The 55266-nt window shown below is 66.3% G+C and carries 57 protein-coding genes (2 of these 57 running past the window's edge); 31 read left to right on the top strand and 26 right to left on the bottom strand.

From position 1 onward, the window contains the following. The 3 genes in view from H7F35_RS12150 to H7F35_RS12140 are tightly spaced (at most 49 nt apart) and all read right to left on the bottom strand, a layout consistent with a single transcriptional unit that may run on beyond the window. Positions 1-260: the beginning of an OsmC family protein gene (locus H7F35_RS12150; RefSeq protein ID WP_187113104.1), read on the bottom strand. It extends 319 nt beyond the left edge of the window; 260 of the gene's 579 nt are visible here — the first part of the coding sequence; it begins with the start codon at positions 258-260; its stop codon lies beyond the left edge, outside the window. A gap of 14 nt (positions 261-274) precedes the next feature. Next, positions 275-2104, bottom strand: a complete 1830-nt coding sequence (locus H7F35_RS12145) for an ABC transporter permease (RefSeq protein WP_187113103.1) — start codon at positions 2102-2104, stop codon at positions 275-277. 49 nt (positions 2105-2153) lie between these two features. Then, a complete protein-coding gene (locus H7F35_RS12140; RefSeq protein ID WP_187113102.1) occupies positions 2154-3335 on the bottom strand; it encodes an ABC transporter substrate-binding protein in 1182 nt (393 codons plus the stop codon). A 171-nt stretch (positions 3336-3506) separates the two neighbouring features. Here H7F35_RS12140 and H7F35_RS12135 point away from each other — a divergent pair, with 171 nt between their 5' ends. After that, entirely contained in the window at positions 3507-4145 is a 639-nt protein-coding gene (locus tag H7F35_RS12135) for a GDSL-type esterase/lipase family protein (RefSeq protein ID WP_187113101.1), read from the top strand. Here H7F35_RS12135 and H7F35_RS12130 read toward each other — a convergent pair whose 3' ends face one another. From H7F35_RS12130 to H7F35_RS12115, 4 genes are all read right to left on the bottom strand, one after another. Next, positions 4146-4661, bottom strand: a complete 516-nt coding sequence (locus H7F35_RS12130; RefSeq protein WP_187113100.1) for a class IV adenylate cyclase — start codon at positions 4659-4661, stop codon at positions 4146-4148. It abuts the gene before it with no gap. A gap of 331 nt (positions 4662-4992) precedes the next feature. Further along, the gene (locus tag H7F35_RS12125) at positions 4993-5358 is read right to left on the bottom strand and encodes a hypothetical protein (RefSeq protein WP_187113099.1); all 366 of its coding nucleotides are present in this window, start codon (positions 5356-5358) and stop codon (positions 4993-4995) included. Further along, positions 5355-5951: a cob(I)yrinic acid a,c-diamide adenosyltransferase gene (locus tag H7F35_RS12120; protein ID WP_187113098.1), complete on the bottom strand. Its 597-nt coding sequence runs from the start codon at positions 5949-5951 to the stop codon at positions 5355-5357. Before H7F35_RS12120 ends, H7F35_RS12125 begins: the two co-directional genes overlap by 4 nt. A gap of 26 nt (positions 5952-5977) precedes the next feature. Next, positions 5978-6478, bottom strand: coding sequence for a DinB family protein (locus H7F35_RS12115; RefSeq protein WP_187113097.1), 501 nt, complete (start codon positions 6476-6478; stop codon positions 5978-5980). Between the two features lie 84 nt (positions 6479-6562). Here H7F35_RS12115 and H7F35_RS12110 point away from each other — a divergent pair, with 84 nt between their 5' ends. Then, on the top strand, positions 6563-7987 hold the full coding sequence (locus tag H7F35_RS12110; RefSeq protein WP_187113096.1) for an FAD-binding oxidoreductase: 1425 nt from the start codon (positions 6563-6565) through the stop codon (positions 7985-7987). 92 nt (positions 7988-8079) lie between these two features. Here the strand turns inward: H7F35_RS12110 and H7F35_RS12105 are convergent, their stop codons facing one another. From H7F35_RS12105 to H7F35_RS12060, 10 genes are all read right to left on the bottom strand, one after another. Continuing rightward, the gene (locus H7F35_RS12105; protein ID WP_187113095.1) at positions 8080-8973 is read right to left on the bottom strand and encodes a CsgG/HfaB family protein; all 894 of its coding nucleotides are present in this window, start codon (positions 8971-8973) and stop codon (positions 8080-8082) included. A gap of 115 nt (positions 8974-9088) precedes the next feature. Then, positions 9089-10039, bottom strand: a complete 951-nt coding sequence (locus tag H7F35_RS12100) for a ParB/RepB/Spo0J family partition protein (RefSeq protein WP_187113094.1) — start codon at positions 10037-10039, stop codon at positions 9089-9091. After that, positions 10039-10584: an RBBP9/YdeN family alpha/beta hydrolase gene (locus H7F35_RS12095; RefSeq protein WP_187113093.1), complete on the bottom strand. Its 546-nt coding sequence runs from the start codon at positions 10582-10584 to the stop codon at positions 10039-10041. Before H7F35_RS12095 ends, H7F35_RS12100 begins: the two co-directional genes overlap by 1 nt. A 42-nt stretch (positions 10585-10626) precedes the next feature. Then, positions 10627-11550: a ParA family protein gene (locus H7F35_RS12090; RefSeq protein WP_187113092.1), complete on the bottom strand. Its 924-nt coding sequence runs from the start codon at positions 11548-11550 to the stop codon at positions 10627-10629. A gap of 19 nt (positions 11551-11569) precedes the next feature. Next, entirely contained in the window at positions 11570-12184 is a 615-nt protein-coding gene (locus H7F35_RS12085) for a LysE family transporter (protein WP_187113091.1), read from the bottom strand. Positions 12185-12298: 114 nt separating this feature from the next. Continuing rightward, on the bottom strand, positions 12299-12940 hold the full coding sequence (rsmG, locus tag H7F35_RS12080; RefSeq protein ID WP_187113090.1) for a 16S rRNA (guanine(527)-N(7))-methyltransferase RsmG: 642 nt from the start codon (positions 12938-12940) through the stop codon (positions 12299-12301). Then, positions 12937-14895, bottom strand: a complete 1959-nt coding sequence (gene mnmG / locus H7F35_RS12075; protein WP_187113089.1) for a tRNA uridine-5-carboxymethylaminomethyl(34) synthesis enzyme MnmG — start codon at positions 14893-14895, stop codon at positions 12937-12939. Before mnmG ends, rsmG begins: the two co-directional genes overlap by 4 nt. Before the next feature lie 187 nt (positions 14896-15082). Continuing rightward, a complete protein-coding gene (locus tag H7F35_RS12070; protein ID WP_187113088.1) occupies positions 15083-15958 on the bottom strand; it encodes a transglutaminase-like domain-containing protein in 876 nt (291 codons plus the stop codon). Between the two features lie 12 nt (positions 15959-15970). Next, positions 15971-16117, bottom strand: coding sequence for a hypothetical protein (locus tag H7F35_RS12065; RefSeq protein WP_187113087.1), 147 nt, complete (start codon positions 16115-16117; stop codon positions 15971-15973). Then, the gene (locus H7F35_RS12060) at positions 16117-16302 is read right to left on the bottom strand and encodes a DUF1328 family protein (protein ID WP_013538518.1); all 186 of its coding nucleotides are present in this window, start codon (positions 16300-16302) and stop codon (positions 16117-16119) included. Before H7F35_RS12060 ends, H7F35_RS12065 begins: the two co-directional genes overlap by 1 nt. A gap of 178 nt (positions 16303-16480) precedes the next feature. Here H7F35_RS12060 and gstA point away from each other — a divergent pair, with 178 nt between their 5' ends. From gstA to H7F35_RS12005, 11 genes are all read left to right on the top strand, one after another. Next, positions 16481-17089 (top strand): glutathione transferase GstA, encoded by a 609-nt coding sequence (gene gstA, locus H7F35_RS12055; protein WP_187113086.1) that lies wholly within the window; start codon positions 16481-16483, stop codon positions 17087-17089. A 114-nt stretch (positions 17090-17203) separates the two neighbouring features. After that, positions 17204-18454, top strand: a complete 1251-nt coding sequence (locus tag H7F35_RS12050) for a CaiB/BaiF CoA transferase family protein (protein WP_187113085.1) — start codon at positions 17204-17206, stop codon at positions 18452-18454. Next, on the top strand, positions 18454-19281 hold the full coding sequence (locus H7F35_RS12045; protein WP_187113084.1) for an enoyl-CoA hydratase/isomerase family protein: 828 nt from the start codon (positions 18454-18456) through the stop codon (positions 19279-19281). The genes H7F35_RS12050 and H7F35_RS12045 overlap by 1 nt, the downstream gene beginning before the upstream one ends. Before the next feature lie 16 nt (positions 19282-19297). After that, positions 19298-20083: an enoyl-CoA hydratase/isomerase family protein gene (locus H7F35_RS12040; RefSeq protein ID WP_187113083.1), complete on the top strand. Its 786-nt coding sequence runs from the start codon at positions 19298-19300 to the stop codon at positions 20081-20083. Then, complete coding sequence (locus H7F35_RS12035) at positions 20080-21912, top strand: acyclic terpene utilization AtuA family protein (protein WP_187113082.1); 1833 nt, start codon at positions 20080-20082, stop codon at positions 21910-21912. The genes H7F35_RS12040 and H7F35_RS12035 overlap by 4 nt, the downstream gene beginning before the upstream one ends. Beyond that, positions 21909-22904, top strand: a complete 996-nt coding sequence (locus H7F35_RS12030; RefSeq protein ID WP_187113081.1) for a Bug family tripartite tricarboxylate transporter substrate binding protein — start codon at positions 21909-21911, stop codon at positions 22902-22904. Before H7F35_RS12035 ends, H7F35_RS12030 begins: the two co-directional genes overlap by 4 nt. Before the next feature lie 356 nt (positions 22905-23260). After that, positions 23261-24085, top strand: a complete 825-nt coding sequence (locus tag H7F35_RS12025) for a GntR family transcriptional regulator (RefSeq protein ID WP_187113080.1) — start codon at positions 23261-23263, stop codon at positions 24083-24085. 84 nt (positions 24086-24169) lie between these two features. After that, complete coding sequence (locus tag H7F35_RS12020; protein ID WP_187113079.1) at positions 24170-25273, top strand: alkene reductase; 1104 nt, start codon at positions 24170-24172, stop codon at positions 25271-25273. Positions 25274-25370: 97 nt separating this feature from the next. Beyond that, positions 25371-25856, top strand: coding sequence for a RidA family protein (locus H7F35_RS12015; protein ID WP_187113078.1), 486 nt, complete (start codon positions 25371-25373; stop codon positions 25854-25856). Beyond that, positions 25853-26314: a GNAT family N-acetyltransferase gene (locus tag H7F35_RS12010; RefSeq protein ID WP_187113077.1), complete on the top strand. Its 462-nt coding sequence runs from the start codon at positions 25853-25855 to the stop codon at positions 26312-26314. The genes H7F35_RS12015 and H7F35_RS12010 overlap by 4 nt, the downstream gene beginning before the upstream one ends. A 382-nt stretch (positions 26315-26696) precedes the next feature. Next, positions 26697-27446, top strand: a complete 750-nt coding sequence (locus tag H7F35_RS12005) for a VOC family protein (protein WP_187113076.1) — start codon at positions 26697-26699, stop codon at positions 27444-27446. A gap of 10 nt (positions 27447-27456) precedes the next feature. Here the strand turns inward: H7F35_RS12005 and H7F35_RS12000 are convergent, their stop codons facing one another. Further along, positions 27457-28848 (bottom strand): sensor histidine kinase, encoded by a 1392-nt coding sequence (locus tag H7F35_RS12000; RefSeq protein ID WP_187113075.1) that lies wholly within the window; start codon positions 28846-28848, stop codon positions 27457-27459. Positions 28849-28855: 7 nt separating this feature from the next. After that, a complete protein-coding gene (locus H7F35_RS11995) occupies positions 28856-29545 on the bottom strand; it encodes a response regulator transcription factor (RefSeq protein WP_187113074.1) in 690 nt (229 codons plus the stop codon). A 136-nt stretch (positions 29546-29681) separates the two neighbouring features. On the opposite strand from H7F35_RS11995, the gene H7F35_RS11990 reads away from it, so the two are divergent. The 6 genes from H7F35_RS11990 (at position 29682) to H7F35_RS11965 (ending at position 34427) form a co-directional block, all read left to right on the top strand. Then, positions 29682-30542 carry an alpha/beta hydrolase gene (locus H7F35_RS11990; protein WP_187113073.1) on the top strand — a complete coding sequence of 287 codons (861 nt, stop codon included), beginning with the start codon at positions 29682-29684 and terminating at the stop codon, positions 30540-30542. A gap of 35 nt (positions 30543-30577) precedes the next feature. Next, complete coding sequence (locus tag H7F35_RS11985; RefSeq protein WP_187113072.1) at positions 30578-30880, top strand: phosphopantetheine-binding protein; 303 nt, start codon at positions 30578-30580, stop codon at positions 30878-30880. A 61-nt stretch (positions 30881-30941) separates the two neighbouring features. After that, complete coding sequence (locus tag H7F35_RS11980; protein WP_187113071.1) at positions 30942-32225, top strand: beta-ketoacyl-[acyl-carrier-protein] synthase family protein; 1284 nt, start codon at positions 30942-30944, stop codon at positions 32223-32225. Between the two features lie 34 nt (positions 32226-32259). Next, positions 32260-33387, top strand: coding sequence for a sterol desaturase family protein (locus H7F35_RS11975; protein WP_187113070.1), 1128 nt, complete (start codon positions 32260-32262; stop codon positions 33385-33387). A 69-nt stretch (positions 33388-33456) separates the two neighbouring features. Further along, positions 33457-33939: a GNAT family N-acetyltransferase gene (locus tag H7F35_RS11970; RefSeq protein ID WP_187113069.1), complete on the top strand. Its 483-nt coding sequence runs from the start codon at positions 33457-33459 to the stop codon at positions 33937-33939. A gap of 110 nt (positions 33940-34049) precedes the next feature. Continuing rightward, on the top strand, positions 34050-34427 hold the full coding sequence (locus H7F35_RS11965) for a nuclear transport factor 2 family protein (RefSeq protein WP_187113068.1): 378 nt from the start codon (positions 34050-34052) through the stop codon (positions 34425-34427). A 10-nt stretch (positions 34428-34437) separates the two neighbouring features. On the opposite strand, the gene H7F35_RS11960 is transcribed toward H7F35_RS11965, so the two are convergent. After that, the gene (locus H7F35_RS11960; protein WP_187113067.1) at positions 34438-35241 is read right to left on the bottom strand and encodes a helix-turn-helix domain-containing protein; all 804 of its coding nucleotides are present in this window, start codon (positions 35239-35241) and stop codon (positions 34438-34440) included. 218 nt (positions 35242-35459) lie between these two features. Between H7F35_RS11960 and H7F35_RS11955 the strand changes: the two genes are divergently transcribed. Further along, positions 35460-35654, top strand: a complete 195-nt coding sequence (locus tag H7F35_RS11955; protein WP_187113066.1) for a heavy-metal-associated domain-containing protein — start codon at positions 35460-35462, stop codon at positions 35652-35654. Further along, a complete protein-coding gene (cueR, locus tag H7F35_RS11950; RefSeq protein WP_187113065.1) occupies positions 35651-36064 on the top strand; it encodes a Cu(I)-responsive transcriptional regulator in 414 nt (137 codons plus the stop codon). Before H7F35_RS11955 ends, cueR begins: the two co-directional genes overlap by 4 nt. A gap of 117 nt (positions 36065-36181) precedes the next feature. Here the strand turns inward: cueR and H7F35_RS11945 are convergent, their stop codons facing one another. Then, complete coding sequence (locus H7F35_RS11945) at positions 36182-37135, bottom strand: YcjF family protein (protein WP_187113064.1); 954 nt, start codon at positions 37133-37135, stop codon at positions 36182-36184. Between the two features lie 568 nt (positions 37136-37703). Between H7F35_RS11945 and creB the strand changes: the two genes are divergently transcribed. Both creB and creC read left to right on the top strand, forming a co-directional pair. After that, entirely contained in the window at positions 37704-38498 is a 795-nt protein-coding gene (creB, locus tag H7F35_RS11940) for a two-component system response regulator CreB (RefSeq protein ID WP_187113063.1), read from the top strand. After that, a complete protein-coding gene (gene creC / locus H7F35_RS11935) occupies positions 38495-39934 on the top strand; it encodes a two-component system sensor histidine kinase CreC (protein WP_187113062.1) in 1440 nt (479 codons plus the stop codon). The genes creB and creC overlap by 4 nt, the downstream gene beginning before the upstream one ends. 33 nt (positions 39935-39967) lie before the next feature. On the opposite strand, the gene H7F35_RS11930 is transcribed toward creC, so the two are convergent. From H7F35_RS11930 to creD, 4 genes are all read right to left on the bottom strand, one after another. Beyond that, a complete protein-coding gene (locus tag H7F35_RS11930; protein ID WP_187113061.1) occupies positions 39968-40573 on the bottom strand; it encodes a hypothetical protein in 606 nt (201 codons plus the stop codon). Between the two features lie 88 nt (positions 40574-40661). After that, positions 40662-43064, bottom strand: a complete 2403-nt coding sequence (locus H7F35_RS11925; RefSeq protein WP_187113060.1) for a penicillin-binding protein 1A — start codon at positions 43062-43064, stop codon at positions 40662-40664. 17 nt (positions 43065-43081) lie between these two features. Then, a complete protein-coding gene (locus H7F35_RS11920; RefSeq protein WP_187113059.1) occupies positions 43082-44374 on the bottom strand; it encodes a glycoside hydrolase family 3 protein in 1293 nt (430 codons plus the stop codon). Continuing rightward, positions 44371-45834: a cell envelope integrity protein CreD gene (gene creD / locus H7F35_RS11915; protein ID WP_187113058.1), complete on the bottom strand. Its 1464-nt coding sequence runs from the start codon at positions 45832-45834 to the stop codon at positions 44371-44373. Before creD ends, H7F35_RS11920 begins: the two co-directional genes overlap by 4 nt. A 204-nt stretch (positions 45835-46038) precedes the next feature. Between creD and H7F35_RS11910 the strand changes: the two genes are divergently transcribed. The 5 genes from H7F35_RS11910 to H7F35_RS11890 all read left to right on the top strand — a co-directional run bounded on the left by H7F35_RS11910 (position 46039) and on the right by H7F35_RS11890 (position 51728). Beyond that, complete coding sequence (locus H7F35_RS11910) at positions 46039-48099, top strand: VIT and vWA domain-containing protein (protein WP_187113057.1); 2061 nt, start codon at positions 46039-46041, stop codon at positions 48097-48099. A 37-nt stretch (positions 48100-48136) separates the two neighbouring features. After that, positions 48137-49066 (top strand): exosortase Q, encoded by a 930-nt coding sequence (gene xrtQ / locus H7F35_RS11905; RefSeq protein ID WP_187113056.1) that lies wholly within the window; start codon positions 48137-48139, stop codon positions 49064-49066. Beyond that, positions 49047-49616 carry a hypothetical protein gene (locus tag H7F35_RS11900; protein ID WP_187113055.1) on the top strand — a complete coding sequence of 190 codons (570 nt, stop codon included), beginning with the start codon at positions 49047-49049 and terminating at the stop codon, positions 49614-49616. The genes xrtQ and H7F35_RS11900 overlap by 20 nt, the downstream gene beginning before the upstream one ends. Before the next feature lie 98 nt (positions 49617-49714). Next, positions 49715-50893: a biosynthetic peptidoglycan transglycosylase gene (locus H7F35_RS11895; protein WP_261803609.1), complete on the top strand. Its 1179-nt coding sequence runs from the start codon at positions 49715-49717 to the stop codon at positions 50891-50893. 61 nt (positions 50894-50954) lie between these two features. Further along, positions 50955-51728, top strand: coding sequence for a GNAT family N-acetyltransferase (locus H7F35_RS11890; RefSeq protein WP_187113053.1), 774 nt, complete (start codon positions 50955-50957; stop codon positions 51726-51728). Positions 51729-51839: 111 nt separating this feature from the next. Here the strand turns inward: H7F35_RS11890 and H7F35_RS11885 are convergent, their stop codons facing one another. Continuing rightward, complete coding sequence (locus H7F35_RS11885; protein WP_187113052.1) at positions 51840-52502, bottom strand: TetR/AcrR family transcriptional regulator; 663 nt, start codon at positions 52500-52502, stop codon at positions 51840-51842. A gap of 127 nt (positions 52503-52629) precedes the next feature. On the opposite strand from H7F35_RS11885, the gene H7F35_RS11880 reads away from it, so the two are divergent. The 3 genes from H7F35_RS11880 to H7F35_RS11870 all read left to right on the top strand — a co-directional run. Further along, complete coding sequence (locus H7F35_RS11880) at positions 52630-54051, top strand: carotenoid oxygenase family protein (protein ID WP_187113051.1); 1422 nt, start codon at positions 52630-52632, stop codon at positions 54049-54051. Between the two features lie 73 nt (positions 54052-54124). Then, on the top strand, positions 54125-55024 hold the full coding sequence (locus H7F35_RS11875; RefSeq protein ID WP_187113050.1) for a pirin family protein: 900 nt from the start codon (positions 54125-54127) through the stop codon (positions 55022-55024). 130 nt (positions 55025-55154) lie between these two features. Further along, a protein-coding gene (locus H7F35_RS11870) for a Spy/CpxP family protein refolding chaperone (protein WP_187113049.1) crosses the window boundary here: on the top strand, positions 55155-55266 show its beginning. 437 nt of this gene lie beyond the right edge of the window; 112 of the gene's 549 nt are visible here — the first part of the coding sequence; the start codon lies at positions 55155-55157; its stop codon lies beyond the right edge, outside the window.

Raw genomic sequence — 55266 nt, 5'->3', positions numbered from 1 at the left:
AAGATGTGCGTGACGCAGGTGCCGAGCACGCCGAGCTGCAGCTCGGGCGAACTCGGGCCGAGGTTGTAGCCCGCGAAGTCGGGCGGGCTGTCGCTGATGATCTGGTGGTCGCGAATGCGCAGGCGGCGCACACCGCTGCGGCCTTCGGCCTTCACGCTGGCCTTGAGTTGCAAGGGCTGTGCGGTGCCGGCTTCGACAGCGGCATTGCGTGCCAGCACGGCGGCGCGTTTTTCGGCGAGGTAGTCGTTCAGGTGGCTCATGGTTTTTGGTTCTTTCAGACAGTGCCCAGCAGACCTTGCGGGCGGAAGCGAATCAGTAAAAGCAACGCGATGCCGTAGATCAGCATCCGGTACTCGGCCGTCACGCGGAACAGTTCTGGCAGGCTCACGAGCGCGACCGCGCCGAGCAAGGCGCCGCTGATGTTGCCGAGCCCGCCGAGGATCACCATCGTGAGCGCGAGGATCGATATCTGCGAGCCGAAGGTCTCGTGGTTGATGTACGAGTACATGTGCGCGGTGAAAGCGCCGCTGACGCCGGCCGCGAAGCCGCCGAAGCCGAAGGCCAGCGCCTTGTAGCGGTCGGAGCTCACGCCGTAGGCGCGCGCGGCCACTTCGTCTTCGCGCACCGCGCGGAAGGTGCGGCCCAGGTGCGAGCGCAGCAGGCGCCACTGCAGCAAGGCCAGCAGCACCATCGCACCGAACGAAGCCCAGTAGATGGCTTCGTTCGACGACGCATCACGCCCGAACAGCGACAACGGCGGAATGCCCGAGATGCCGATCGGCCCGCGCGTGAGGCTTTCCCAGTTGAGGATGGTCAGCGCCACGATCTCGCCGATGCCGAGCGTGGCGATCGACACATAGTGGCCGCGCAGCCTGAAGGCCGGGAAGATCAGCGCGGTGCCGATCAGCGACGTCAGAACGCCCGCGAGCACGATGCCCGTGCCCACCGGCAGATGCAGGTCGAGCACCAGCAGCGACGAGGCATACGCGCCGATGGCCAGCAGCCCCGCATGACCGAGCGAGATCTGCCCGATGGTGCCGGCCACCAGCGTGAGGCTCAGCGCCAGCGCGCCGTAGAGCCATGCGTTGGTGAGCGTCTGCAGCAGGTACGGCGATGGATCGAAGAGCGGCAAGGCCACCGCCGCCGCGAACAGCGCGGCGAGCACGCGGCGCGGTATGTGCCACGGCTTGCTCGGCGCGATGAAGGTGCCGGTCAGCGGCTCGGGCGGCAACGCGCGCTTGCGGCCGAACAGGCCGTTGGGCTTCCACACCAGGATGACCAGCAGCAGCGCGAAGGCAAAGAGGTTGCGGTACGGCGTGCCGAGAATGGCCACGCCATAGCTCTCGATCAGCCCCAGCAGCAGGCTGCCGACGATGGCGCCCGGCACACTGCCCACGCCGCCGACCACCGTGGCCACCACGCCCTTGAGCGTGGCCTGAAAGCTCATCGCGGGGCTGATGTTGTTGTAGTACATGCCCACCAGCAGGCCCGAGAGGCCACCCAGCGCGGCGGCAATGGCGAACACGGTCTGGTTGACGCGGTCGACGTCCACGCCCATCTGCTGCGCCGCGTCGCGGTCTTGCGCGGTGGCGCGCACGGCCCAGCCCAGCTTCGTGAAGCGCAGGAAGAGAAACAGCACGGCCGCGCTGGCAATGCCGATGCCCGCGATCAGCAGGTCGAGCGCGCCGATGGTGCCTGTGCCGATCTGCAGGCGCCAGTCGGGCAACTGCGTGGGCAGCGAGCGCGGGTCGGGGCTGAAGACCAGTTGCACCAGGATGTCGAGCACGAAGCTGATGCCGATGGTGGCCAGCAGCGGTGCGATGCGCGCGGCGCCCTGCAGCGGCCTCAGGCCCACGCGCTCGATCAGCATGCCGAGCGCGCCCGAGCCCAGCACCACGAGCAGGATGGTCACGGGCAGCGGCGTGTGCAGGTAGGTGATGCTGGCCCAGCCGATGTACGCGCCGACGGTGTAGACCGAGCCGTGCGCGAAGTTGATCAGGTGCGAGACACCGAAGATCAGCGCGAGCCCGACCGCCAGCAACGCATAGATGTTGCCGATGATCAGGCCGTTGACCGTGTAGTCGAAGAAGGAGGTGAAGCTCATGGGTATTGCTCCCTCTCCCTCTGGGAGAGGGAACAAATGCGAAGACAGGTCATTTCGACGAGGCAACAGCCGCCTTCTCGTCGACCTGCGCCCACTTGCCGTCCTTCACCACGAGGTTCACGCTCTTCACGCCGACCACGCGGCGCGTCTGCGCATCGAAGCTCGCCTTGCCGAAGATCACGCTGGGGATGTCCTTGATCTTGTAGAAGGCATCGCGCACCGCCTTGCGGTCGGCCTTGGGGCCGGCCTGGCGCAGCGCGGCAGCCGCGTACACCACCGCGTCATAGGCGTAGGCGTTGAAGGCATCCGGCTCCTTGCTGTACTTCGCGCGGAAGCTCTTCACGAAGTCCTGCACCTCGGCGCGCGGCTCTTCGGGATAGAAGGCGGTGTTGGTGTAGATGCCATTGACCGCCGCGCCGCCAAGCTCGATGAACTTCGGCGAATACACCGACCCCACTGCGGCGATCGGCTGCTTGAGCCCCACGCTGCGCACCTGGCCGGCGATGAGCGCGCCGTCGGGGTAGTAGGAGATCAGCACCAGCCCGTCGGGGTTGGCATCGCGCACGCGCACCAGCGTCGAGCGGAAGTCTTTCTCGTCGGGCTGGTAGCCCTCGGCGATGGCGAGCTGCGCGCCGCGCTCCTGCGCGGCCTTCACTAGCACGTCCTTGCTGGTGCGGCCCCAGTCGGTGTTGAGGTACAGCACCGCGATGCGCTTGAAGCCCAGCGTCTTCACCGCGAGCTCGGCCAACAGCGGCTGCGCGTCGGCCTGGCTGATGGACGGGCTCCAGATGTAGTCGCCGCCTTTGGTGAAGTCAGGATGCGAGTTGGTAAAGCCCAATTGCACGAGGCCCGCGCGCTGGTAGATGGGCGACGCGGCCATCGATGCGGGGCTCGAGAAGTCGCCCAGCTCGATCAGCACGCGCTTGTCGTTCACCAGCTTCTGCGCAATGGCCACCGACTGGCGCGGATCGCTCTGGCTGTCTTCGAAGTTGTAGGCCAGCGGGCGGCCGTGGATGCCGCCTTGCGCATTGATGTGTTCGAGCGCGAGGTCGAAGCCGGCCTTCCATTGCGCGCCGTACTGCGCGTTCTGTCCGGTGAGCGGCCCGCTCACGCCGAACCACACGGGCTCGCCGGTGGCGGGCGCTGCAAAAGCCACGATGGGTGCGGCCAGCAGAGCGGCGGAAAGTGCGACCACATGGCGCAGGAAGCGATGGCGATTGAACAGCGACATGGTGTCGGACCCCGGTAATGAATGAGCGTGCAGGGCCGCGATTCTTCGCGCCTGTGCCTTGCGCGGGAACGAACAAAAACGGGGAGGCTTATGCGCTTTCCGAGCAAAGGCCCACGCGCCCGTGGGCCTTGCATCTGTCCATCTCGGGCTTGCAATTAAGCTGCGCGCAGCATGAAGCGACGACACCTCCTCCAACTGCTGGCCGGCGTGCCGGCTGCCGCCGCGCTGGTGGCCTGCGGCAAGCGCAAGGCCTCCGCCGCAGCACTGAAACCGGACGCCCGCGTGCTGGCACTCGGCGACAGCCTGACCTTCGGCTACGGCGCGCCGCCCGACGCCGCATGGCCCGTGAAACTGGGCGAGCTGACGGGCTGGCAGGTCGAGAACGCGGGCATCAACGGCGACACCTCGGCCGGTGCGCTGGAGCGCCTGCCCGCGCTGCTGGCGGCGGGCAGCTACGACGCGATCCTGATCGGCATCGGTGGCAACGACATGCTGCGCGGCGTGTCCCCCTCGGCCACGCGCGACAACCTCGCGGCGCTGGTCAGCCAGGCCCGCGCGCACACGCCGCATGTCGCGCTGCTGGCCACGCCCGCGCCCGATGCGATGCGAGCGGCCATCGGCTCGCTCAGCGATGCGCCGGTCTACGAGGAGGTCGCGAAGTCAGGCCAGGCGCTGCTGGTGGCCAACGTGTATTCGAGCGTGCTGTCGGACGCGTCGCTGCGCTCCGACCGCATCCATGCCAATGCACGAGGCTATGAAAAGGTCGCGCAGTTGCTGGCGGACCAGCTCAAGGCCGCAGGCTGGCGTTGATCAAGCGTTCAGCAGGTCGACGTAGGCGCCCTGCACCAGCTGGTCGATGCCGATGCCCAACTGCGCCATGAGCGCATGCGCCTCGGCGACGCCGGCCTCTGGTGTCTCGCCCTCCTTCAGCACCACTTCGAGTTCGAGGAACTCGCCCAAACCTTCAACGCGGTCCAGGTGCACGCGCGTGCGGCCGACGATGAACAGCCGGCGTTGCTTGCGCACGCGGCCGGCCTGCCCCCACGCGAGCGTGAGCGATTCGCGCAGCACGTCAGGCTTGTCGGTGGGCGTGATCAGGTAGAACGACTCTTTCGGGCCAGTGCTGTTCGCGCGGCGATAGAAGATCAGCTCGGCGTGGTCGGGCGCGAGGGTGCGCAGCTTGAGGCGGTCTGCGCTGTCGTTGCAGCGAAAGAAGGTGTCGTCTTGCGCGATCTCGATGGGGCCTTGGTCGGCGAGCTTCGCTGCAACGAGTGCCACGCGTTCCACGCTGTCGATGCGGGCCTTGATTTCTATGTTTCTTGCCATCTCGGGTGTTGTCTCTTGTGCTGGTTTTTGGAGCGCTTGTTTTTGGCGCTCTTGTTCGGGGCGCGTGCGAATGACGCCAGGCGCTCCCCTCCGCGAATGTCCCCCGCTTCGCTCCTCCTTTATTTCGCTGCGGGGAGCACCTGGCGTCATTCGCACCTGGGCACGCTGTGCGTTTCCGGCCGATCAACCAGTGCTCTGAGCGCTCACGTCGATACGGGGCTCTTTTTCGCGAAATAAAGGAGGAGCGAAGCGGGGGACATTCGCGAAAAAGAGCACCGTGTCGGCGTGAGTGCCGCCCTGAACAGCAGCACAAGAACTCACGCCCCACGCATCAAGGCGCGTTGCCCTGCGGCCCCACAGGCGGCGGCGCGGCACGGCCACTGGAGCCCGGCGAGAGCTTGCGGCCGAAGGCCTCGCCCACGTTACGCACTGGCCGGCTGGCCTTCTCCGACACGTTGCTGACACCGCGACGCGTAGCAGCGTCAGCACGGTTGACGCCACGGCCGGCGGCGTTGGTGCCGCGCTGCACGCTGCCCACCACCTTGCCATTGCGCGCCGGTGCCTTGATGGTGTGGGCGCGTTGCGCCTGCGGCGGGTTGTCGGCGCTCTGCGCCTGCGCTGTGGCCGGCAACCAGAGCGTTGCGGCGATGGCCGCAGCGGCAGTGAGCGATGCGGTGGTGGTGCGAAAAATCGTCATGGTGCCTCCTTGGCGTTGTCGTCGGCTTCTGCGGCGGCCGCGCGCGCCATGCGCTCGCTCTTCCAGTAGACGTCGTCGCCGCCGTTCATCCGGTTGAGCACGCGCGCCAGCACGAAGAGCAGGTCGCTGAGCCGGTTGAGGTACTGGCGCAGCGCGTCGTTGAGTTCGGCCGTCGCACCGAGCGCGACCACCGCACGCTCGGCCCGTCGCGCCACCGTGCGGCACACATGCGCGAGCGAGGCCGCGCGCGTGCCGGCCGGCAGGATGAATTCGGCGAGACGTGGCAAGGCCGCGTTGTGATCGGCCAGTGCGTTGTCGAGCTGCAGCAGCGCTTCAGGCTTGAGCAACGTGAAACCCGGCATCGACAGCTCGCCACCCAAGTTGAAGAGCTGGTGCTGCACATCGACCAGCAGCTCGCGCACGGGCTCTGGCATGGGCTCGCACAGCAGCACGCCGATCTGCGAGTTGAGTTCGTCCACGTCGCCCATCGCGTGCACGCGCAGATGGTCCTTGGGCACACGGGTGTTGTCGCCGAGGCCGGTGGTGCCGTCGTCGCCCGTGCGGGTGGCGATCTGGGAAAGTCGGTTGCCCATGGGCGCTCCTATGGATTGCGTGACGACTACAGCGCGACGGTCGACGCGTCGATCTTGCCGGCCAGCCATTGCAGACCTGCAAGATGCTGCTGGTCGTGGCTGCAAAGGTAATGAATGAGGCTGCGCATGGTGAGCGGGCCGTAGCCCTCGAACACGGCCGTACGCTGCAGTTGCGCGTCGCTCAGGCTGGAGACGATCTCCATGGTCTGCACGCGCGCAAGGCGGAACTCGGCCAGCACTTTCGCAGCATCGGCCGTGCCGTAGCTGCGCTCGATGGCCAGCGGTTCGCTGTCGATCGAAACCAGCGTGGGATGCACCTCTGCCAGCGTGCGGCGAAAGCGCACGTGGTAGCCCTCGACCTCGATGTCGCGCACATGGCAAAGCTGCTCGATGGCGGTGAAGGCTTCGCTGGGCACGCCCTCCCACGAGGGCGGCGCCCAATGCCGGAAGGCGGCGGGAATGGCCGCGTAGTGGGCCTCCAGTTGCGACGGGAAGGCCGCGAGTGCGCTGAGTGTCGTGGGGTTCATGTTTTTTTCCGAAGCGCATTATGGTGCTCGCTCCGTAAAATGACCGCGTACCCCCGCACCCATTTCCCTTCAGGAGACGCCCCGATGAACGCCCCGACCCAAACCTCGCACCTGATGCCGGCGCTTCATCTGCGCGACGTGCCCGCCAGCCTGATCGACGGGCTGAAGGCACGCTTCGGCGCCAACTGTTCCACGGCCATGGCCGTGCGCACGCAGCACGGCCGCGACGAGTCTTCGTTCGACGCACCACCGCCCTCGGCCGTGGTGTTCGCCGAAAGCACGCAGGACGTGGCCGACGCGGTGAAGCTCGCGAGCGAATACAGCGTGCCCGTCATTCCCTTCGGCGTGGGTTCCTCGCTCGAAGGCCATCTGCTGGCGGTGCAGGGTGGCATCAGCATCGACGTGTCGCGCATGAACAAGGTGCTGTCGATCAACGCCGACGACCTCACCGTGACGGTGCAGCCGGGCGTCACGCGCAAGCAGCTCAACGAAGAGATCAAGAGCACGGGCCTGTTCTTTCCCATCGACCCCGGTGCCGACGCGTCCCTCGGCGGCATGACGGCCACGCGCGCCAGCGGCACGAACGCGGTGCGCTACGGCACGATGCGCGAGAACGTGCTGGCGCTCGAAGTGGTCACGGCCAGCGGCGAAGTCATTCGCACCGGCACGCGCGCCAAGAAGTCTTCCGCCGGTTATGACCTCACGCGCCTCATGGTGGGCAGCGAAGGCACGCTGGGCGTGGTGACCGAGGTCACGCTGCGCATCTACCCGCTGCCCGAGGCGGTGTCGGCTGCGATCTGCTCGTTCCCGAGCATCGAGGCGGCCGTGCGCACCACCATCGAAACCATCCAGCTCGGCGTACCGATCGCACGCGTGGAACTGGTCGACGTGAACACGGTGCGCATGGTCAACGCCTACGCCAAGCTGGGCCTGCGCGAAGAACCGATGCTGCTGATGGAATTCCACGGCTCGCCGGCCGGCGTGAAGGAACAGGCAGAGACGGTGCAGGAGCTTGCGAGCGGCCACGGCGGCAATGCCTTTGAATGGGCCAGCACGCCGGAAGAGCGCACGCGCCTGTGGACCGCGCGGCACAACAGCTATTTCGCAGCCGTGCAGTCGCGGCCCGGCTGCCGCGTGATCTCGACCGACACCTGCGTGCCGATCTCGCGCCTGGCCGATTGCCTGCTCGACTCGGTGGCCGAGGCCGATGCCAGCGGCATCCCCTACTTCCTCGTCGGCCACGTGGGCGACGGCAACTTCCACTTCGGCTACCTGCTCGATCCGAACATCCCCGAAGAGCGCGTGAAAGCCGAAGAGCTGAACCATGCACTGGTGAGCCGCGCGCTGGCGCTCGAAGGCACTTGCACCGGCGAGCACGGCGTGGGCCTGCACAAGATGGACTTCCTGGTGACCGAAGCGGGCGCTGGCGCGATCGACATGATGCGCACGATCAAGCGCGCGCTCGATCCGAAGAACATCATGAACCCGGGCAAGATCTTCAGCCTCTGAGCAACGCAAGCGCCCATTGAAAGAAAGCCCGGCGGCTCGCAAGAGCCCCGGGCTTTTTTTCGTGCGGCCTGCCGGCCGCTCGCTGTGCGCGATCAGTTGTTGTTGTTGCTGCGACGGCGCTGCGTCGGCACAGAGGTTTGCGACGGTGCAGCGCCGCCATCCACGCCCAGCCGGCCGCCGCCACCGAGGCCCTGGCCGCGCACGGTCTGCGCCTTGTAGTTGCGCAACGAACGGACCATCTGGTTGAAGGCGTCCATGAACGCGGCGGCAATCACCTTGCCCTGCGCCGTGTTGGTGTAGCCGCCGATGTTGCCGCCCGCGCTGCGGCCGGCCAGCGCACCGAAGGCGCCGAAGTCGGTCTTGGAGGCGCTGCCTTCCGAAGCCGCGACCTGCACGCCCGAGCGGTTGTCGATCAGGGTCAGCAGCGCGCTGGCTTCCTTGGTCTGCATGTTGCCGCCGATCTGTGCGAGTGCGCGGCCACGGCCACCACCCACGAGGCCGCCGAGCGCACCACCGATGCCGCCGGCATCGCTGTTGCTGAACACGATTTCGGGTGACAGGCCGTAGTCGGAGGCCACCATCTGGCCGCGACCGAAGTTGCTGCCACCGCGCATTTCGCCCGACTGCTGAAGTGCGCGTTCGCGCGTCATCGCGTTCATGCCGGCCGCGCCGCGCTCGACCACGATGAAACAGTTGGATTGCTGCACCAACAAACGCAACAGATTTGCAGTAGGCGGCAAGCGGTATTCACCGGTGAGGATGGTGTACCAACCCGCGCTCTGGTTCTCGATCAGCGAGACCGTGCCCAGCGGCGATTCGCAACGCTCGAGCTGGCCGCTCGCGTTGTCGGTCGAGCCACCGGCCGCGCTGCCCGTGGCCATGGTCTTGGCCGACGAGCTGCCCATCTGCATGTCGGTGGCTGCACAGCCAGTGAGAAGAAGCGCGCCGACGGCGATGGCCGCGAGCGGGAACCTGGTGAACTGCATGGGTGGACTCCCTCTGTTGTCAGAAATCTTGGGGGTGGAAAAACCAGCGGTCGAGGATACGCGCAAAGGATTGCAGGAATCAATCAAACGAATGCCCGACGCCCCGTTCGCAAGACTAGGCCGTTCGGCGGATGCGGTCGATCAGCCCGTTGAGCGCATCGATGGAGCCGAAGTGAATGACCAGCTCGCCGCTCTCGCCGCGCTTGGTGCGCTTCTTGATGCGCACCTCGACCTCGGCGGTGAGCAGGTCGGCCAGTTCTTCCTCGACGCGCTGCAGGTCGCGCGACTTGTCCCCGGCATTGCCGCGACGCGATGGCGTGAGCGTGAACTCGGCCGCCAGCTTCTTCACCAGCGCCTCGGCCTCGCGCACCGACATCTTCTTGGCCGCGATCTGGTTGGCCGCCGTGATCTGCGTGCCGCGGTCGAGCGACAGCAGCGCGCGGGCGTGGCCCATGTCGATGTCGCCGGCCATCAGCATCAACTGCGCGGGTTCGGCCAGGTTCAGCAGGCGCAGCAGGTTGCTGGCCGCACTGCGCGAGCGGCCCACAGCCTGCGCCGCCATCTCGTGAGTGAGCCCAAACTCGGTGACCAGGCGTTGCAGGCCTTGAGCCTCTTCCAACGGGTTGAGGTCTTCGCGCTGGATGTTCTCGATCAGCGACATGGCTGCCGCGGCCTCGTTGGGCACGTCGCGCACCAGCACCGGCACGCTGTCCAGGCCCGCGATCTTGGCGGCGCGGAAGCGCCGTTCGCCCGCGATGATTTCGTATTCGGCGTTCTTGGCCGCTGCCGATTCGGCGTCGAGCCGGCGCACCAGGATCGGCTGCATGATGCCCTGCACCTTGATGCTCTCGGCCAGCTCGTAGAGCGCGCCTTCGTCCATGCGCGTGCGCGGCTGGTAGACGCCGGCGACCATCTGGTCGAGCATCAGCGTGTTCGGGTTCTGCGGCGCACCGCCCTCTTCCGAGCCCGCATTGCCGCCGTTGCTGTTGTCGGCGGAAGGCGCGGCCGTTGGGCCGAGCAGCGCTTCGAGGCCGCGGCCCAGGCCCTTGGGTTTCTTGGTCGCCATCAGTTCTTGTCTTTCGAGATTTCGTTCAATAGTTGCCGGCCTTCGGGCCAGTCGCCCAGGCCGGATTCGGCATTCAGATGGCCGCGCGCGCCGGCGTCGACGAAGCGCGCGCCCCAGTCGCTGGCCAGTTGGCGCGAGCGCGAAGCCTCGCAATAGGGGTCGTCGTTGGCGGCGACCAGCACGGCCGGAAACGGCAGCGGCTGGCGCACGATGGGTGCCCAGCCGGGGATCATCTGGCGCAGATCGTCGCGCTCCAGGTCGCCGGGCGCCACCAGCAGCGCGCCGCGCACCTTGTGCGTGTTGCGCGAGTGCGCAGTCCAGGCTGCAACGAGGATGCAGCCGAGGCTGTGCGCCGCAAGGGTCACCGGACCGGGCGCGGCCAGCACTTCTTCTTCGAGACGTGCGGACCAGTCGCCGCGCAGCGGACGCATCCAGTCATGCTGCTCGACGCGGTGGTCACCATGGATCGACTCCCAAAGCGTTTGCCAATGGCCGGGGCCGCTGTTCTGCCATCCGGGCAGCAGCAGGATACGGGAAGCTGTCATTTGCTACGAACTTGATAGCGCCTTGCCAAGATGGGGCAAGCGTCAGGCGTTGTTTTGGCTGGTCGAATCGGTCGCTGGCGCGGCAACGGCCGGGGCCATGACATCTTCGGGAATGGGCAGGTCCGGCGCCAGGCGCTCGACGGGCGCAATCGGCGGCGCCACCGCACCAGAGGCAAAGGCGCTCGCCGGCGGCATCTTCTCGATCAGCTCCTGCGCGAAGGCAATGAATGCCTGGCTGCCGCGGGCCGCCGGATCGAACACCACGCCTGGCAAGCCATAGCTCGGCGCCTCGGCCAGGCGCACGTTGCGCGGGATCACGGTGTCGAACACCTTGTCGCCGAAGTGGGACTTGAGTTGCTCGCTCACCTGCTGCTGCAGCGTGATGCGCGGATCGAACATCACGCGCAGCAGGCCGATGATCTGCAGGTTCTTGTTGAGGTTGGCGTGCACCTGCTTGATGGTGTTGACCAGGTCGGTCAGCCCTTCGAGCGCGAAGTACTCGCACTGCATCGGCACGATCACGCCATGCGCGGCGCACAGGCCATTGAGCGTAAGCATGCTCAACGAGGGCGGGCAGTCGATCAGGATGAAGTCGTACTCGGCGCCAACGGCGGCCAGCGCGGTGCGCAAACGCTTTTCGCGGCGGTCGATGGCGACCATTTCAACCTCGGCACCGGCCAGTTCGCGGTTGGCGCCCAGCACGTCGTAGCCGCAACCGCCCTCCACCAGCTTGTCGGCCTTCACCCGCGCTTCGGCCACGGAGGCCGATTCGAGCAGCACGTCGTACACCGTCAGCTCCAGTTGCCGCTTGTCGATGCCCGAGCCCATGGTCGCATTGCCCTGGGGGTCGAGGTCGATCATCAGCACGCGCTGACCGACCTTGGCCAAGCCTGCGGCGAGATTGACGGTGGTGGTGGTCTTGCCGACGCCGCCTTTTTGGTTGGCGATGCAGAAAATCTTGGCCATGTCGTCGGGTTCTAGAGGTTCAGCGAGTGATCGCGAGCTTGATGCCGAAGGCGATCAGGAAGGTGCCGGCCAGCTTTTCGAGCGTGGTCGAAATGCGGGGATTGGCGCGGATGCGCTCGGCCAGGAAGTACGTGAGCAGCGTCGAGGTCAGGCCGTACAGGAAGGTCAGCGTCGCGATCGTGAGCGCCATCACGCCGAAGGTGATCAGGCCCTGGTGATGAACCGGGTCGACGAACAGCGGGAAGAAGGCCATGTAGAACACGATCGCCTTGGGGTTCAGCAAGGTGATCGTGAAGGCCTGGCGCATGAAGTGGCTTGGCTTGATGTTGATGATGGGCGCCGCGCCCGGCTTGGCCAGAAGCATCTTGATGCCCAGCCATGCCAGATAGGCCGCGCCCAGCCACTGAACCGCCTTGAACGCCGCCGGGTACGCGACCATCACGGCCGACACGCCGGCCACAGCCGCCCACAAAAGGCACTGGTCGCCAACGATTACGCCTGCCGTCGCTGCCAGTCCGCCTCGAATGCCGCCTTTGCTGGTCGAAGTGATCAGCGCGAGATTGCCCGGGCCGGGAATCAAGAGGAACAGGACGATGGCGGCGACGAAAGCGCCGTAGTCAGCGATGCCGAACATGGATTTGCCTCGAAAAAGAGAGCCAAGGGGGAGCTGTCGAGTCTAAGCGAGGCCAACGCCGCGAGGGCTGTTCCGGGGCGCGCTTTTGCCGGCGCTGCCCCTTCTATTTGCAGTTCAGGCAGCTTCTTTGCGCGCCCAGACGATGCAGCGCTCGGCGTCCAGGCCCGGAACCGTCAGTTGTTCCACGTGAAACACAGCCACGCCCTTGGGCAAGGCGGCGAGTTCGTCGCTGGGCATCTTGCCCTTCATGGCGAGCCAGACACCATCGGGCGCAAGCAGATGGACGGAGCCGTTGAAGAAATCCGGCAGCGAGGCGAAGGCGCGGGAGCTGACGACTTCATAGCTGCCGGTCAGAGATTCGACCCGGGCGTGCAGGCCTCGAAGATTCGGCAGCTCCAGTTCGACCGCTACTTGTTGGACGAAGGCGGCCTTCTTGGCCACGGCGTCCAGGCAGCTCACCTCGATGTCGGGTCGCATGATCGCGATGACCACGCCGGGCAGGCCGCCGCCCGAACCCACGTCGAGCAGCCTCCCCTTCCCCGCCCACTCGCGCTGCAGAGGCGCCACAGCCGCAAGGCTGTCGAGCAGATGGTGCGTCATCACGCCGGCCGGATCGCGCACGGCGGTGAGGTTGTAGACCTTGTTCCACTTGAGCATCAGTGTGCCGTAGGCCAGCAACTGTTCGCCCTGGTGATCGGACAGGGCCACGCCCAAGGCGGCTGCGCCTGCGCGCAGCGTGTCGATAGACGTCGTCATTGGGCAGATTGCGGCTCGGTGGCTGCTTCCGTGGCGGTGTCGCGGGCGAAGGCTTTGTGGCCGCCCTTGCGCAGATGGATCATCAAGAGAGAAATGGCGGCAGGGGTCACACCCGAGATGCGGGAGGCCAGGCCCAAGGTTTCGGGACGATGCTTGTCCAGCTTCTGACGCACTTCAAAGCTCAGCGCCTTGACCTGCCCGTAGTCGAAGTCGTCCGGCAGGCGCAGGTTCTCGAAGTGCGCGGCACGCTCCACTTCATCGTGCTGGCGCTCGATGTAGCCGGAGTACTTGGCCGAAATCTCGATCTGCTCGATCTCGGTTTCGGTCAATGCTGTGTGGGCGCTGTACTTGCCCCCGTCCAGGGACATCAGCTTTTCGTAGTTCACGTCCGGGCGGCGCAGCAGATCGGCCAGGTTGTATTCGTGCTCGATGACCTTGCCCAGCACCCGCTCCGACTCGGCGGCCGGCAGGTTGCGGGGGTTCACCCAGATCGACTGGAGGCGCTGTGTTTCACGTGAAACAGCATCGCGCTTGCGGCTGAAAGCATCCCAGCGCGCGTCGTCCACCAGGCCCAGCTTGCGCCCTGCTTCGGTCAAACGCATGTCGGCATTGTCCTCGCGCAGTTGCAGCCGGAACTCGGCGCGGCTGGTGAACATGCGGTACGGCTCGGTCACGCCCTTGGTGATGAGGTCGTCGACCAGCACACCCAGGTAGGCTTCATCGCGGCGCGGCAACCAGGCATCTTCGCCACGGCATTGCAGCGCGGCGTTGATGCCGGCGAACAGCCCTTGGGCGGCCGCTTCCTCGTAGCCGGTCGTGCCATTGATTTGCCCGGCGAAGAACAGGCCCTTGACCGAGCGCGTCTCGAAGCTGCTCTTGAGTTCGCGCGGATCGAAGTAGTCGTACTCGATCGCGTAGCCCGGCCGCAGGATGTGCGCGTTCTCCAGCCCGGCCATCGAGCGCACCAATTGGAGCTGGATGTCGAACGGCAGGCTGGTCGAGATGCCGTTGGGGTAGTACTCGTTGGTCGTCAGGCCTTCGGGCTCCAGGAAGATCTGGTGGCTTTCCTTGTCGGCAAAGCGGTTGATCTTGTCTTCGACGCTCGGGCAGTAGCGCGGACCGACGCCATCGATCTTGCCGGTGAACATCGGGCTCCGGTCGAAGCCGGAACGAATGATGTCGTGCGTGCGCGCGTTGGTGTGGGTGATCCAGCAGGCCATCTGGCGCGGATGCATGTCGGTCCGGCCCATGAAGCTGAACACCGGCATCGGCCCTGCCCCACCCGGCATGCCATCGCCCGGCTGTTCGGCGCACTTCGAAAAATCGATGCTGCGGCCATCGAGCCGTGGCGGCGTACCGGTCTTGAGCCGGCCTTGCGGCAGCTTCAGTTCCTTCAGGCGCGCCGACAGGCTGATGGCCGGTGGATCGCCCGCGCGTCCGGCCTGGTAGTTGTCGAGGCCGACGTGGATGCGGCCATCAAGGAAGGTGCCCGCAGTCAGCACGACCGTGCGCGCGCGAAAGGCAATGCCCACCTGCGTGATGGCGCCGACCACGCGGTCGCCCTCGACCATCAAGTCATCGACCGCTTGCTGGAACAGGCTCAGATTCGGCTGGTTTTCCAGGCGATGACGGATCGCCGCCTTGTACAGAACGCGATCCGCTTGCGCGCGGGTTGCGCGCACGGCCGGGCCTTTGCTCGAATTGAGAATGCGAAACTGGATGCCGGCCTCATCGGTGGCAATCGCCATCGCGCCGCCGAGCGCATCGACCTCTTTCACCAGATGGCCCTTGCCGATACCGCCGATCGACGGGTTGCAGCTCATCTGCCCCAGCGTCTCGATGTTGTGGGAGAGCAGCAGCGTCTTGGCGCCCATGCGCGCGGCGGCGAGCGCGGCTTCGGTGCCGGCATGGCCACCGCCGACGACGATCACGTCGAATTCTTCGGGGTACAGCATTTGAAATGGGGGCGCACAACTGACGCGTGCGCGGCGCAAAAGGGGGCACCGATTTTAATCGTCGATGCCGCTTTGCGCCGCTTGTGTGGACAAGCTAGAGGGGCTTGCCAAATTGGGGCATAGCGCCCGCCTGCATTAGATAGTTTGCTATATATTTAATAGCAAACAATCCGCATAAGACCGACGTCTACGCCACTTGCACCACCGGCACGGGCTTCTCGATGCCCACCAGCGCGCCCGTCGGCGGTGGCGCCTTCGAGGGCACGAGGCTTTCATCCTGCAGCTCGCGAACCATCAGCTTCTTGTCCGTCATGCGCACGTTGCCGAAGATCGTGCAGAAGGCCACGTCCTTCGCGTCGCGCCCAGTGCCCACGCGCACCAGCCGATCGACGGGTGCCATGCGCGTCGCATCGAACAACACCCACTGCCCGCCCAGCCAAGCCTCGAACACCGCATGGAAATCCTGCGGCGGCTCGTCGAACCACACATAGCCCACCACCAGCCGCGCCGGGATGTTGAGCGCGCGGCAGAAGGTGATCCCCAGATGCGCGAAGTCGCGGCACACGCCCGCGCGTTCCACGAAGACTTCGCGCGCGGTGGTGGTCGAGTCGCTGCTGCCCGGCTCGTAGGCAATGCTTTCGTGGATCCAGTCGACGATCGCCTGCACGCGGCCGATGCCCGGCGGCAGTTCGCCGAAGAGCTGCTGCGCGCAGCGCGACATCAGGTCCGACTCGCAATAGCGCGTCGGCATCATGTAGTGCAGCACCTCGTCGGGCACGTCGCTGACCGGCACCTCGCGCAGGTCGATCGGCACGTCCACATGCGCGCGCTGCACGCTGGCCTTGTAGCTGATCTTCAGCGGCCCCGGCTGCGCATCGAAGCGAATGAAGCGGTTGCCGCTGGACTCATCGCAGAACACCTGCATCTCGGTCGGCGGCTCGATGGTCAGCACCTCGCTGACCACGGCCTGCGCGCCCGAGCGTGCGGCCTCGATGTTGAGCAGCATGTGGGCTGGCGCGACGACCTCGTAGTCGAGCTGCGCGTCGATGTGGGACAGGTGCATGGCAGGGATCTTTCAGGCCCGTCGTCGACGGGAGCGGGGTGCAGGCAATTGCCAATGGTTCTGCGTGACAAGCAGCACCCGCAGCACGCGGTGCGCCGGGCTTTGCAGCAGCAGCCCGAGCGACCGCGCTTGCGGCCACTTCGGTTTCACGCGCAGCATCAGTCCAGCGCCTTTTTCACCGCACCCACGCCGAGGGCCGCAAGCACCACGAACAGCACGGCAAGCACCAGGAACAGGCCGAACAGCAGCTTCGCAATGCCTGCCGCGCCGGCGGCCACGCCACCGAAACCGAGCAGGCCGGCCACCAACGAAATCACCGCAAAAATGATCGCGTACTTCAACATTCCAGAACTCCTTCAGCAGGCCTCGCCCACCGTGCCGGCAGCTTAGAAAGCCGCCGCTGCGGCGCTGATAGTCACCCTGCGCAAGCAGCCGTAGGACAAAAACGCGATGCTGCCAAACCCGATAGCATCCGCTTCGGTTCCAAAAATCCAACCTCGACATCCATTGGAGTTTTCTCGTATGAAGCTGTATTACTCGCCCGGCGCCTGCTCGCTCTCGCCCCACATCGCCCTGCATGAAGCAGGCATTGCCGTCGAGCCGGTGCTGGCCAGCACCAAGAGCCACAAGCTGCAAGACGGCACCGACTACTACGGCATCAACCCGCTGGGCTACGTGCCCATGCTCGAGCTGGACGACGGCACGCGCCTGCGCGAAGGTCCGGCCATCCTGCAATACATCGCCGACCTGGCACCCACCAAGAACCTCGCGCCCGCCAACGGCACGCTGCAGCGCTACCGCCTGCAGGAATGGCTGACCTTCATCGGCACCGAAGTGCACAAGGGCTTCAGCCCGCTGTTCAACCCGGCCATGCCCGAAGAAGCCAAGACCATCTACAAGGACAAGCTCGCCTCGCGCTTCCAGTGGCTCGACAGCGAACTGGCCAACAAGCAGTACCTGATGGGCGAGAACTTCAGCGTGGCCGACGGCTACCTGTTCACCGTGACCAACTGGACCAAGCCCACCGGCGTGGACATCTCCAGCTACCCCAACCTCCTGGCCTGGCACGCACGCGTCGGCGCCCGCCCGGCGGTGCAAGAGGCAATGAAGGCCGAAGGCCTGCTGAAGTAAGCCAAAGCGCTCCGATCCGGGGGAAAACCCGGATCGATTCAGCCACAAGCCGCCTTGCGCGGCTTTTCTTTCGCCTCATAAACTCTATAAATAGAACTTTAGAGGTTGAGGTCGATGTCTTCTTCTTCCAGCTCCCCGCGCCCCGGCGGCACCGAACCCGGCGCACGCGGCCCGCTCACCGGCGTGCGGGTCATCGACATCACGACCATCTTCATGGGCCCCTCGGCCACGCAGATGCTCGGCGACCTCGGCGCCGACGTGATCAAGGTCGAATCGCCCGAGGGCGACGTGGTGCGCGGCATCGGCGCACAGGGCCACCAGAAGATGGGCCCGCTGTTCCTGGGCATGAACCGCAACAAGCGCAGCATCGCGCTGGACCTGAAGTCACCCGACGGCCGCGCCGCGCTGATCGACCTCGTGCGCGACGCCGACGTGCTGACCTACAACGTGCGCCCGCAGGCCATGGAGCGCCTGGGCCTGGGCTACGAAACCCTTGCCGCCATCAACCCGCGCCTGCTCTACGTCGGCATGTTCGGCTTCTCACAGCGCGGGCGCCACGCCGCCAGCGCCGCCTTCGATGACCTCATCCAGGCCGCCTGCGCCCTGCCCCAGGCCATGGCCATGGGCAGCACCGACGGCACGCCGCGCTACATGCCCATCACCATCGCCGACCGCTCGGTGGGCCTCTATGCCTTCGGCGTGATCGGCGCCGCGCTCTACGGCCGCGAGCGCACCGGGCGCGGCCAGCGCATCGACGTGCCGATGTTCGAGACCATGGTGCCGCAGGTGCTGGGCGACCACCTCTACAACCAGACCTTCGTACCGCCGCAGGGTGACTTCGGCTACCCGCGCCTGCTCTCGCCCGAACGCCGCCCCTACAAGACGCTCGACGGCCACGTCTGCTGCCTGATCTACACCGATCTGCAGTGGCGCGCCTTCCTCACGGCCATCGGCCAGCCCGCGCTGTTCGACAGCGACCCGCGCTTTGCGGACATCCGCATGCGCACGCGGCACATCGACGCGCTCTACGCGATGGTCGGCGAGGCACTGGCCACGCGCACCACCGCCGAGTGCCAGGCGCTGCTGGGCGGCACCGACATTCCCGTCTTTCCGATGCACACCTTCGACACGCTGCTGGACGATGCCCATCTGCAGGACATCGGCTTCTTCAGCGAGATGGACCACCCCGACGTCGGCCGCATCCGCCAGATGGCCGTGCCGAGCGAATGGTCCGGCACGCCGCCGGGCAAGGCCACGCCGCCCCCGCGCGTGGGCCAGCACAGCCGTGAAGTGCTGCGCGAAGCCGGCTACGACGACGCGCGCATCGACGCCCTCATTCACAACGGCGCCGTGCGCGCATCCTGATGACCTCCAGCACTTCCTCTTCCTCCTCCTTCATCGCCTGCGACATCGACGGCCACGTCGCCACCATCGCACTCGACCGGCCCGAGCGCCGCAACGCCTTCGACCTCGAAATGCGCGCGCAGATGTTCGACGCCATCCGCAATGCCGTCGACAACCCACAGGTACGCGCCATCGTCCTCACCGGACGCGGCGGCCACTTCTGCGCGGGCGGCGACGTCAAAGGCATGCGCGAGAGCGAGCGCCTCGAAGCCGCTGCAGGCCGCCTTCGCATGAAGGACGCGCAGGCCGGCATGCGCCTGCTGATGCAAAGCGACAAGCCCGTCATCGCGGCCGTCGAAGGCTGTGCCTACGGCGGTGGCTTCGGCCTTGCGCTGGCGGCCGACATCGTGCTTGCCGCACCGAGCGCGCGCTTTTGCATGTCGTTCATGAAGGTCGGTCTCGTGCCCGACTGCGGCTCGCTCTTCACGCTCGCGCGCAGCGTGGGCCTGAACCGCGCCAAGGCCCTGATGCTCTCGGCACGCGAACTCGATGCGCAGACCGCGATGGACTGGGGCATCGTCCATGAAGTCATCGCCGCCGATGCCCTGCTGCCGCACGCACAAGCCATTGCCGCCGCATTGGCCAACGGCCCCGCCACCGCCATCGCGCTCACCAAGCAGGGCCTGCAGCGCACGCACGACAGCGACATGGACGCGATGTTCGAGTTCGAAGCCATGGCCCAGGGCTTGGCTTTCACGACCGACGACCACCGCCAGGCCATCGACGACTTCACGCAGCGCCGCCCAGCGCGCTTCCAGTGGCCCTCCACGCCCTCGCCTTCTTCTTGAACCAAGGACCCGACGCATGACCGACACCGCTCCTGCCACCACTGAACTGCGCGAGGAAATGCGCGGGTCCGTGATGTGGCTCACCATCGACCGCGAAGAGCGCCGCAACGCCATCAGCCCCGGCGTGCTCGCGGGCCTGTCCGCCGCGCTCGCACGGGCCAACACCGACACCACCGTGCGCGCCGTCGTCATCACCGGCGCCGGCACGCGGGCCTTCTGCGCGGGCGCCGACCTGCAAAGCGGCAGCGCCTTCAAGTTCGACCATTCGCAGCCCTACCAGGGCTTCGCCAACCTCTTCCGCCAGGCGAAGCAATCGACCGTGCCGCTCATCGCGCGCGTCAACGGCGCCTGCATGGCTGGCGGCATGGGGATCATGGGCATGTGCGACATGGCGGTGGCCAGCAGCCAGGCCGTGTTCGGGTTGCCCGAGGTCAAAGTCGGCCTCTTTCCCGCACAGGTGCTCAGCGTGCTCGGCGGCCTGCTGCCGCGCCGCGTGCTGTCCGAGATGTGCATCACCGGCGAGCCGATCACCGCTGCGCAAGCGCTCGAACACGGGCTCATCAACCGCGTGAGCGACGACGTCGATGAAAGCGTCGAATGGCTGCTCGGCCGCATGCTCGACAAATCGCCCGCCGCCATCCGCCGCGGCCTCTACACGATGAAGAAGATCGAGGCCATGGCTTTTGAAGAATCGATGGCCTTCACCGAAAGCCAGATCGCCCTCTTCGCCCTCACCGAAGACGCCACGGAAGGCCAGCTCGCCTTCCGTGAAAAGCGCAAGCCGCAATGGAGCGGCCGATGAACAGCCGCACCAGCAACAACCACAAGGATCGCGTCGTCCGCATCGGCGGTGCCTCCGGCTTCTGGGGCGACAGCAGCGTGGGCGCGCCGCAGCTCGTGGCCAGCGGGCAGATCGACTACCTCGTGTTCGACTACCTTGCCGAACTCACCATGTCGATCCTCGCCGGCGCGCGGCTCAAGAAGCCCGAGCTGGGCTATGCCACCGACTTCGTTTCTGTCGCAATGAAGGCCGTGCTCAAGGACGTGGTGAAGCAGGGCATCCGCGTCGTGAGCAATGCAGGCGGCGTCAATCCGCAAGGCTGTGCCGATGCGTTGGCCGCGCTCGCAGCCGAGCAAGGCATCGCACTGAAGATCGCGGTGGTGAGCGGTGACGACGTGTCGCCCCTGCTGCCCGAGCTGCGACAGTCGCAACCGCCGGTGCGCGAGCTGCAGAGTGGCACAGCCTTGCCCGAACGCGTGCTCACTGCCAACGCTTACCTCGGCGCGCGACCCGTGCAGGCGGCGCTCGATGCCGGCGCACAGGTGGTCATCACCGGCCGCTGCGTGGACTCCGCCGTCACGCTCGGCGTGTTGATGCACGAGTTCGGCTGGCAACCTGGCGACCACGACCTGCTGGCGGCTGGCAGCCTCGCGGGCCACATCATCGAATGCGGCTGCCAGGCGACAGGCGGCCTGCACACCGACTGGGACACCGTGCCCGACTGGCCCAACATCGGCTACCCCATCGTCGAATGCAAGGCCGACGGCAGCTTCGTCGTCACCAAGCCCGCAGGCACCGGCGGCAAGCTCACGCCCGCGGTGGTGGGCGAGCAATTGCTCTACGAAATCGGCGACCCCGCGGCCTACCTGCTGCCCGACGTGGTGGCCGACTTCACGCAGGTGCGCATCGCGCAGGCTGGCGAACATCGCGTGGCGGTGCATGGCGCACGCGGCCGCGCACCGACCGCGACCTACAAGGTCTGCGCCACGTACGTCGACGGCTTCAAGACCTCGGCCCAGCTCACCATCGTGGGCTTCGATGCGGTGGCGAAGGCCGGGCGCACTGGCGAGGCCATCCTCGCGCGCACAGGCACGCTGTTCGCGCAGTACGGATTCGGTCCCTACAGCGGCACGCAACTCGAAGTGCTCGGCGCCGAGTCCTGCTACGGACCCCACGCACAAGCCACGCAAACGCGCGAAGCCATCCTGCGGCTCGCGGTGACGCATCCGCGCAAGGAGGCACTGGAACTCTTCGCGCGCGAGGTCGCGCCCGCCGGCACCTCATGGGCACCGGGCACCACGGGATCGGGTGGCGGGCGTGCATCGGTCTCGCCGTCGATACGGCAGTACGCCTTCCTGCTCGACAAAAGCCGCGTGCAGGCACACGTCACGCTCGATGGCGCGCCTGTGGATGTGCCGCAGGCACAGGGCGCATCAAGCAACGACGCACCACGCGCGACGAACACTGCGGCAACCGCGCAGACCATCGCGGCAATCGACAACGCAGACTGCATCGAAGTCCCGCTGATCCGCCTCGCATGGGCGCGCAGCGGCGACAAGGGCGACACCTCGAACATCGGCGTCATCGCGCGCCACCCCGCCCTGCTGCCGCTGCTGCGCGAGCAACTCACAGAAGCTCGCGTGGCCGAATGGCTCGCACATCTGGTGAAGGGCCGCGTCACGCGCTACGACGTGCCCGGCATCGACGCCTTCAACTTCGTCTGCGAACAGGCGCTCGGCGGCGGTGGCATGGCGTCGCTGCGCAACGACCCGCTCGGCAAGGGCATGGGGCAGATCCTGCTCGCCGTGCCGGTGCGCGTGAGCACGGCCCTGCTCGCCCTGCTGCCATGAACACCGCGCGCCTTCAGCGGCGCCGGCTCATGCTCGGCTGCGCCGCTGCTGCTGCAACGCTCGGTGCGCCATTGCATGTCTTCGCGCAGCCGGCGTGGCCCGCCAGGCCTATCCGCCTGATCGTCTCCTTCAGCACCGGCAGCGGCAACGACACCATCGCACGCGAACTCGCGATCGCCATGACGCAGAGCCTCGGCCAGAGCGTGGTGGTGGAGAACCGTGGCGGCGGTGGTGGCGTGATCGGCACCGAAGCCGTCGCCAAGGCCGCGCCCGATGGCTACACCATCGGCCTGGGCACCAGCTCGCAGCTCGTGATGAACGTGGGCCTGTACCGCTCGCTGCCCTTCGACGTCGAGAAAGACCTGCACGCCATCGGCCTCGTCTCTCGCACGCCGCTCGTGCTGGTGGGCAGTGCCGACATGCCCGGCACGCTGAAGGAACTCATCGCGCTCGCAAAGGCCAAGCCCGGACAGGTGAGCTACGGCTCGGGCGGCCCAGGCTCCATCAGCCACATCGTCGGCGAGGCCTTCGCGAAGGCCGCTGGCGTGCAGCTGCTGCACGTGCCCTACAAGGGCAACGGCGCCGCGCTGGTCGACCTGTCGGGCGGCCACGTGCAGTTGCTGTTCGACGGCCTGATCTCGACGGCACCGCTCGCCAGGCAGGGCAAGCTGAAAATGCTCGCCATCTCGGGCAACAAGCGCAGCCCGATGGCCCCCACGTTGCCAACCTTCGCCGAGCAGGGCCTGCACGACTACGAGGCCTACACGTGGAACGACCTGATGGCGCCAGCCGGTACGCCGCCCGAGGTGCTTGCCAAGCTCAATACCGCGTTGAACCAGGCGCTCGCATTGCCGGCCGTGCAGGCGCGGCTTGCACAAGGTGCATCGGACCCGCTCGGGCCGACCACGCCGGCGCAGGCCGAGGCCTATGGCAGGGCCGAGCGCGCACGGTGGGTACCATTCATCCGCTCGCTGCATATCGACAATCCATAGGATGAGAACCTGCTTTTCTGTTCTTCGCGTTGTGCGTTTCGAACGCTGCTGTTCAGGGCGACGCTCACGCCGACACGGTGCTCTTTTTCGCGAATGTCCCCCGCTTCGCTCCTCCTTTATTTCGCGAAAAAGAGCCCCGTATCGGCGCGAGCGTTGGACAGAGCCGTCGTTGATCGGCGATCACCAGCAGCGTGTCCATGTGCGAATGACACCGGGTGCTCCCCGCAGCGAAATAAAGGAGGAGCGAAGCGGGGGACATTCGCGGAGGGGAGCTCCCGGTGTCATTCGCACTCGCCCCGAATGAACCCGACCCCAAGCACCCCACAACAACACAACGCGCAGTAAAAAACCCCGACATGACCCTCCCCGCCCCGTCTTCCCCCGCTTCGCCTTCACCCCTGGGCGGAGAACATGGCACGGGCGTCACGCAGTACCTGCAGCTCGCCAGCGTTCTGCGCCACCGCATCACGCACGGCGAACTGCAAAGCGGCCAGCAGTTGCCGACCGTCGCGCAACTCGCCACCGACTACAAGCTCGCAAGAGTCACCGTGCGACAAGCCTACGGTGTGCTGGCACGCGAAGGACTGATCACCAGCCAGCGCGGACGCGGCACCTTCGTTTCCACACTGCCGTCTTCCGGTGCCGACCCACTGCTGCGCAACGCCATCAACGACCCGCGTGCCCGCGACATCCGCTTCGACATCCTCGAACAGCGCCGCCAACAACCATTGCCCGAAGGCCTCGCGCGCGGCGGCACCACCTACGACGACTACGCCTTCATCCGCAAGATTCACGTGCACGGCGGCGAGCCCTTCTGCCTGGTCGAGATCCACGTGGCCTCGGAAATCCACGCGCTCTTTCCACCCGACGGCGAACAGCACCACAAGATCGCCTACCTGCTCGACAAATACGCCGCCGACCGCATGCACAAGGTGCAGCAGACGCTCACCGTGGCACCGGCCGATCTGCTCCTCGCACAGTACCTGCACTGCTCCTTCGCCACGCCCATCGCCCACATGGAGCGCCGCATCTTCGACACCCAGGGCCGCATCGCGCTCGCCGGGCGCTTCTGGTATCGAGGCGACCGCTTCGTGTCCGACGTCGAAATGCCCTTCGACACCTGGGCCAACTACCACGGTGCGCTGATCCCCGAGGCATTGGCGCTCCCGCCGAACGCCTAACAGCAACCGGACAACCTCATCAGAGCAGGGTTGAGGCCAGGGGCTTAGCCTTCGGCCTGTTTCCACTCCCTTTGCTCACACACGATGTCCTCCCTCTTCGACCCCGTACAGGCCGGCGACCTGAAGCTCGCCAACCGCATCGTGATGGCGCCGCTGACGCGCAACCGCTCGCCCAACGCGATTCCGCCCGACATCGCAGCCGACTACTACGGCCAGCGCGCCACGGCCGGCCTGCTGATCACCGAAGCCACTGCCATCAGCCACCAGGGCCAGGGCTACGCCGACGTGCCCGGCCTCTACGGCACCGAGCAACTGGACGCCTGGAAGCATGTGACCGACGCCGTGCACGCCAGGGACGGCAAGATCGTCGTGCAGCTGTGGCACGTGGGCCGCGTCTCGCACACCGAACTGCAACCCGATGGCGGAAAGCCCGTCGCGCCCTCGGCCATCACCGCCAAGACCAAGACCGTGCTCATCAAGGACGGCGTGCCGACCTTCGTCGAGACCTCCGAGCCGCGCGCGCTCGACGCCAGTGAACTGCCCGGCATCGTCCATGCCTTCGCAGTGGCGGCCCGCAGCGCGGTCGACACCGCCGGCTTCGACGGCGTGGAACTCCACGGCGCCAACGGCTACCTGCTCGACCAGTTCTTGAAAGACGGCAGCAACAAGCGCACCGACGACTACGGCGGCCGCATCGAGAACCGCGCCCGCCTGCTGCTCGAAGCCACGCGCGCCGTGGTCGACGCGGTCGGCGGCGGCAAGACCGGCATCCGCCTGTCGCCCGTCACGCCCGCCAACGACGTGCACGACAGCAACCCGCAGCCGCTCTTCACCTACGTGGTGAAGCATCTCGCCACGCTCAACCTGGCCTACATCCACATCATCGAAGGCGCCACCGGCGGCCCGCGCGAGATCGAGGACCGCCCCTTCGACTACGAAGCCCTCAAGGCCGCGTATCGCGAAGCCGGTGGCAAGGGCGCATGGATGGTCAACAACGGCTACGACCGCCCGCTGGCGGAAGAAGCGCTCAAGGAAGGCGACGACCTCGTGGCCTTCGGCAAGCCCTTCATTTCCAACCCCGACCTCGTGCGCCGCCTGCGCGAGAACGCACCGCTGAACGACCTGGACAAGGCCACGATGTACGGCGGCGGCGCAAAGGGCTACACGGACTATCCGGCACTGGCCTGACAGGCCTCGCGGCGCTACCCGAGCGCCGTGGATGTGAAATAGGCCATGGCAAGATGCGGCGACGCATCCATCTTCCGACCGAAGAGAAAGAAACGTCATGGCCCGCATCGCGCAACGACTGGCCGCACTCGGCCTTGTGCTTCCGCCCACCATCACGCCACCACCCGGCGTGGTGTTGCCTTTCCAGTTCGTGCGCGTCGTCGGCAGCCGTGCACTGATCTCGGGCCACGGCCCGCTCAACGCCGACGGCACCATCGCCACGCCACTCGGCAAACTGGGCCGTGAACTGACCGTCGAACAGGGCTACACAGCCGCACGCCTCACCACACTGGCGATGCTGGGCAGCCTGCAACGCGCGCTCGGCGATCTCGACCGCATCACCGCATGGACGCGCGTGTTCGGCATGGTCGCTTCGGCTCCGGGCTTCGACAGGCAACCGGCCGTCATCAACGGTTTTTCAGACCTCATCCTCGAACTTTTCGGTCCCGACATCGGCGCGCATGCGCGCAGTGCCGTGGGCATGGCCGAGTTGCCGTTCAACATCCCGGTCGAGATCGAAGGCGAAGTGGAGGTCGCGGCATGAGCACTGCCGCGTGGACATTGCGGCGAGCGGATGCCGCCGATGCGGATGCGGTTTCCGTGTGCGCCATTGAAGCCTTCCGCATCTATATCCCGCGCCTGGGTCTCACGCCCATCCCGATGGCGAAGGACTACGGCGCAGCCATTGCAAGCGCGCAGGTCTGGGTCGCCACACAGCAGGCCCAGGTGGTGGCCGCGCTGGTGCTCGACACCACCGACGAAGGCTTTCTGATCGACGTCATTGCCGTGCTGCCACAACAGCAGGGCACGGGCGTGGGCCGCGCGTTGCTCGAACTGGCGGAGCGCGAAGCGCTGCGGCAAGGCTACGACTCGATCTACCTTTTCACCAACGAGAAGATGACCGAGAACCGCGCGCTCTACGAACGCATTGGCTATGTGGAATACAAGCGGCTGGTGCTGGAACAACGCACTCGCGTCTTTCTGCGCAAGCGGCTGGGATGAGCTCTTGTCTTTTCGTTCGTCGCGTTGTGAGTGCGTTGTTCAGGGCACTGCTGTTCAGGGCAAGCTCACGCCGACACGGTGCTCTTTTTCGCGAATGTCCCCCGCTTCGCTCCTCCTTTATTTCGCGAAAAAGAGCCCCGTATCGACGCGAGCGGTCAGAGCAGTCGTTGATCGGTGATCACCGGCAGCGTGCCCCTGTGCGAATGACACCGGGTGCTCCCCGCAGCGAAATAAAGGAGGAGCGAAGCGGGGGACATTCGCACAGGGGAGTACCCGGTGTCATTCGCACCCGCCCTGAAGAACAGCAGCACCCCGAACAACAACGACAAGAACACAAGCACCTCGCAACAAAGCGAAAGAGCCAACGGAAATGAACACCGCGATGCAGCTGAACCGAATCCACCACGTAGCCATCATCTGCGCGAACTACGCAGTGTCGAAGCGCTTCTACACCGAGGTTCTGGGCCTGCGAGTCATCGCCGAAAACCACCGCATCGCGCGCGATTCATACAAGCTCGATCTGGCGTTGCCCGACGGCTCGCAGATCGAACTCTTCTCCTTCCCCGATGCACCCGCACGCCTCACGCGGCCCGAAGCACAAGGCTTGCGCCACCTGTCCTTCGAGGTCCACGACGTGCAAGCCGCAGCCAACGAACTGGCAGCACAAGGCATCGCAGTCGAGCCGCTGCGCACCGACGAATTCACCGGCCGGCGCTTCACCTTCTTTGCCGATCCGGACGGCCTGCCGCTCGAACTCTACGAGGCCGCACCACCCGAAAATCTCGATGCTTTGCTGCTGAAACTCGAAGGCGACCTGCATCTTCGCGAGGTGCGTGCAAGCGCCGCACGGCTCGAGGAACTGCTTGAAGACGACTTCCAGGAAATCGGCATTTCGGGCACCACATGGACACGGCCGGCCATCGTCGAGGCGTTGCGCGATGAGGTCTTTTCGGAACGCACGATGTCGGACTTTCGCGTGCAACGCATCGCGCCCGATGTGGCGCTGGTCACCTACCGCGTGCACCGAAAGGCCATTGCGCAACGGCCTTCGGCGGACTCGCTGCGCAGCTCGCTGTGGCGGCAACGGCTCGGCCGCTGGCGCATGGCGTTCCACCAGGGAACACCGCTCTGAGCACATGCCGCTAAGGCACTTCTCCAAAGGCCACGCTCACACGCAACCCCGTCGGCTCCGCCGCATCGAGCCGCAGCTCCGCACCCAACAGCTCGGCATAGCGCGACACGATCGACAGCCCAAGGCCGGAGCCCTGTCCCAGCTTTTCGCCAGCAGGACCCTGCGCCCATCGCTGCATCAGGTCGCGCTGCGCCTCGAGTGGAATGCCGGGGCCGTCGTCGATCACGCTCAGTGTCTGGCCCGCCAGCTCGACCGTGATGGTGCGGCCGCCATAGCGCAGCGCGTTGTCGATCAGGTTGTCGAGGATGCCTTCGACGAGTGCTTCGTTCGCGTACACCACCACCGAGTCGTCCAGACCACGCGCGCCCAGGTCGACACCCCGCGCATCCGCCCGTGCCAGGTGACGCAGCACCGTCTGCTCGGCCAGCACGTCGAGCCGCACCGGCACGCGGTCCAGGCCTGTGCGCGCTTCTTCGGCCAGCGCCAACGCGAGCAACTGGTCGATGAGGTGGCTCGCGCGCGACTGCCGCTCCGATACGCGTTCGAGCTGCTCGCGCCAGACCTTGGCGTCATGCTGCGCCAGGCCGTATTCGGCCAGCGCGCGAATGCCGGCGAGTGGCGTGCGCAGTTCATGCGCCACGTTGCCCACGAACTCGCGCTGCGCCTGCAGGCTCTGCCCCAGCCGGTCGAACAGCGAGTTGACCGCATTGCCCAGGCGCTGCAGCTCCCGCGAGGTCTGCGCCACCGCCACCGGCGACAGGTCGCGCACATCGCGCCGGTCGAGGGCACGCTGCAATTCGGCCAGCGGCCGCAGGTCGCTGCGGATGCCGTACCAGAGCCACACCGCGAGCAGCAGCAGCAGCAGGATCTGCGGCGCCAGCGCATAGCCGAGCAGTTGCCGCACCAGCGCCGTTCGGCTCAGTGTGGTCTGTGCCACCACCACGCGGTAGGGCATGCTGAGGTCGGGCTCCGCATCATGTTCGAGCACCACCGCGCGCAACGCGCTGCCTTCGTATTCCACATCGGAAAAGCGATAGCGCGAGCCATCGACCGGCAAGGGCGCCTGCAGGCCGGCCTGGCCCGAGATCAGCGTGCCGTCGAGCCGCTGCACCGCGAAGTACACCTTGTCGACCTGGTCGAAGAGCACGGTCGCCACTTCGCGCGGCGTCAGCAACAGCTCGATGCCGCGCTCGCCCGCCTGCACGTTGGCCGACAGCGCATAGGCGTCGTCGAGCATGCCGCGGTCGAAAGCCTGTTCCGAAAAATAGTTGGCGATGACCAGCGCGATGACGGCGCCGACAGTCCACGTGAGCGCCAGCGGCACCAGCACGTTGCGCAGCACGCGCCGCGTGAGCGACGGCGCCTGACGCAGCTTTCCGGGCTGTTCGGTCGACTCGGTCACGCGCGAATCACACCTCGGCTTCGAGCAGGTAGCCGATGCCGCGCAGGGTGCGGATGGTTGCGCCGGTGCCCAGCAGCTTCTTGCGCAGGCGCGAGATGAAGGCCTCGAGCGCGTTGTCGCCGAGCGATTCGTCGAAGCTGGACAGCTTGTCGGACAGCGCACGCTTGCTGACCGTGCGGCCCGGTGGGCTCATCAGTTCCCACAGCACTTCGAACTCGCGCGCCGGCAGGTCGAGCGGACCGCCCGTGGTGGAAAAGCGCCGCGCCTTGCGGTCGAGCTTGAGCTGGCCCAGCAGCACGATGTCTTCGGTGCCCTTGGCACGGCGCACCAGTGCGCGCAGGCGGGCTTCGACCTCGGCCAGGTCGAAGGGCTTGCCCAGGTAGTCGTCGGCGCCGGCGTCGAGGCCGGCAATGCGCTCTTCGGTGCGGCCGCGCGCGGTGAGCACCAGCACCGGCGTGCGGTCGCCGCGTGCACGCGCCTGTCGCAAGGCGGTGAGGCCGCTGGCCAGGCCGCTGGTCGGGCTTGCGGTGGCGGGCAGGTTGAGATCGAGCAGCACAGCGTCGAAGGGCTGCACGCGCCAAAGGTGGTCGGCATCTTCGACGTTGGTCGACACGTCGACCCGATGGCCTGCATCCGCGAGACTGCGCAGCATCACATCGCGCAGTACGGCGTCATCTTCGACAAGCAGAATTCGCATGGTAATTGTGTGGTTGGGGTAATCTGCCCTTACGAATGACGGGTCAGCAGCCGGTCAGTCGCTCCAGCGATAAACGCAACATGAGCATACGACAGCAATATGAAACACGGGCCATTTTCATGGCCGGCGCGACACGATGAGTGCGCGCGAACCCTCCGATCTGTTGAGTGTGGTGCCTTCCGAGGTGCAACGCACCGCCGTGGTCCTGCTGCATGGTTTATGCAGCACGCCTGACGAGTTGCTGACCGTGCAATCGGCACTGCGCAGCCGCGGCTACTCGGTGCACCCGCTGTCGATCGAGGGTTACTCGTTCGATACCAACGCGCCGCTGCAGCACGCCGCGCCGTACGAACGCTGGCTCGACGTCATCCAGGCACAGGTCAAGGCGCTGCGCGTGCAGCACGACCGCGTGATGCTCATCGGCATTTCCGCCGGCTCTTCGCTCGCGCTGGGCGCGGCCATCCGCTGCGGCAAGGACGTCGACGCGCTGGTGCTCATGTCGACCACGCTGCGCTTTGACGGCTGGGCCATTCCGCGCACGCAGTTCCTGCTGCCGCTGGCCTTCTACACGCCGCTCGGACGCCTCTGGCAATACCGCGAACGCCCGCCCTACGGCGTGAAGAACGAACGCGTGCGGGCCTGGATCGAGCGCGAGCTGCGCCACCGCAAGGTCTCGCGCGCCGGCAGTTCGGTGATCGGCGTGGGCCACCTGCGCGAACACGACCGGCTGATCCGCCACGTGCGGCGCAACCTGAACAGCGTGCAATGCGACAACGTGCTCGCACTGCATGCCCAGCAGGACGAGGTGGCCAGCGTAGCCAACCTCGACATCCTCGCGCGGGGCCTTCGCTGCCGCGCATTCCGCACCGTGGTGGTGGCCAACAGCTACCACATGATCACGATCGACAACGACCGCCAGCAGGTTGTTCGCGAAACAGTGTCTTTCGCCGATGCCGTGGCGCATGGCACGATGCCTGAGCATCCCCTGTACGCCTGACCCGGCCTGAACCCGCCAGAAAGGAAAACATCCCCATGTCTTCTTCCGATTCCTCTTCGCCCACCTTCAACAGCATCGCGACGATCCTCGAGACCGACTTCAAGGTCGAGCGCTCGGCCATCTCGCCCGCCACCGCGCTGTCCGACCTCGGCCTCGATTCGCTCGCGCTGATGGAATTCGTCTTCGCCGTCGAAGACGCCTTCCACCTGCGCATTCCCGAAGACCGCCTCGACCCGCGCGAAGCCGGCATCACGCTGCAACGCCTGTGCGAAGTGATCGACACGGAAAGCAGCGGCGCCCCGGCTCCGTCCACGCAATCCGTCGAAGCCCACGCATGAGCGCCGCGCCGGGCCGCCCCAAGCAAGCTCGCACCGCAGTGCGAAGCACGAAGGTCTTCCAATGAGCAGCGGAGCCGCCCACGCCGTGCTCGCCGCTTCTGCAACGCGTGCCGCATCCACACCGGTGCGCGTGAGCGGTCTCGGTTTCATCACGCCCATCGGCCGCACCGTCAAGGCCTTCGACGAAGCCCTGTTCGCCGGCCGCTCCGCCGTGCGCGCGCAGACGCTCGAGATCAAGGGCATGGACCCGATGCTGCTGGCCGTTGCTGCCTGCGACTTCGAGTCGAACGGCGTGCGCAGCACCTCGCGCCTGCCGCTGGACCGCGGCACCGCCATGGCCCTGGCCGCCGCGCAGGACGCCGCCGCCGAAGCCAAGCTCGACCTGGACACCATCGACCGCGACCGCCTCGGCATCTACTGGGGCAGCGGACTGGCCGGCGCCGGCACCTTCGACAACACCACCAGCGCGCTCTACGGCGAACAGCGCCGCATGCGTCCGACGACCGTGCTCACCGTCATGCCCAACGCTGCCGTGGCAGAGCTGGCCCTGCACTTCGGTGCACGCGGCGCGGCCATTGCCTACGCCTGCGCCTGCGCCTCCTCGGCCGTGGCCATCGGCGAGGCCATGCGCGCCATTCGCGGCGGCTGGATCGACGTGGCCATCGTCGGCGGCCATGACGCCATGCTCACCCCCGGCGTGATGGCCAGCTGGCACGCCATGCGCGTGATGGCACCACCGCCGGCCGACGCACCGTCGTCCGCCTGCCGCCCCTTCTCGGGCGACCGCGCGGGCTTTGCCATCGGCGAAGGCGCGGCCGCGCTGGTGCTCGAATCGGAAGCGCATGCGCTGGCCCGTGGTGCCGAAGCCGCGCCCTTCGTGCTCGCGGGCTACGCCACCAACTGCGACGGCACGCACATCACCAACCCCGATGCCGCCGGCCAGGTGCGCGCCATGCGCGCCGCCTTGCGCGACGCCGGCATCGAGGCCTCGGACATCGGCCACATCAACGCGCACGGCACGGCCACCTCGGCTGGCGATGCCGCCGAAGCCGCGTCGATCCGCGAAGTGTTCGGCAAGGGCGCGCCCGTCAGTGCCACCAAGGCCATCCACGGCCATGTGCTCGGCGGCGGCGGCGCCATCGAACTGATTGCAGCACTGCGCGCACTGGCACGCGAGGCCCTGCCCCCCATCGCCAACCTGCAGACACCCGACGCGACTTTCGATCTCGACTTCGTCCAAGGCGAGGCGCGCGAGGCCAAGGGCATCCGTTACGCGCTGTCCAATTCCTTCGCTTTTGGCGGCACCAACGCGGTCATCGTGGCCGGTCGCGCAGCCGAACGCTGAAGATTCGCTGAAGACTTCCTGAAAAATCAACACGGTGCATCGGCTGGTCGTTTTCGTCGTGCCCGTGTTCGCGCTGCTCATGGCGTGCGAATTCGCATGGGGCTGGCTCAAGCGACGCAATACCTACCGTTTCAATGACACGCTCGGCAGCCTGAGCCAGGGCCTGTTGAGCCAGTCGCTCGCCGTATGCACCCAGCTCTTCCAGATCGGCCTGTACGCGATGGTCTACCCGGCCGTCGCGATCTGGACGCGTCCCAGCTTCTGGGACAGCGCCATGGGCTGGATCGCTGCGGTGCTGCTGTTCGACTTCTTCGACTACTGGCTGCACCGCGCGGGCCACGAGTCGGCCGTGTTCTGGGCCGCGCACTCGGTGCATCACCAGAGCCAGCAATTCAACTTCTCCACCGCACTGCGGCAGGAAAGCGCCGTGGCCTTTCTCGGCTGGGTCTTCTACCTGCCGATGGCGGTGGTGGGCGTGCCGCCCGAGCAGTTCGGCCTGGCGGGACTGATCGTGCTGGTCTACCAGTTCTGGATTCATACAGAGCACATCGGCAAGCTCGGCTGGTTCGACCGCGTGTTCTCCTCGCCTTCCAACCATCGCGTGCACCACGCCGTGAACGACGGTTACGTCGACCGCAACTACGGCGGCATGCTGGTGGTGTGGGACCGCATGTTCGGCACCTTCGCGGAAGAAGGCGAACGCTGCGTCTACGGCACGCGCAAGGCGGTCGCGAGTTTCGATCCGGTGCGCGCGATCCTCGGGCCTTACGTTCCCCTGCTGCGCGATGCCTGGTACACGCGGCGATGGCGGGACAAGCTCGCCGTCTGGTTCAAGCCGCCGGGCTGGCGCCCGGCCGATGTGGCGGCGCGTTTTCCGGAAGCCCCTTTCTCGCTCGAAGAAGCCATGCACATCCATGACCCGGTGCTGACGCGCGCCCAGGTCGCGTCGGCCGCCATCCACTTCGCCGGCTGGGTCGGCGTGACGCTGGCCTTCCTGTGGCGCGCCGACGACCTGGCTTTCCAGACCGGGCTGGTCCTGCTCGCACTGGCAGTCGGTGGCTTCTGGGCGATTGGCGCGGTGCTCGACTCGCGCCTGCGGCTGCGCTGGGCCTGGTGCGTGCAGGTGGTGTTGCTGGCGGTGTCGGCGGTCATGCTGGCCTGAGGCTCTTTGGCAGGCGTTTTCACGCCTCGCTATGCTCGGCGCTTCATCGCTTCGGAAGCTCCAAACACCATGCACAGGCTGGCCACCCCGCAGGACATCGATACCGTCTTCGCCCTCTACATGCACGAGAAAGTCGTGCCCTACCTGGGCTACGACCCGATGCCGCTCGAAGACTTTCGCGCGATCTACCAGGAGCTGATCGACGGCCGCTGCTTCCGCATCTACGAGCGCGATGGAAAGATCGCCGGCTTCTACCGCGCCACGCGCTACCCGGGTCGCGTGCAGCACGTGGCCAGCCTCGGCACGCTCGCTGTCGATCCGGCCCTGCACGGGCAAGGCGTGGCACTGGCCATGGTGACCGAAGCCATCGACGCGCTGATATCGGCGGGCGTCAAGCGCATCGAACTCATCGTCGAAAGCGACAACGCGCCCGCGCTGCGCTTCTACGAAAAGCTGGGCTTCCAACACGAAGGCACGCTGCGCAAGTTCTACAAGCGGGCCGCCGATGCGCAGGCCATCGACGACCACATGATGGCGCTGCTGGTCGACTGATCCTGCACTGCGACCAGGCAGGTAATCGACAACGGCAAAGGCAATCGCCAGACTTGCCGGCACGCACAAACACCCATGCGGCCGCAAGCCTCTTTGCAGAAAGCATCGCCATGCCCACACCCGACACCCTGGCCCGATTCATCGCACGCGTCGAACAGAACGCGCACGTGGAAGCCATCGAGGAGTTCTACACGCCGCAAGCCTCCATGCAAGAGAACCAGTCGCCACCACGGATCGGGCGGGACACGCTGGTCGCCCACGAGCGCAAGGTGCTCGCACGTGCCAGGTCGGTGAGCTCGCAATGCCTGCCGCCCGTGTTCGTCAACGGCGACGACGTGGTCGTGCGCTGGGTCTTTCGCTTCGAATGGCTCGACGGATCGGTCACGCGGATGGAAGAGATGGCCTGCCAGCACTGGGAAGGCGAACGCATCGCGGCGGAGACCTTCTTCTACGACCCCGCGCAGCAGGTTCCCGTGCGCCAACCGTGACAGCGGACGCTCAGTTCAGCGACACATGGCGCCGCGATACCTCGGCGGTGTGGCTGTCGAGCGGAAACCAGAGTTCCATCCGCAAGGACGCCAGCGTCACGTCCTGCGGCAATGCGAAAACGCTCTGCACGTAGAAGTACGAAAGCGTGCCGAGCGCCGTGTCGAACGTGAAGCTCAGGTAGGGCGCCGCATGGCCCGGCTGACTGGTGGAGCCTTCAGCCGGCTTGTGCCTTTGGGTCAGGGCTTCGGAAAGCCGCTGGATCCTGGCCTGCAGCGCGGGCGTCGCGCTGGCCTCGGTATGCAGTTGCGCCAACAGCGCCGAACCGACAGTCCACGGTTCATGCATGCGCGACAGCAGGCCTTTCGGATGGCCGAGCGCGGTGATCATGTCCATGCCGCGCACCTGGCACCCGGCGCTCGCAGCCAGTTCGGGCATGACGAGCGACCACAGCCAGGTCGCGCCACGGTTCTGGTCGACCGTGCGCCAGTCGGCATCGAAAACCAGCGCAGGGTTCGGGTCGTGCGCGGCCAGCGTGCGCCGCAGTGCCTGCAGTGCGGGCGCGAGTTCGGGGCTGTCGAGCGCCATCTTTTCCTGCGGCAACGCGAAGCCCGCGTGCAGCAGCGCAGCATTGCGCACCGAGGTCGGCACTTCCAGTTCGGCCAGCCAGGCCAGCAGCAATTCGCGGCTCGGCCGTGCGCGCCCGGCCTCGATGTAGCTCACATGCCGTTGCGAAACATCCAGGCGCAGCGACAGTTCAAGCTGGCTGATCTTCCGGTCTGTGCGCAGGTGGCGCAGGAGTTGCGCAAGTTTCAAACGGGCCTCTGCGTGACCGGGTAGGGAGTGCTCATGGGTTCGCGATTGTGCGCAACATCCGGCCCGAAAGCGATAACGTCGCAGGTCGTTGCCAACACTGCCGCGCAGCGACAGTGCCCCTTCGCTGGACATTGACATCGTGAGAGGGTTCAAACTCGCGGCTTAGCCTCGCAACCCACCCATCATTCATTCAGGTGAATTCAAAAGGAGCCACGACGATGAGCCAGAAATTCCAGGTCACGGGCATGAGCTGCGGCCACTGCGTGAACGCAGTGCAGAACGCGGTACAAACGGTCGATCCCGAAGCGCAGGTCACGGTCGATCTTTCGACCGGCCATGTCGACGTGCTGAGCGAACAGCCGCGCAAGGACATCGTGGCGGCGATCGAGAACGCGGGCTACGCCGTTCAATGACGGACACCGGAGGCCGGCAGGTCGCCATCGGCGAGGCCGCGCGCCTGTCGGGCGTGTCGGCCCGCATGGTCCGGCATTACGAGGGGCTGGGCCTGCTGCCGGCGGTGGCGCGCACCGAGAGCGGCTATCGCCAGTACAACGACGCCGACATCCACACGCTGCGCTTCATCAAGCGCTCACGCGACCTGGGTTTCTCGATGGAGGAAATCGCCGAGCTGGTCGGCCTGTGGCACAACCGTCGGCGTGCGAGTTCGAGCGTCAAGCGCATTGCCGAAAAGCACCTGGGTGAGCTGGAGCAGCGCATCGCGGACATGCAATCCATGCGCAATACGCTGTCCCATCTGGTTCACTGCTGTCACGGAGACGCCAGGCCGGATTGCCCGATCCTCGATGACCTGAGCAAGGTCTAGACCAAGCACTCCCCCAGTCTTCGCGCACTTCGTGTCGCTACGCCAACCCCCTCGCCGGGGGCGACACCAGTGGCCCGGCAAAGCCGGTTCCACGGTGTCTCTGGCGAAGAGAAAGAGTCAAGCGCCGCGAACCAGCGAAAGAATCTTGCCAGCATCCAGCGTGCGGGCCTTCTCCTGGATGGCGGGCAGATATTGCGTCTGCAGGCCCTGCCCTTCCTTCACCACGCCCGAGAACGCGTCCTTGAGCATCTGCGTCGAGAGCGTGCGGCCGCCGGCGTAGTAGCGCTTGGCGACATGGCCCAGTGCATAGGTCGACGCGAAGCTCATGCCCGAACTCACGGCCTGGTTGCCCAGCCCGCGCAGCAAGCCGCCACCGACCTTGCCCAGCAGGCCGCCGAGCAGCTTGCGCCCGGCCTGTTCCAGGTATTGCGAGGTCAGGCCCACGCCGACCGTGGCCAGGAAATCCTTGATGTGGCCGCTGTCCAGCTGGTAGCCATGCGCCTGGCCGATGCGGTAGACCAGCTTCATCTGCAGCGGAATGATCGCCATGGTCGACAGCGTTTCGGGCAGCAGTTCGAGCGCGCCGTTGAGGATGGCCGCATTGAGGATCGACTTGTCCAGTTCGGCGCTGTCCGGCGCATTGGCCGCCACGGCGACGGCGGCCGTTGCTGCGCCTGCACCAACAGCGGCGCCAACCGGCACCGCCGCAATTTCCTCGGCCCGCTGCGAAAACCCGCCCGCTGACGCATCCAGCCCGAGCGAGGTGCGCACATCCATCAGGAACATGCGCTCCGCCTCCGACTGCGTGCCGTCGGCATCGCACACGCACACCGCCATCTCGTAGGCGAGCTGCCGCGATTCGGTGCTCTTCAGCGCCCCGGCCACCGACGCCAGCGAGACGCGCTTCATCAGCACGTCCTGGTAGAGCGTCGGCAAATTCAGGCCGTCGGCTTGCGACAGGCCTTCCGCGATCCGCTTGATCTCCGCACGTTCGCGTTCGTGCTTTTCGCCGTCGACGAAGGCCGCCAGCAGGCTCAGGGTCACGATGGCCGTTGTTTCTGAAGGTGTCATGTTCGAGGTTTTCGTCATATGAAGGACGAAGTTCGGGTGTTCGACCGCCCGAAGGTTCCTGCGAACGTTCTCCCCACAAACCTTGAGCAACTCTGTGGATAACCCCGGCACTGCTGTGTAGGGGCGTTGCAAGTCATTGATCTACAAAGGAAATCTACATATTGCTCAAATTTTGAGCACTGAATTTCTTTGCCCGAAAACCGCCTTTCGCAGATTTTCCCGGGGGTGTCAAAGGACAACTCTGGGGACAGTTTTTGCACAAGCCATCGGTTATCCACAGCGCCGACGGGTTACCCAATGTTGTTCATTTCGCGGGTACACCTCGGAAGCGCGGCTGCGCACAGTGACGCAGGCATGACAACTCGTTGTCACATAACGAAAAAAGTGCCCTGTCCACAGAAGAGGCCAACCCTTATCTACTACTACTAATTTGAATAAGAAGAATAAGAAATAGGGAACGGGGAAAGCGCCGCGTCAAAAAAAAGCCGCGGACGGCCGCGCCGGTCTCCGGCGCCTCGGACGAAAAAACGGGCCCGAGCGCCCTGCTTCCCCTCGCTAACATCCGTGGATGAGCTTCAAACCGCGGATCCTGATTGCCGAAGACGAGTCGGGCATTGCCGACACGCTGCAGTACGTCCTGAAGAGCGACGGATTCACTCCGGTCTGGTGCGCCACGGCCGAAGAGGCAATCGCGCAGTTCGCGCTGGAACCGCCGGCGCTGGCGATCCTGGACATCGGATTGCCCGATCTGAACGGTTTCGAGCTCTTCAAACGCCTCCAGGCGCTGAATCAGTCGATGGGTGGCCCGGAGGTACCCATGGTGTTTTTGACCGCCCGCAGCGACGAAATAGACCGCGTGGTGGGCCTCGAACTGGGTGCGGACGACTACATCGCCAAGCCTTTTTCGCCGCGCGAGCTCGTCGCTCGCGTCAGAACGATCCTGAGACGGAGTGCGAGAAACGGCCCAGGAGCCTCGTCAGCCGCTGCCGGAGCAAACCATGGGGCTCCCCATCAAATCGCGCCCACGGCGCCTCCAGCGACCCCACAGGCACCCGCAATGCCCTTTTCGCTCGACAACGAGCGGATGCAGATCCGGTATTACGGACGCCTGCTCGAACTCTCGCGCTACGAGTACGGCCTGCTCCGGTTGCTGGTGCAGCGCCCCGGCCGCGTCTTCACGCGCGACGAATTGCTGCAACTGGTCTGGGACGATGCCAGCGACAGCTTCGACCGCACGGTCGACGCGCACATCAAGACCTTGCGCGCCAAGCTCAAGACCGTCGCGCCCGATGTGGAGCCAATCCGCACGCTGCGCGGCACCGGCTACGCGCTGAACGAAGAATTGCCAGCCAAGTCTTCGTGACGAGACGCACGCGGATCTTCATCGGCATCCTGCTGATCTACACGGCAGGCATCGCCTTCCTGCTCTACCGCGTGATGTCGGACATCGATCCGCGCTACCGCGAGTCGGCCGAAGAATCATTGGTCGAAACCTCGCAGCTCGTTGCCAGCCTGGTCGAGCAGGACGTGATTGCCGGCGCCATCAACACCGCGCGGCTGGAGCCACTGTTTCGCACCGTCTACGCGCGCGAGTTCTCGGCCCAGATCTACAACCTGCACAAGAACCGCGTCGAACTGCGCGTGTACGTCACCGACCGCAATGGCCGCGTGATGTTCGATTCGCTCGGCAGGCACCTGGGCGCCGACTATTCGCAGTGGATGGACGTGAGCCGCACGCTCGCCGGCCTCTACGGCGCGCGCACTTCGCGCGACGTCGACGGCGATCCGCGCACATCGGTCATGTACGTCGGTGCGCCGATCCGGTGGAACAACGAGATCGTCGGCATGGTCAGCGTCGGCAAGCCGGTGCAGAGCTTCGGCCAGTTCGTGGAAGACGCCCGCGCCCGCACGCTGTGGGTCGGCGTGGGCTCCGGCCTTGCGCTGTTGCTGCTCGCGGTGATCGTGTCGATCTGGCTGGTGCGGCCCTTCGGGCTGATTTCGGATTACTGGACCTGGGTGCGTGCGCAGCGCACCCTGAGCCTGTCGCGCATGGCGCGCCGCGCGGTCGATACCGTGCGCAGCGGCTTCGGCGAAATGCGCGATGCGCTCACCGGACGCAATTACGTGGCCGACTACGTGCAGACCTTCACGCACGAAGTCAAAAGCCCGCTCTCGGCGATCCGTGGCGCAGCCGAGCTGCTGCAGGAGCCGTCGATGCCGCATGCAGAGCGCGAACGCTTTCTGAAAAACATCGAAAGCGAGACGCAGCGCATCCAGGAAATCGTCGACCGCATGATGGAACTCACTGCGCTCGAAACGCGGCGCGCGCTGGACCGCACGGAGCCGGTGGCGCTTGCGTCATTGATCGACGACATCGCACTCAGCGCACAGCCTGCGGCGGCCAAGCGCAACATCCGCCTGCTGGTGAACATCCGCGACGAGGCGAGCACCGAAGGCGATCCGTTCTTGCTGCGCCGCGCCATCAGCAACCTGCTCGACAATGCCATCGATTTTTCACCGCGCGACAGCGAAGTGCTGCTGACGCTGGAGACCACCTCCAGGCTTGCACGCGTGACCGTTCGAGACCACGGCCCCGGCATTCCGGACTACGCACAGGAAAAAGTCTTCCAGAAGTTCTATTCGCTCGCGCGGCCGCACAGCCAGAAGAAAAGCACGGGGCTGGGTCTCGCGTTCGTGAAGGAAATCGCGGCCTTGCACCGCGGTCGCATCGAGCTGGGCAATGCATCGCGTGGCGGCGCGGTCGCGACGCTCACGCTGCCGCTGTTGTCACATCACTGAACAGACGCCGGCGAGGCCGGCAGGCGGAAACCCTCAGGAACCGATCAGGGCGAGATAAGCCTCGCGCGTCTCGGGGCTCACCGCATCGATCAGTTGCTCGTACGAAGTCTGGTGGCGCGTGAGCATGCGCGCCGAGGCCACGGTCTTCGACTTGCAGTACCAGTGGCAGGTGTGCTGCATCAGGAACAGCTCGGCCGACATGGTGAAGGCCTTGGACTTGGCCGAGCGATTCGCTTCGTTCTTCATCACGGCGGCGATGCCGCGCGCATGAATCACCAGCGCTTGTCGCAGGTCGAAGGTCGCGGACGGGAACAGCTTGTGTGCGAAGGGAATCGCGATGGGCAGCTTGCTCACGCGCGTGTCGGCTTCCGGCGTGCGCGCGAACTCGGCGGCGAAGCTGTTGAACTGAGTCGAGAGTTTTTCTTCGGTGGAATCGAGCAGGCTCCAGATCTGCTGGCGGCGCTCGGGATCGTCTTCGCCGAGGCAGCGCAGGTAACCCGAAGTCAGGCTCTCCATCAGCTTCTCGATCTGGTAGCGACCCAGGTGCGTGCCCAGCAGCGCGATGCGCTGGCGCTGGTCTCTGGACTTGAGGATGTAGGCGCCGGCGGCGATCAACGCCACCAGGGTAAGAATTTCCATGAATGCGTGGAGAGAAAAGAAAAAGAAGCGGGAGGCAGCACCGAGTGTAGGCACCGCAATCCGCTTTCGTTTTCGCGCCGTGTGGTCGTTACCTGAAGAAGTCCAGGATCTTGTTGCGCTCTTCGGGTGGTGGTGGTGCACCGATTGGCGCGCCCGTGAGTTCTTCCGCCGGTGGTGGCAACGCCTCGGCGCTGTCGAGGCCCAGGCTCGCCACGTTGTGACCCGGCGTGAAGTCGTCGAAGTACCACTCGCCATCGACGTGGACCACGCCCGCAGGCTCGGCCGGTTGCGTCACGGGCACGCCTTGCAGTGCGGTCTGCATGTAGCCCGTCCAGATCGGCAGGCTCAGGCTGCCGCCGGTTTCACCGCGCACGCCGAGCTGGCGCGGCGTGTCGTAGCCGACCCACGCGATGCCGACCATGGTCGGCTGGAAGCCCGCGAACCAGGTGTCGAAGGAATCGTTGGTGGTGCCGGTCTTGCCATAGAGGTCGTCGCGCTTGAGCGCCTGGTAGGCCTTGAAGCCGGTGCCGTTTCGCACCACGCTCTGCAGCAGCGAACTCATGATGAAGGCGTTGCGCTGCGGAATGGCGCGGCGCGATTCATCGAGCACCGGAGGCTCGGTTTCCATCAGCACCTTGTCGCGCAGGTCGGTGACGCGCGTGACCAGGTACGGATTGACGCGGTAGCCGCCATTGGCAAACACCGAGTAGCCCACGGCCATCTGCATCGGCGTGACCGAGCCGGCGCCCAGGCCCATCGGCAGGTTGGCCGGTTGCTTGTCCTTGTCGAAGCCGAACTTGGTAACCCAGTCTTGCGCGTAAGGCGCGCCGATCGACTGCAGCACGCGCAGCGTCACGAGGTTCTTCGACTTCATCAGCGCGGTGCGCAGCGGCATCGGGCCTTCGTAGGTGCCTTCGAAATTCTTCGGCTCCCAGGGCTGGCCGCCGTTTTCGCTGGCATCGAAATGCAGCGGCGCGTCGTTGACGATGGTCGCGGGCGTGAAGCCCTTTTCGAGTGCGGCCGAATAGATGAAGGGCTTGAAGCTCGAACCCGGCTGGCGCCACGCCTGCGTGACGTGGTTGAACTTGTTCTTGCCGAAATCGAAACCACCCACCAGCGCCTTGATGGCGCCGGTGCGCGGGTCCATGCCGATGAAGGCGGCTTCGACCTCGGGCAGTTGCGTGATCTCCCAGGTGTTCTTCAGCGTCTTCGCCACGCGGATCACCGCGCCGCGGCGGATCTTGATGTTGGGCGGTGCCTTGGCCGCAAGACCCGACAGCGCAGGCTTGAGGCCTTCGCCGGTGATCTGGATGGTTTCGCCATTGGCGCGCACGGCGCTGATTTCTTTCGCGTTGGCATCGAGCACCACGGCCGCGACCACGTCGCCGTTGTCGGGGTGTTCGGCCAGCGCGTCGTCCACGGCTTCATCGACTTCCTTCTGCTCGGTCGGCAGGTCGACGAACTTCTCGGGCCCGCGATAGGCCTGGCGGCGCTCGTAATCCATGATGCCCTTGCGCAGCGACTTGTAGGCGGCGGCCTGGTCGGCCGCGACCAGCGAGGTGTAGACCTTCAGGCCGCTGGTGTAGATGCTGTCGCCGTATTGCGCGTACATCATCTGGCGCACCGTCTCGGCCACGTACTCGGCATGCAGGCGGTTCGGGTCGGCGGCATCGCGCAGATGCAATTCTTCCTTCTTCGCGGCGGCGGCCTGCTCGGCGGTGATGAAGCCGGTTTCCTGCATCCGGTCGATCACGTAGAGCTGGCGCGCCCGCGCGCGACGCGGGTTGGCCACCGGGTTGTTCGCGCCGGGCGCCTTCGGCAGGCCGGCGAGCATCGCGGCTTCGGCGATGGTGACGTTCTGCAGCGGCTTGCCGAAGTAGGTTTCGGCGGCGGCGGCGAAACCGTAGGCGCGGTTGCCCAGGTAGATCTGGTTCAGGTAGATCTCCAGGATCTGGTCCTTGGTGAGCTGTTGCTCGAGCCGCAGCGCCAGCAGGATTTCGTAGGTCTTGCGGCTCATGGTCCGCTCTGAACTCAGGTAGACGTTGCGCGCCACCTGCATCGTGATGGTCGACGCGCCCTGCTTGCGTCCGCCCTTCAGGCTGGCCACCGCTGCACGCAGGAAGCCCTTGTAGTCGACGCCGCCGTGGTCGTAGAAGCGCGCGTCTTCCACGGCCAGCACCGCGTCTTTCATGACCTTCGGAATGTTGGCGAAGGGCGTGAGGTTGCGGCGCTCTTCGCCGAACTCGCCGAGCAACTGGCCTTCGGCCGAGTACACGCGCAGCGGCAGCTTGGGCCGGTAGTCGGAAAGCGCCGAGACATCGGGCAGCTTCGGATAGATGGCAACGACCGCGACGATGGCAGCAACGATCACCACCAGCGCGCCGGAGCCCACCGCGATGGCGCCCCATCCTGCGATGCGCTTCCAGCGGCGGTTGCGTCCGTCCGGCGCGGTGCCGTCGTCGGGTTTTGGGGAGCTTGAACGTTTGAACATAGAAATGGGCTAACTAACTAGCGAAAGGATTGGAGCCGCCGCGCGCTGCTGCGTTCCAGCATCGGCAGATCGAGTGCGCCGCGTCCAGCGGCCTGCTGCGCGCAATGCATGGCGTCGAAATACTTGTCGTGGTCGAAGGCGATCAGCAGAAGGTCCACACCGGCGTTCAGCGAACGCACGGTGGCATTGCACAGGCCGTGGTTGTAGGCCGCGCCCATCGTGAGATCGTCGGTGACGAGCAGGCCTTGATAGCCCCATTCGCCCCGAATCACCTGCTGCACGATTTTGCGCGAGAAAGAAGTCGGAGATTCCGCATCGAGTTCTGCAAGGATCACATGCCCGAGCATGATGGCTGCGTCAGATTGTTTCGACACTTCTTGAAATGGTTTCCAGTCATGTGTTGCAAGCCGAAAGACCGGCGTGCGCAGCCTGGCGCTGAAGTGATGGGTGTCCTCGGTCACGCCGGCGAGGCCGGGAAAATGCTTCCGCGTGCCGCGAACGCCAGCCGATTCAAGGCCTCTTTCATAAGCGAGCGCTACCTGCGCGGTGAGTTCGGGGTCGGCCGAGATGGCGCGTTCGTCGATGCGGGTGTGAAGATCCCAGCGGCCCGGTGCGCGGCCGGTGCGCAGGTCGACCACCGGGCTGAAGTTGAGCGTGATGCCCAGCGCCGCGAGTGCCCTGCCCTGTTGCGCGCCGTAGGCATGGGCGCGTTGCGCGAGGTCTTCGTCGGGCACGTCGGCCTCCAGCAGCGTGGCGAGCGCGGGCTGGCGTTCGACCAGTGGCGAAAGGCGCGACACCGCGCCGCCTTCCTGATCGGTCGCGACGATCAACAGTGGCAGGCCGGCTTCGCGGCGCAGCGCCTGCAGGCCGGCGATTTCTTCGCGCAGTTCGGTGGCGGTGCGGCCTTGCACGTTGCGGCCGGTCACGAAGATGCCGCCGATCAGTCCCTTGCGTGCCAGCTCGCGCAGGTTCTTCGCATCGTCGTAGCCGACGATGAAGTGCGCGCCGAGCGCCTGCGCCATCGGGCCCGAGGCGGCGTTCACCTCGGCCCGGTGCTGCACCGAGGCTGCTTCGTTGCACAGTGCCGTCAGCACCGCAGCGAACGCCAGGCCCAGCGCGACCGGACGCAACCAGCCGCGTGCCCATCGCCAGATGAGCGCAATGCCGATGGTCAGCGCACCGAGCAGCAGCGGCAGTTCCCACGCACGCATGAAGCGCAGATGCGGGTCTTTCAGATGCCAGGCCCAGAACCACAGCGTGGCCAGGGCCAGCCAGCCCAGTGCGCCGAAGGCGACCCGCAGCAGCTTCATGCCGCTGGTGCGGCCGGCGCTGTTTCATTGCGCCGCGAGAGCGCATACCAGTCGACCCTGCGCGTGACCAGCATCAGCGTGGCCAGCATGCCGAAGATCAGCAGCGCGCCGAGCAGCAACGCATTGCTTTCGGAAGCCAGCAAACCATAGAGCGCGCCGTAGAGCAGCGCGACGAAAGCGCCGAACGACAGCCCGCGCCCCCAGCCACCCAGCACCGCGCTGAAGTACACGGCGAGCAAAGTGACGCTGGCCGTTGCCGCGCCCGCATAGGCCATCCAGAACGTGAACTTCTCCGACAGCGCGAGCAGCAGCAGGAAGAACAGCGCGATCGACAAACCGACCAGACCGTACTGGATCGGATGCAGCCGCAGCTTGCGGAACAGCTCGAACATGAAGGCCGCCATCAGCACCAGGCCGATGAAGAGCATGCCGTACTTGCCGGCGCGCGTGCTCATCGAATAGACGTTGATCGGCTGTGCCAGCGACACGTCGAAGGTTTGCAGCGGGCCCAGGTTGCGGCGCGCGGCACCGGCGGCTTGGGTGACGGCCTGGGCGTCGCTGTCCGGGTCGACACCGCGTCCGGCGAGCCCTGCGCGCACCTGCTCGCGCGCCGTGGTCACGAGCGAGGACACGCGCCAGCGGGCATCGAAGCCGCCCGGCGTCACGCTGCGTTCGGACGCAAGAAAGCGGCCGCCGAAGCTGGGGTGCGCCCAGGGCGAGCCCAGGTGCGCTGTCGTTTCCTCGGCGATGGGCGCGATGGCCAGCGTGTCCTGCCCGACCAGGCCGAGCTTCATCTCGAAGGGCAGCGCCGTGCCGGCCTGCCATGCCGCGAGCGCGGGTCCGGTCACTGGTGCGTGGATGCCGTTGGCAAACCAGGCGTCGTCGGCAATGCCCGGCACGCGCTGCCTGAAGCGCAGCGTCTCGCCGTTCATCACCAGCGCCGGCGAGCCGTCGAGGCCGCGCAGGTCGCTCACGTTGAAGGCAATGAAAGGCGTCTTCAGCTCGATCGTCGAATCGGTCTCGCTGTGCGCCACGGCCTTCGGATCGAAGGCCGCGTAGCCGCCGGTCAGCGTGGCGTTGAGCGTGTAGAACGGAATCTTGAAGATGCCGCGGTAGCGCTCCTGCGGTGCCATCGTGCCTTCGATGTGCAGCTTGTCGGGAAACACCACGTGGGTCATTTCCTTGCTGTGCGGCTCCTGGCCGATCAGCTTGCCCTGCGCATCGCGCATCGGCTCCATCCAGCGCTCGACATACGGCACCAGCAGCAGCGGGCCGACCACGGTCTGGCGGCCGGCGTAGGTGGCGGCCAGCTCGCGGCCCGCTTCGCGCTGGCTCTCACCGCGTTCGCGGTTGATCGAGTCGATCTCCGCCAGCGGAATGCACAGCAGCAACACCAGGAAGAACAGCCCTGCCACCTTGACCAGCATCGAGCTCTGCAGGGCTCTCAGGAACTGAAGCATTTTTTCTCTCCTTGTCTGTAGCGAAGCCGCGATGCTCTTCGCGCCACCCGAAGGCCGTGTGAAGCACCCGAGCCGCCTTACTTCACACAGACTTCACACGGCGGGGCATTCACGGCGTGCGACTTCAAAGAGCCTTCCAACTGGCTTCTCGTGCGGTGCCGACAGTTGCGGCTGTGCAAGTTCGCACGGACAAGGACCTCCGCCATGGATGCTCACATCACCCCACGCCCCGGCCGCTGGCTCTGGCTCGCCACCGTGAGCCTGGCGACCGCGGGCTTCGTCGCATTGGGCGTGCGCCCGCTGCATGCACAGGAAGCACCTGCCGGCCCGCGCCTGAAGACCGAGAGCCCCTACTTCTTCGTCAAGAGCGACGACCCGTCGGTCGATCGCCTGCCGCTCAAGGGCACCGAGGTCTCGGTGAAGATTTCCGGCGTGATCGCCGACGTGACGGTCACGCAGACCTACCGCAACGAAGGCCAGCGCGCCATCGAGGCAAAGTACGTGTTTCCCGGATCGACCAAGGCGGCCGTGAGCGGCCTCAACGTGCGGCTGGCCGACCGGCTCATCACCGCGCAGATCCGCGAGAAGCAGCAGGCACAGATCGAGTACGACACCGCGAAGAAGGAAGGCAAGACCGCCGCGCTGCTGGAGCAGCACCTGCCCAATGTGTTCCAGATGAACGTCGCCAACATCATGCCGGGCGACGACGTGAAGGTGGAGCTGCGCTACACCGAGCTGCTGGTGCCGCAGTCGGGCAACTACGAGTTCGTGTTCCCGACGGTGGTCGGCCCGCGCTACAACAGCCCGCAGTCTGAAAACGCGCAAGCGAAATGGGTGGCGCAACCCACGCTGCCTGCCGGCACTGCGCCCGCAACCAGCTTCAAGCTCAAGGCCACCATCGACACGCCGATGGGCCTGAAGGAAATCCGCTCGACCACGCACGCCATCGACGTGAAGAAGAGCGACGAAGACCAGCATGCCGACATCGTGCTCACGGCAGATGGCCGCCCTGCCGACAACCGCGACTTCGTGCTCGACTACCGCCTGGCCGGCGAGAAGATCGAATCGGGCCTGATGCTCTACAAGGGCCAGGGCGAGAACGCCGAGAACTTCTTCCTGGCCATGGTCGAGCCCCCGAAGGCCGTGGCCGCGAGCGCGATCACGCCGCGCGACTACATCTTCGTGGTCGACATCTCGGGCTCGATGCATGGCTTTCCGCTGGACACCGCCAAGACCGTGCTGGAGCGGCTGATCGGCGGACTGCGTCCGAGCGACACCTTCAACGTGCTGCTGTTCTCGGGCAGCAACAAGATGCTGTCGCCCAGGTCGGTGCCGGCCACGCGCGCCAACATCGAGCAGGCGTTGGCGACGATCAAGAACTACAGCGGCAGCGGCAGCACCGAGTTGATTCCGGCGCTCAAGCGTGTCTACGCCGAGCCCAAGGAAGACAAGGTGTCGCGCACCGTGGTGGTGGTGACCGATGGCTATGTGACGGTCGAGCGCGAAGCCTTCGAGCTGGTGCGCAATAACCTGTCGAAGGCCAATGTATTCGCCTTCGGCATCGGCTCCTCGGTCAACCGCAGCCTGATGGAAGGCATTGCACGCGCCGGCATGGGCGAGCCCTTCATCATCACCGACCCGATCCAGGCGCCCGAGCAGGCCGCGCGTTTTCGCCGCATGGTGGAGTCGCCGGTGCTCACCAGCGTGAAGGCCACCTTCGGCGGCCTCGATGTGTACGACGTGGAACCTCAAGCCCTGCCCGACGTGCTGGGTGAACGCCCGGTGATCGTGTTCGGCAAGTGGCGCGGTGAAGCCAGGGGCCGCGTGATCATCGAAGGCCAGAGCGCCAACGGTCCCTACCGCCAGGAAGTGCGCATCGACGAACGCACCCGCCAGGACACCGCCGCGCTGCGCACCCTGTGGGCCCGCCACCGCATCGAGAGCCTGAGCGACCAGGAAACGCTGGAAGGCGGCGGCGCCTTCAAGGAACGCATCACCGAACTGGGCCTGAAGTACAGCCTGCTCACGCAGTACACGAGCTTCATTGCGGTCGACAAGGTGGTGCGCAACCTCGCGCCGCAGAACAGCGTGGACGTGAACCAGCCACTGCCGCTGCCGCAAGGCGTGAGTGACCTGGCGCTGGGCGCCGAAGTGCCGAGCACGCCCGAGCCGGAAACGTTGGGCGCCATTGCGGTCGTGCTGTCGATGCTGGCCATGTTGCGCCGCCGCGCACGCCGCAACGACCCGCGCCGTTTCACGGCCTGAACACGAGAAGACGAAACGAAAAGAAGAGAGAAGAAAAATGTCCTTGGCAACGCTCGCCCACCGTCACCCGCGGATCGTGGACTGGGGCATCCACATCGACCGCACGCCGGCCGCCGGCTGGCTCGCGCTGCAGTTCGTCGCGCTGACGCCGACCTGGGTGTGGATGGTCCAGCGCATGCGCGACGGCTCCGACGATCCGATGGGGCTGCTGGCGCTCGTTGCGCTGGCCGCGCTGGTCTGGCATCGCCGGCGCGAGCTGCGTGCTTCGCCGCGGTTGGGCTGGCTGGCACTGGCAGCTGCGGGCACCGTGCTCGCGACGCTGCTGCGCACGGGGCTCGGCGTCGTGCCGGCGCTGCCGCCGCTGGCTGCGGGGCTGGTGGCCGTGCTGTCGCTGGCCTGCGGGTTGATGGCTTTCCTGCCGAGGCGCGTGGCCGCACTGCCGGTGGTGGGGCTTGCGGTGCTGGCGCTGCCTTTGCTGTCGTCGCTGCAGTTCTATGCCGGCTATCCGCTGCGCGTGGTGACGGCCGAAGCCAGCCGCTGGTTGCTGGCGCCGGGTTTCGACGTGGCACGCGAAGGCGCCAGCCTGATGGTCGATGGCCGGCTCGTGATCGTCGATGCGCCGTGCTCGGGCGTGCAGATGGTGTGGCTCGGCTACTTCACGGCCTGCGCCGTCGCGCTGTGGGCGCGTCGCAGCGATCGCTGCTTCATCGGCCGGCTGCCGATGGTCGGCGTGCTGGTGCTGGGCGGGAACATCCTGCGCAACAGCGTGCTGATCGCTTTCGAGGGCGCGGGCCATCCGCTGGTGTCCTGGGCGCACAACGCGCTGGGCCTCGTGGTGCTGGCGGCCGTGTGCGGCGCCATCGCCCGGCTGATGGTGCCGGCGCGCCCCGCACCCGAACCCCTGGAACATCCCATTGCGGGCCTGATCACGATGCAAGGAGGCCGCCATGTCGACACCGTTCTTTGAGCGCTGGTTCGCGAACCATTTCATTAATCGCGTCGGCCACAAGACGGCCTTTGCGCTGGCGATGTTGCTGTGCATGCTGTGGTCGACCACTGCGGCCTTGCGCGCACCGGCCGCATCCGAGGAGGTGGCGATCTCACACGAATGGCCCAGCCAGTGGGACGGCGTTCCGTTGCGCCCTCTGGCCCTGAGCGAAGTCGAGCAGCGCTTTGCCGACCGCTTCCCCGGCGCCATCGGCCGCATGACGGACGGCACCCAGACGCTGGTGATGCGCGAGGTGAAGCAGCCCACGCGCATGCTGCATCCGGCGGTCGATTGCTACCGCGCGCTGGGCTATCGCATCGAGCAGGCGCGCCTGGAACGCGACGCACAGGAACGTTTGTGGCGCTGTTTTGTTGCGCAACGGCACGGCGCGCAAAAGATCCGCGTTTGCGAGCGCATCGTCGATGCCCAGGGCACGGCTTTCACCGACACTTCAGCTTGGTACTGGGCAGCGGCCAGCGGCCAGTCACATGGTCCGTGGCAAGCTGTCACCGTGGCGAGACCGATCTGAGAAACGTGCCTGTGAAGAAGACTCTGCGATTTGTGCTTTTCGGGCTGATGGCCCTGGTTATTACAGCGTGTGTAGCTATCTTTTTGATAGTTAAGCTGGTGCTCGCGCCAGCCTCCGGCGAATGGAGCACCACGGTGAAAGCCGGCCCGTTGAATTTCGAGATCGGCGTGCCTACCGCAGTGCGCCTGGCCACTTCGCCGTGGTTCGCGCCGCGCCTGGACGGCCATTCGCTTGACACCCGCTTCGGCACCGTGCGCTTCGGCTGGAAAGAAACCAGCGAGCTGCTCGAAATGACCTGCGCCCCCTGCAGCGCCGAGGTGTCCGCGCTCGGCACCCAGCCGATCAAGGTCGAGCGGCTGGTCGCCACCGTGCGGCGTGACGGCAACACGCTGAGCGGCACGCTCGAAGCCACACCGCAGAACAACGACGCCACCCGGCTCCAGGGCCACTGGGAAGGCAAGCTCACGCCGAAGAACCTGCAGCTCAGCGCGAACATCCAGGACGCGCCCATCGCCGGCTGGTATGCGGTGCTGGTGCCCACGCTGCCCGAACTGCAGCGCGCGCGCATCGGCGGCACGCTGGCGATGCACGGCCAGCTCGTGCTGCCCGAGGCCACCTTCGCCGTGCAGCCGAACATCAGCCAGTTCACGGTCGAAGGGCTGGGCACCGAGGCCATGCTCAACGCCCGCACCAGTTGCGGCCCATCGGCCAAGCTGACCAACGACAGTTGGCTGGCGCGCGCGGTCATCGCGGCGGAAGACCAGCGCTTTTTCACCCACACCGGCTACGACCTGACCGAGATCCTCGCGTCGATCGACAACAACCAGAAGCCCGGCCAGATCCGGCGCGGCGGCAGCACGCTGACGCAACAGCTCGCCAAGCTGCTCGTGACGGGCAGCGACCGCACGGCCGAGCGCAAGCTGCGCGAGATGCTCTATGCGGTCGAGATGGAGCAGACGCTGGGCAAGGCCCGCATCCTGCAGCTGTACCTCGACAACGCACCGTGGGGCGGCAACATCTGCGGCGCCGAGGCCGCGGCTCGCCGCTACTTCAAGCGCAGCGCGCGCACGCTCGAACCGGCGCAGGCCGTCTGGCTGGCCGCGATGCTGCACAAGCCGCAGGCCGTGCTCGAGCAGTGGCGGCGCGACGGACAGATCGACGCCGACCGCATCAAGTGGGTGGCCGAAGGCATTCGCGGTATCAGCCGCAACCAGCGCGAGGCCATGCTCAAGGGCGTGGCCACCGCCAGATTCACGGCGCCGGAGGCCACGCCATGAGCGCAGCGCCGGGCCGCCCCAAGCAAGCTCGCACCGCAGTGCGAAGCACGAAGGTGATGCAGTGACCATTCTCCTGACCGATGCCGACATCGAAGCCATCGAGCGCGCCACCATCGCGGCGGTGTCGCCCGAAGTGACCGAAGAACTCGACGGCTGGCTGCTGCCCTTCGACGGCGGCACCGTCAAGCGCGCCAGATCGGCCGTGCCGTTGCACCGGGGCACGGTCGATCACAGCACGCTCGACCGCATCGAAGACCGCTACGACAGCCGCCAGGTCGCGCCCGCGCTGCGGCTGGCCGATGCGACCTGCTTCGACGGGCTGCGCACCGAGCTGGAGCGGCGGCACTATGCCGACGACAACCCGACCTGCGTGCAGGTCGGCTCGGCGCAGCGGATGCGGCAGGTCGTCGCGGCCGGCGGTGCATTGGCCGATGTGGACCGCGCCCCCGACGACGCCTGGGCGGCGCTGTTTCTGGGCGAAGGTTTCGACCCGGTGGACGGCGCGCATCGCGTGCGGATGCTGGCGCGCGCCAAGGGCTCGCTCTACGCCAGCGTGCGCGAGGGCGGCAAAACCCTCGCGGCCGGCGCGATGGCTTTCGGGCATGGCTGGGCCAGCGTGCACGGCATGCGGACCGATCTGGCGCACCGGGGCCGCGGGCTGGCGGGCCGTGTGCTGGCCGGGCTGGCGCAGGCGGCGCTGTCGAACGGCTTCGAGCGGGTGTTCCTGCAGGTCGATGCAGCGAACCAGCCCGCGCTGGCGCTCTACCGGCGGGCCGGTTTCGAGACCCGGTGGCAGTACCGCTACTGGCAGCGCCAGCAGTGGCCAAGGAACTGACTCGCCCCCAAGGCTTCGCGCACTTCGTGTCGCTGCGCCTTCCCCCTGCCGGGGGCAACACCAGCGGCCCGGCAAAGCCGGTTCCGCGGTGTTTCCCGAAGGGGCGCAGCTCTACTTGTTCGTTGGCTCGGCTGAGACGAAGCCGAAACGCACATCCCGCAGCGCGGCATCGACCAGGTCGAGCGGGTTGTCGAACGCGGGCGTCACCTGCACGATGCCGCCCAGGCGCTGGTCGATCAGCAGGATGGCCAGCCCGTGCACATAGCCCCAGGCCGTGGTGATCCGCATGGCTTCGGTGCTGCCGAGTGACACCGGCGTTTCCCCTTCCGTTTCCGCCCTGGCGCCGATGATCGCGGCCATCACGCGCATGGCCTCCCGGGCCGCTTCGGCCAGCGCGGGGCGGTGCATGTCGATCTTCTCGTTGCGGAACATCAGGCCGAACATGGCCGCGTTGCCGTAGGCAAAGTGCACGTAGGCGCGCGCGATGGCGCTGCGCCGCTCGGCCGCGTCCGCAAGTCCGCCGGCCGCCTCGCCCATCGCATCGGCCAGGCGCCGGTAGCCCACGGCGGCCAGTTCGCTCACCAGCCCGGTCGTGTCGCCGAAATGGTGCTTGGGCGCGGTGTGCGACACCCCCGCTTCCCGCGCGATGGCCCGCAGGCCCAGGCCGGCGATCCCGTCGCGCAGCAGCACGGCCTCGGAAGCCGCCAGCAGCGCTTCGGGCAGCGAACCGTGGTGATAGCGCTTGATCGGAATGTCGTCGGCGTCGGTGGTCATTGGAGAAGGAGGAAGGACGTCAAAAATCTTACCACTGGAAAAATCTCTTGACTTCAATCTCGGGTTCGAAGATATTTCCACTGGAAAGATAAGCCTGGACACCCTTCAAAACTTCCGGAGATCCCCGATGAACGATGCCCGTCCCCGCAACGCGCCCCCGCCCAACATGGCGCCGATCGACTTCGAAACCGAGGCCGGCCCGCTGCCGTTGCAAGGCACCCTGCCCGCCGGCCTGCGTGGCACGCTGGTGCGCAACGGCCCGAACCCGGTGGCGCCCGATCCGAAGGAGCACTGGTTCTCGGGCGATGGCATGCTGCATGCGTTCAGCCTGGCCGACGGCCAGGTGCGCTACCGCAACCGCTGGGTGCGCACCGCGCGCTGGCAGGCCGCCGCCGAAGGACGGGGGCTGGCGGGCGGCTTCCAGAAAGCGCCTTTGAGCGAAGCACCCAGGCCGCAGCACGACGACGGCTCGGCCAACACCAACGTCATTTCCCATGCCGGCCGTGTGCTTGCGCTCGAAGAGGCGCACCTGCCGGTTGCGGTGGAGCTGCCGACGCTGGCCACGCTCGGCGCCACCGATTTCGACGGCAACTTGCACGGCAGCTTCACCGCGCACCCGAAGATCGACCCCCAAACCGGCGAGCTGCTGTTCTTCGGCTACGGCACGCCGGCGCCGCTGTCGAACGGCATGAGCTTCGGCGTGATGTCGCCGCAAGGCCGCGTCACCCGATTCGAGCGTTTCGAGGCGCCCTACGCCAGCATGGTCCACGACTTCATGGTGACCGACCGCCACGTCATGTTCCCCATCATGCCGCTCACCGCCAGCATGGAACGCGCCACAAGCGGCCGCCCGCCCTATGCCTGGGAGCCGGAATACGGCACGCGCGTGGGCCTCATGCCGCGCAATGGCAGCACCGCCGACATCGTCTGGTGGCGCGGCCCAGCCTGCTACGTTTTCCACGTCATGAATGCGTGGGAGGCCGACGGCAGCCTGTTCGCCGACGTGATCCAGTTCCCCACGGCGCCGCTGTTCCCGAAGCCCGATGGCTCGCCCGTGAGCGACGCACCGCCGATCAGCCGGCTGGTGCGTTGGCAGTTCGACCTGTCGAGCCCCGTGCATGAATTCACGCAGACCCCGCTGGAAGACCTGCCCGGCGAGTTCCCGCGCATCGACGAACGCTTTGCCGGCCTGCCCTACCGCCACGGCTGGTACGTGTGTCGCGGTACCTCCAGCCCCGGCGAAGCGCCGCGTCTCTATGCGGGGCTCGTGCACATCGACCACACCACGGCAAAGCGCGACATCTTCATGTTCCCCGCGCCCGACGTCGTGTCCGAAGGCGTGTTCGTGCCGCGCGCGCCGGACGCGGAAGAAGGCGACGGCTGGCTGCTGGCCACCGTGTGGCGCGGCGCCACCCACACCAGCGACCTCGTGATCTTCGACGCCCGCGCGCTGGCTGCGGGCCCGCTCTGCGTGGCTTCGTTGCCGCATCGCGTGCCGGTGGGATTTCATGGCAACTGGTTCGCACAAGGACAGGGAGTGGCGGCATGAACGACCCTGCGGCGGGTTGCTGGCTGACAGGCCATGGGTGGCGCGGCGGCCGCGTTAGTGCCACCATGGCCGCATGAAGAACGCCAATCACCACGCCAACCACCCCACCGATCCCGTGGCCACGCCGCGTGGCATCGACCACATCGTGGCCGGTGTTTCCACCAGCGATGGCGACGGCGTCAAACTCACCCGCGTGCTGCAGCAGCCGCTGCAGAAACGGCTCGACCCGTACCTGATGCTCGATGCCTTCGGCAGCGACAACCCGGGCGACTACATCGGCGGCTTTCCGAACCATCCGCACCGGGGCTTCGAGACGGTCACCTACATGATCGCGGGCCGCATGCGCCACCGCGACAGCGAAGGCCACGAAGGGCTGCTCGAAAACGGCGGCGTGCAATGGATGACCGCCGGCCGCGGCCTCGTGCACAGCGAATTGCCGGAGCAGGAAGAAGGCCTGATGGAAGGCTTTCAGCTATGGCTCAACCTGCCCGCCAAGGACAAGATGCGCGACCCCTGGTATCGCGACATCCAGAGCGAAGAGATTCCCGAATACACCACCGCTGCCGGCGTGCACGTGCGCGTGATCGCCGGTGCGAGCCACGGCATCGAGGGCGCGGTGCGGCGCGAGCACACCGAGCCGCTGTACCTGGACATCACGCTGCCCCCGGGCGCCGAGTTTGCGCAGCCGCTGCCGCACGACCACAACGTGCTGGTCTACGTGTTTCGCGAATCGCTCTGGATCGCCGGCAGTGAAGTGCCGACGCGCCGCATGGCCATCCTGGCCAATGACGCGGACAGCGACGGCGTGGTGCTGCGCGCCGGTGCCACCAACCACAGCCCCGCGCGCGCATTGCTGATCGCGGGCAAGCCGCTGCACGAGCCGATCGCGCAATACGGCCCCTTCGTGATGAACACGCAGGAAGAGATCAAGCAGGCCGTCCATGACTTTCAAAACGGCAAGCTGGGTGGGTAGGTAGTAGGGCGAGTTCACTGTTCTTTACGCAAGCTCACTCCCGGCTAACGGTGGCGATACAAGGCTCTTCCACACTTCGTCTCACCTGCTGCCCATCGGTGGCGGGCTTCTTCGAAAGGAAGCACTTCTCATGATTTCTCTTCGCCAACGCATCGTCTGGGCCAGCCTGTTGGGTTCGGCCGCTCTCGCCTCTTCGGGCGCCTTCGCTCAAGCGCCGGCCGCTGCAACCGCACCCACCGCCG

The sequence above is a fragment of the Variovorax sp. PAMC26660 genome, from assembly GCF_014302995.1.
Classification (GTDB): domain Bacteria; phylum Pseudomonadota; class Gammaproteobacteria; order Burkholderiales; family Burkholderiaceae_C; genus Variovorax.
Note: the sequence above shows the minus strand (reverse complement) of the source record. Positions and strands in the feature narration are given on the sequence as shown.

Coding starts and splice junctions, on each gene's coding strand:
- gstA (WP_187113086.1), top strand. CDS start 16,481: ATGAAGCTGTATTACTCGCCCGGCGCCTGCTCGCTCTCGCCCCACATC.
- creD (WP_187113058.1), bottom strand. CDS start 45,834: ATGCTTCAGTTCCTGAGAGCCCTGCAGAGCTCGATGCTGGTCAAGGTG.
- H7F35_RS12110 (WP_187113096.1), top strand. CDS start 6,563: ATGAACGCCCCGACCCAAACCTCGCACCTGATGCCGGCGCTTCATCTG.
- H7F35_RS11920 (WP_187113059.1), bottom strand. CDS start 44,374: ATGAAGCTGCTGCGGGTCGCCTTCGGCGCACTGGGCTGGCTGGCCCTG.
- H7F35_RS12140 (WP_187113102.1), bottom strand. CDS start 3,335: ATGTCGCTGTTCAATCGCCATCGCTTCCTGCGCCATGTGGTCGCACTT.
- H7F35_RS12020 (WP_187113079.1), top strand. CDS start 24,170: ATGTCCTCCCTCTTCGACCCCGTACAGGCCGGCGACCTGAAGCTCGCC.
- rsmG (WP_187113090.1), bottom strand. CDS start 12,940: ATGACGACGTCTATCGACACGCTGCGCGCAGGCGCAGCCGCCTTGGGC.
- cueR (WP_187113065.1), top strand. CDS start 35,651: ATGACGGACACCGGAGGCCGGCAGGTCGCCATCGGCGAGGCCGCGCGC.
- H7F35_RS12090 (WP_187113092.1), bottom strand. CDS start 11,550: ATGGCCAAGATTTTCTGCATCGCCAACCAAAAAGGCGGCGTCGGCAAG.
- H7F35_RS11945 (WP_187113064.1), bottom strand. CDS start 37,135: ATGACACCTTCAGAAACAACGGCCATCGTGACCCTGAGCCTGCTGGCG.
- H7F35_RS12145 (WP_187113103.1), bottom strand. CDS start 2,104: ATGAGCTTCACCTCCTTCTTCGACTACACGGTCAACGGCCTGATCATC.
- H7F35_RS11910 (WP_187113057.1), top strand. CDS start 46,039: ATGGATGCTCACATCACCCCACGCCCCGGCCGCTGGCTCTGGCTCGCC.
- H7F35_RS11930 (WP_187113061.1), bottom strand. CDS start 40,573: ATGGAAATTCTTACCCTGGTGGCGTTGATCGCCGCCGGCGCCTACATC.
- H7F35_RS12010 (WP_187113077.1), top strand. CDS start 25,853: ATGAGCACTGCCGCGTGGACATTGCGGCGAGCGGATGCCGCCGATGCG.
- H7F35_RS12095 (WP_187113093.1), bottom strand. CDS start 10,584: ATGACAGCTTCCCGTATCCTGCTGCTGCCCGGATGGCAGAACAGCGGC.
- H7F35_RS12050 (WP_187113085.1), top strand. CDS start 17,204: ATGTCTTCTTCTTCCAGCTCCCCGCGCCCCGGCGGCACCGAACCCGGC.
- H7F35_RS12025 (WP_187113080.1), top strand. CDS start 23,261: ATGACCCTCCCCGCCCCGTCTTCCCCCGCTTCGCCTTCACCCCTGGGC.
- H7F35_RS12125 (WP_187113099.1), bottom strand. CDS start 5,358: ATGACGATTTTTCGCACCACCACCGCATCGCTCACTGCCGCTGCGGCC.
- H7F35_RS11880 (WP_187113051.1), top strand. CDS start 52,630: ATGAACGATGCCCGTCCCCGCAACGCGCCCCCGCCCAACATGGCGCCG.
- H7F35_RS12015 (WP_187113078.1), top strand. CDS start 25,371: ATGGCCCGCATCGCGCAACGACTGGCCGCACTCGGCCTTGTGCTTCCG.
- H7F35_RS12120 (WP_187113098.1), bottom strand. CDS start 5,951: ATGGGCAACCGACTTTCCCAGATCGCCACCCGCACGGGCGACGACGGC.
- H7F35_RS12070 (WP_187113088.1), bottom strand. CDS start 15,958: ATGCACCTGTCCCACATCGACGCGCAGCTCGACTACGAGGTCGTCGCG.
- H7F35_RS11980 (WP_187113071.1), top strand. CDS start 30,942: ATGAGCAGCGGAGCCGCCCACGCCGTGCTCGCCGCTTCTGCAACGCGT.
- H7F35_RS12040 (WP_187113083.1), top strand. CDS start 19,298: ATGACCGACACCGCTCCTGCCACCACTGAACTGCGCGAGGAAATGCGC.
- H7F35_RS12105 (WP_187113095.1), bottom strand. CDS start 8,973: ATGCAGTTCACCAGGTTCCCGCTCGCGGCCATCGCCGTCGGCGCGCTT.
- H7F35_RS11970 (WP_187113069.1), top strand. CDS start 33,457: ATGCACAGGCTGGCCACCCCGCAGGACATCGATACCGTCTTCGCCCTC.
- creB (WP_187113063.1), top strand. CDS start 37,704: ATGAGCTTCAAACCGCGGATCCTGATTGCCGAAGACGAGTCGGGCATT.
- H7F35_RS12130 (WP_187113100.1), bottom strand. CDS start 4,661: ATGGCAAGAAACATAGAAATCAAGGCCCGCATCGACAGCGTGGAACGC.
- H7F35_RS12115 (WP_187113097.1), bottom strand. CDS start 6,478: ATGAACCCCACGACACTCAGCGCACTCGCGGCCTTCCCGTCGCAACTG.
- H7F35_RS12005 (WP_187113076.1), top strand. CDS start 26,697: ATGCAGCTGAACCGAATCCACCACGTAGCCATCATCTGCGCGAACTAC.
- H7F35_RS12060 (WP_013538518.1), bottom strand. CDS start 16,302: ATGTTGAAGTACGCGATCATTTTTGCGGTGATTTCGTTGGTGGCCGGC.
- H7F35_RS11955 (WP_187113066.1), top strand. CDS start 35,460: ATGAGCCAGAAATTCCAGGTCACGGGCATGAGCTGCGGCCACTGCGTG.
- H7F35_RS11995 (WP_187113074.1), bottom strand. CDS start 29,545: ATGCGAATTCTGCTTGTCGAAGATGACGCCGTACTGCGCGATGTGATG.
- H7F35_RS11985 (WP_187113072.1), top strand. CDS start 30,578: ATGTCTTCTTCCGATTCCTCTTCGCCCACCTTCAACAGCATCGCGACG.
- mnmG (WP_187113089.1), bottom strand. CDS start 14,895: ATGCTGTACCCCGAAGAATTCGACGTGATCGTCGTCGGCGGTGGCCAT.
- H7F35_RS12085 (WP_187113091.1), bottom strand. CDS start 12,184: ATGTTCGGCATCGCTGACTACGGCGCTTTCGTCGCCGCCATCGTCCTG.
- xrtQ (WP_187113056.1), top strand. CDS start 48,137: ATGTCCTTGGCAACGCTCGCCCACCGTCACCCGCGGATCGTGGACTGG.
- H7F35_RS12045 (WP_187113084.1), top strand. CDS start 18,454: ATGACCTCCAGCACTTCCTCTTCCTCCTCCTTCATCGCCTGCGACATC.
- H7F35_RS11875 (WP_187113050.1), top strand. CDS start 54,125: ATGAAGAACGCCAATCACCACGCCAACCACCCCACCGATCCCGTGGCC.
- H7F35_RS12100 (WP_187113094.1), bottom strand. CDS start 10,039: ATGGCGACCAAGAAACCCAAGGGCCTGGGCCGCGGCCTCGAAGCGCTG.
- H7F35_RS11965 (WP_187113068.1), top strand. CDS start 34,050: ATGCCCACACCCGACACCCTGGCCCGATTCATCGCACGCGTCGAACAG.
- H7F35_RS12135 (WP_187113101.1), top strand. CDS start 3,507: ATGAAGCGACGACACCTCCTCCAACTGCTGGCCGGCGTGCCGGCTGCC.
- H7F35_RS12035 (WP_187113082.1), top strand. CDS start 20,080: ATGAACAGCCGCACCAGCAACAACCACAAGGATCGCGTCGTCCGCATC.
- H7F35_RS11900 (WP_187113055.1), top strand. CDS start 49,047: ATGTCGACACCGTTCTTTGAGCGCTGGTTCGCGAACCATTTCATTAAT.
- H7F35_RS11925 (WP_187113060.1), bottom strand. CDS start 43,064: ATGTTCAAACGTTCAAGCTCCCCAAAACCCGACGACGGCACCGCGCCG.
- H7F35_RS11990 (WP_187113073.1), top strand. CDS start 29,682: ATGAGTGCGCGCGAACCCTCCGATCTGTTGAGTGTGGTGCCTTCCGAG.
- H7F35_RS12030 (WP_187113081.1), top strand. CDS start 21,909: ATGAACACCGCGCGCCTTCAGCGGCGCCGGCTCATGCTCGGCTGCGCC.
- H7F35_RS11885 (WP_187113052.1), bottom strand. CDS start 52,502: ATGACCACCGACGCCGACGACATTCCGATCAAGCGCTATCACCACGGT.
- H7F35_RS12065 (WP_187113087.1), bottom strand. CDS start 16,117: ATGCTGCGCGTGAAACCGAAGTGGCCGCAAGCGCGGTCGCTCGGGCTG.